The 48,866-nt window shown below is 59.6% G+C and carries 47 protein-coding genes and 6 pseudogenes; 15 read left to right on the forward strand and 38 right to left on the reverse strand.

Annotation, left to right across the window (positions count from 1 at the left end):
- Nucleotides 1-152, reverse strand: a pseudogene (locus ACLKMW_RS21895) (NAD(P)/FAD-dependent oxidoreductase); the annotation flags it as partial.
- A 358-nt stretch (nucleotides 153-510) separates the two neighbouring features.
- Entirely contained in the window at nucleotides 511-726 is a 216-nt protein-coding gene (locus ACLKMW_RS21900; protein ID WP_415726701.1) for a hypothetical protein, read from the reverse strand.
- 301 nt (nucleotides 727-1,027) lie between these two features.
- Here ACLKMW_RS21900 and ACLKMW_RS21905 point away from each other — a divergent pair, with 301 nt between their 5' ends.
- Both ACLKMW_RS21905 and ACLKMW_RS21910 read left to right on the forward strand, forming a co-directional pair.
- Nucleotides 1,028-2,116, forward strand: a complete 1,089-nt coding sequence (locus tag ACLKMW_RS21905) for a DUF3182 family protein (protein ID WP_415726658.1) — start codon at nucleotides 1,028-1,030, stop codon at nucleotides 2,114-2,116.
- Nucleotides 2,097-2,825: an alpha/beta hydrolase family protein gene (locus ACLKMW_RS21910; RefSeq protein ID WP_415726659.1), complete on the forward strand. Its 729-nt coding sequence runs from the start codon at nucleotides 2,097-2,099 to the stop codon at nucleotides 2,823-2,825. The genes ACLKMW_RS21905 and ACLKMW_RS21910 overlap by 20 nt, the downstream gene beginning before the upstream one ends.
- Nucleotides 2,826-2,926: 101 nt before the next feature.
- Here ACLKMW_RS21910 and ACLKMW_RS21915 read toward each other — a convergent pair whose 3' ends face one another.
- From ACLKMW_RS21915 to ACLKMW_RS21940, 6 genes are all read right to left on the reverse strand, one after another.
- The gene (locus tag ACLKMW_RS21915) at nucleotides 2,927-4,279 is read right to left on the reverse strand and encodes a D-serine ammonia-lyase (RefSeq protein WP_415726660.1); all 1,353 of its coding nucleotides are present in this window, start codon (nucleotides 4,277-4,279) and stop codon (nucleotides 2,927-2,929) included.
- 66 nt (nucleotides 4,280-4,345) lie between these two features.
- On the reverse strand, nucleotides 4,346-5,605 hold the full coding sequence (locus ACLKMW_RS21920; protein ID WP_415726661.1) for a serine hydroxymethyltransferase: 1,260 nt from the start codon (nucleotides 5,603-5,605) through the stop codon (nucleotides 4,346-4,348).
- A gap of 362 nt (nucleotides 5,606-5,967) precedes the next feature.
- Nucleotides 5,968-6,726 carry an amino acid ABC transporter ATP-binding protein gene (locus tag ACLKMW_RS21925; protein ID WP_415726662.1) on the reverse strand — a complete coding sequence of 253 codons (759 nt, stop codon included), beginning with the start codon at nucleotides 6,724-6,726 and terminating at the stop codon, nucleotides 5,968-5,970.
- A gap of 31 nt (nucleotides 6,727-6,757) precedes the next feature.
- Complete coding sequence (locus ACLKMW_RS21930) at nucleotides 6,758-7,888, reverse strand: amino acid ABC transporter permease (RefSeq protein ID WP_415726663.1); 1,131 nt, start codon at nucleotides 7,886-7,888, stop codon at nucleotides 6,758-6,760.
- Nucleotides 7,885-9,093, reverse strand: coding sequence for an ABC transporter permease subunit (locus tag ACLKMW_RS21935; protein WP_415726664.1), 1,209 nt, complete (start codon nucleotides 9,091-9,093; stop codon nucleotides 7,885-7,887). The genes ACLKMW_RS21930 and ACLKMW_RS21935 overlap by 4 nt, the downstream gene beginning before the upstream one ends.
- A 112-nt stretch (nucleotides 9,094-9,205) precedes the next feature.
- Nucleotides 9,206-10,237: a transporter substrate-binding domain-containing protein gene (locus ACLKMW_RS21940; protein WP_415726665.1), complete on the reverse strand. Its 1,032-nt coding sequence runs from the start codon at nucleotides 10,235-10,237 to the stop codon at nucleotides 9,206-9,208.
- 289 nt (nucleotides 10,238-10,526) lie between these two features.
- Between ACLKMW_RS21940 and ACLKMW_RS21945 the strand changes: the two genes are divergently transcribed.
- Nucleotides 10,527-11,435 carry a LysR family transcriptional regulator gene (locus ACLKMW_RS21945; protein WP_415726666.1) on the forward strand — a complete coding sequence of 303 codons (909 nt, stop codon included), beginning with the start codon at nucleotides 10,527-10,529 and terminating at the stop codon, nucleotides 11,433-11,435.
- Nucleotides 11,436-11,474: 39 nt separating this feature from the next.
- On the opposite strand, the gene ACLKMW_RS21950 is transcribed toward ACLKMW_RS21945, so the two are convergent.
- Both ACLKMW_RS21950 and ACLKMW_RS21955 read right to left on the reverse strand, forming a co-directional pair.
- Entirely contained in the window at nucleotides 11,475-12,338 is an 864-nt protein-coding gene (locus tag ACLKMW_RS21950; RefSeq protein WP_415726667.1) for a GGDEF domain-containing protein, read from the reverse strand.
- 22 nt (nucleotides 12,339-12,360) lie between these two features.
- On the reverse strand, nucleotides 12,361-14,352 hold the full coding sequence (locus tag ACLKMW_RS21955; protein ID WP_415726668.1) for a BTAD domain-containing putative transcriptional regulator: 1,992 nt from the start codon (nucleotides 14,350-14,352) through the stop codon (nucleotides 12,361-12,363).
- A 376-nt stretch (nucleotides 14,353-14,728) separates the two neighbouring features.
- On the opposite strand from ACLKMW_RS21955, the gene ACLKMW_RS21960 reads away from it, so the two are divergent.
- Together ACLKMW_RS21960 and ACLKMW_RS21965 are read left to right on the forward strand one after the other, a co-directional pair.
- A complete protein-coding gene (locus tag ACLKMW_RS21960) occupies nucleotides 14,729-15,817 on the forward strand; it encodes a PLP-dependent cysteine synthase family protein (RefSeq protein WP_415726669.1) in 1,089 nt (362 codons plus the stop codon).
- Between the two features lie 22 nt (nucleotides 15,818-15,839).
- A complete protein-coding gene (locus tag ACLKMW_RS21965) occupies nucleotides 15,840-17,372 on the forward strand; it encodes a pyridoxal phosphate-dependent decarboxylase family protein (protein WP_415726670.1) in 1,533 nt (510 codons plus the stop codon).
- A 245-nt stretch (nucleotides 17,373-17,617) separates the two neighbouring features.
- Here the strand turns inward: ACLKMW_RS21965 and ACLKMW_RS21970 are convergent, their stop codons facing one another.
- Nucleotides 17,618-18,268, reverse strand: a complete 651-nt coding sequence (locus ACLKMW_RS21970; protein WP_415726702.1) for a LysR substrate-binding domain-containing protein — start codon at nucleotides 18,266-18,268, stop codon at nucleotides 17,618-17,620.
- 15 nt (nucleotides 18,269-18,283) lie between these two features.
- Nucleotides 18,284-18,469, reverse strand: a pseudogene (locus ACLKMW_RS21975) (LysR family transcriptional regulator); the annotation flags it as partial.
- Nucleotides 18,470-18,554: 85 nt separating this feature from the next.
- On the opposite strand from ACLKMW_RS21975, the gene ACLKMW_RS21980 reads away from it, so the two are divergent.
- The 4 genes from ACLKMW_RS21980 to ACLKMW_RS21995 all read left to right on the forward strand — a co-directional run bounded on the left by ACLKMW_RS21980 (nucleotide 18,555) and on the right by ACLKMW_RS21995 (nucleotide 21,559).
- Nucleotides 18,555-19,244, forward strand: a complete 690-nt coding sequence (locus tag ACLKMW_RS21980; protein WP_415726671.1) for an ankyrin repeat domain-containing protein — start codon at nucleotides 18,555-18,557, stop codon at nucleotides 19,242-19,244.
- A complete protein-coding gene (locus tag ACLKMW_RS21985) occupies nucleotides 19,241-19,717 on the forward strand; it encodes a nucleoside deaminase (RefSeq protein WP_415726672.1) in 477 nt (158 codons plus the stop codon). Before ACLKMW_RS21980 ends, ACLKMW_RS21985 begins: the two co-directional genes overlap by 4 nt.
- A 51-nt stretch (nucleotides 19,718-19,768) precedes the next feature.
- Nucleotides 19,769-20,989, forward strand: a complete 1,221-nt coding sequence (locus ACLKMW_RS21990; RefSeq protein ID WP_415726673.1) for a cyanate transporter — start codon at nucleotides 19,769-19,771, stop codon at nucleotides 20,987-20,989.
- A gap of 162 nt (nucleotides 20,990-21,151) precedes the next feature.
- A complete protein-coding gene (locus tag ACLKMW_RS21995; RefSeq protein WP_415726703.1) occupies nucleotides 21,152-21,559 on the forward strand; it encodes a (R)-mandelonitrile lyase in 408 nt (135 codons plus the stop codon).
- Nucleotides 21,560-21,561: 2 nt separating this feature from the next.
- Here ACLKMW_RS21995 and ACLKMW_RS22000 read toward each other — a convergent pair whose 3' ends face one another.
- Genes ACLKMW_RS22000 through minC form a run of 4 tightly spaced genes read right to left on the reverse strand, consistent with a single transcriptional unit; the run spans nucleotide 21,562 to nucleotide 23,652 of the window.
- Entirely contained in the window at nucleotides 21,562-21,735 is a 174-nt protein-coding gene (locus ACLKMW_RS22000) for a hypothetical protein (RefSeq protein ID WP_415726674.1), read from the reverse strand.
- Nucleotides 21,736-21,794: 59 nt separating this feature from the next.
- Entirely contained in the window at nucleotides 21,795-22,058 is a 264-nt protein-coding gene (gene minE, locus ACLKMW_RS22005; RefSeq protein ID WP_415726675.1) for a cell division topological specificity factor MinE, read from the reverse strand.
- A complete protein-coding gene (minD, locus tag ACLKMW_RS22010) occupies nucleotides 22,055-22,870 on the reverse strand; it encodes a septum site-determining protein MinD (RefSeq protein WP_415726676.1) in 816 nt (271 codons plus the stop codon). The genes minE and minD overlap by 4 nt, the downstream gene beginning before the upstream one ends.
- Nucleotides 22,871-22,902: 32 nt before the next feature.
- Nucleotides 22,903-23,652 carry a septum site-determining protein MinC gene (gene minC / locus ACLKMW_RS22015; RefSeq protein ID WP_415726677.1) on the reverse strand — a complete coding sequence of 250 codons (750 nt, stop codon included), beginning with the start codon at nucleotides 23,650-23,652 and terminating at the stop codon, nucleotides 22,903-22,905.
- Nucleotides 23,653-23,955: 303 nt separating this feature from the next.
- Between minC and ACLKMW_RS22020 the strand changes: the two genes are divergently transcribed.
- Nucleotides 23,956-24,399, forward strand: a complete 444-nt coding sequence (locus tag ACLKMW_RS22020) for an Rrf2 family transcriptional regulator (protein WP_415726704.1) — start codon at nucleotides 23,956-23,958, stop codon at nucleotides 24,397-24,399.
- Between the two features lie 3 nt (nucleotides 24,400-24,402).
- Complete coding sequence (locus ACLKMW_RS22025) at nucleotides 24,403-25,284, forward strand: NAD(P)/FAD-dependent oxidoreductase (protein WP_415726678.1); 882 nt, start codon at nucleotides 24,403-24,405, stop codon at nucleotides 25,282-25,284.
- Between the two features lie 288 nt (nucleotides 25,285-25,572).
- Here the strand turns inward: ACLKMW_RS22025 and ACLKMW_RS22030 are convergent, their stop codons facing one another.
- Nucleotides 25,573-25,896 (reverse strand): hypothetical protein, encoded by a 324-nt coding sequence (locus tag ACLKMW_RS22030; RefSeq protein ID WP_415726706.1) that lies wholly within the window; start codon nucleotides 25,894-25,896, stop codon nucleotides 25,573-25,575.
- A 15-nt stretch (nucleotides 25,897-25,911) separates the two neighbouring features.
- Between ACLKMW_RS22030 and ACLKMW_RS22035 the strand changes: the two are divergent.
- Nucleotides 25,912-25,971: pseudogene (locus tag ACLKMW_RS22035) on the forward strand (KGG domain-containing protein); the annotation flags it as partial.
- A 159-nt stretch (nucleotides 25,972-26,130) separates the two neighbouring features.
- On the forward strand, nucleotides 26,131-26,907 hold the full coding sequence (locus ACLKMW_RS22040; RefSeq protein WP_415726679.1) for an aminoglycoside adenylyltransferase family protein: 777 nt from the start codon (nucleotides 26,131-26,133) through the stop codon (nucleotides 26,905-26,907).
- A gap of 547 nt (nucleotides 26,908-27,454) precedes the next feature.
- On the opposite strand, the pseudogene ACLKMW_RS22045 reads toward ACLKMW_RS22040, so the two are convergent.
- From ACLKMW_RS22045 to ACLKMW_RS22100, 12 genes and pseudogenes are all read right to left on the reverse strand, one after another.
- Nucleotides 27,455-27,853, reverse strand: a pseudogene (locus tag ACLKMW_RS22045) (transposase); the annotation flags it as partial.
- Between the two features lie 257 nt (nucleotides 27,854-28,110).
- Nucleotides 28,111-28,617: a DUF2243 domain-containing protein gene (locus ACLKMW_RS22050; RefSeq protein ID WP_415726681.1), complete on the reverse strand. Its 507-nt coding sequence runs from the start codon at nucleotides 28,615-28,617 to the stop codon at nucleotides 28,111-28,113.
- Between the two features lie 206 nt (nucleotides 28,618-28,823).
- Nucleotides 28,824-29,123: pseudogene (locus ACLKMW_RS22055) on the reverse strand (transposase); the annotation flags it as partial.
- A 670-nt stretch (nucleotides 29,124-29,793) separates the two neighbouring features.
- Entirely contained in the window at nucleotides 29,794-30,873 is a 1,080-nt protein-coding gene (locus ACLKMW_RS22060) for a rolling circle replication-associated protein (protein ID WP_415726683.1), read from the reverse strand.
- 100 nt (nucleotides 30,874-30,973) lie between these two features.
- Complete coding sequence (locus ACLKMW_RS22065) at nucleotides 30,974-31,528, reverse strand: M15 family metallopeptidase (protein WP_415726684.1); 555 nt, start codon at nucleotides 31,526-31,528, stop codon at nucleotides 30,974-30,976.
- Entirely contained in the window at nucleotides 31,497-32,102 is a 606-nt protein-coding gene (locus ACLKMW_RS22070; RefSeq protein WP_415726685.1) for a hypothetical protein, read from the reverse strand. Before ACLKMW_RS22070 ends, ACLKMW_RS22065 begins: the two co-directional genes overlap by 32 nt.
- A 77-nt stretch (nucleotides 32,103-32,179) precedes the next feature.
- Entirely contained in the window at nucleotides 32,180-33,805 is a 1,626-nt protein-coding gene (locus tag ACLKMW_RS22075) for a major capsid protein (RefSeq protein WP_415726686.1), read from the reverse strand.
- A 94-nt stretch (nucleotides 33,806-33,899) separates the two neighbouring features.
- Entirely contained in the window at nucleotides 33,900-34,697 is a 798-nt protein-coding gene (locus tag ACLKMW_RS22080; protein ID WP_415726687.1) for a hypothetical protein, read from the reverse strand.
- Between the two features lie 99 nt (nucleotides 34,698-34,796).
- Nucleotides 34,797-35,000 (reverse strand): hypothetical protein, encoded by a 204-nt coding sequence (locus ACLKMW_RS22085; RefSeq protein WP_415726688.1) that lies wholly within the window; start codon nucleotides 34,998-35,000, stop codon nucleotides 34,797-34,799.
- A gap of 213 nt (nucleotides 35,001-35,213) precedes the next feature.
- Nucleotides 35,214-35,594, reverse strand: coding sequence for an RES family NAD+ phosphorylase (locus tag ACLKMW_RS22090; protein WP_415726689.1), 381 nt, complete (start codon nucleotides 35,592-35,594; stop codon nucleotides 35,214-35,216).
- A complete protein-coding gene (locus ACLKMW_RS22095; RefSeq protein WP_415726690.1) occupies nucleotides 35,492-35,935 on the reverse strand; it encodes an antitoxin Xre/MbcA/ParS toxin-binding domain-containing protein in 444 nt (147 codons plus the stop codon). The genes ACLKMW_RS22090 and ACLKMW_RS22095 overlap by 103 nt, the downstream gene beginning before the upstream one ends.
- A 215-nt stretch (nucleotides 35,936-36,150) precedes the next feature.
- Entirely contained in the window at nucleotides 36,151-37,077 is a 927-nt protein-coding gene (locus ACLKMW_RS22100) for a manganese catalase family protein (RefSeq protein WP_415726705.1), read from the reverse strand.
- 384 nt (nucleotides 37,078-37,461) lie between these two features.
- Here ACLKMW_RS22100 and ACLKMW_RS22105 point away from each other — a divergent pair.
- A pseudogene (locus ACLKMW_RS22105) lies at nucleotides 37,462-38,057 on the forward strand (GGDEF domain-containing protein).
- On the opposite strand, the gene ACLKMW_RS22110 reads toward ACLKMW_RS22105, so the two are convergent.
- The 9 genes from ACLKMW_RS22110 to ACLKMW_RS22150 all read right to left on the reverse strand — a co-directional run bounded on the left by ACLKMW_RS22110 (nucleotide 38,043) and on the right by ACLKMW_RS22150 (nucleotide 47,091).
- Nucleotides 38,043-39,308 carry an ArgE/DapE family deacylase gene (locus tag ACLKMW_RS22110; RefSeq protein ID WP_415726691.1) on the reverse strand — a complete coding sequence of 422 codons (1,266 nt, stop codon included), beginning with the start codon at nucleotides 39,306-39,308 and terminating at the stop codon, nucleotides 38,043-38,045. The pseudogene ACLKMW_RS22105 and the gene ACLKMW_RS22110 overlap by 15 nt on opposite strands.
- On the reverse strand, nucleotides 39,308-40,555 hold the full coding sequence (locus ACLKMW_RS22115; RefSeq protein WP_415726692.1) for an allantoate amidohydrolase: 1,248 nt from the start codon (nucleotides 40,553-40,555) through the stop codon (nucleotides 39,308-39,310). Before ACLKMW_RS22115 ends, ACLKMW_RS22110 begins: the two co-directional genes overlap by 1 nt.
- A 31-nt stretch (nucleotides 40,556-40,586) precedes the next feature.
- Nucleotides 40,587-41,492 (reverse strand): allantoinase PuuE, encoded by a 906-nt coding sequence (puuE, locus tag ACLKMW_RS22120; protein WP_415726693.1) that lies wholly within the window; start codon nucleotides 41,490-41,492, stop codon nucleotides 40,587-40,589.
- 31 nt (nucleotides 41,493-41,523) lie between these two features.
- Nucleotides 41,524-42,273 carry an aspartate/glutamate racemase family protein gene (locus ACLKMW_RS22125; protein ID WP_415726694.1) on the reverse strand — a complete coding sequence of 250 codons (750 nt, stop codon included), beginning with the start codon at nucleotides 42,271-42,273 and terminating at the stop codon, nucleotides 41,524-41,526.
- A gap of 7 nt (nucleotides 42,274-42,280) precedes the next feature.
- Entirely contained in the window at nucleotides 42,281-42,997 is a 717-nt protein-coding gene (locus ACLKMW_RS22130) for an ABC transporter ATP-binding protein (protein ID WP_415726695.1), read from the reverse strand.
- On the reverse strand, nucleotides 42,994-43,764 hold the full coding sequence (locus tag ACLKMW_RS22135; RefSeq protein ID WP_415726696.1) for an ABC transporter ATP-binding protein: 771 nt from the start codon (nucleotides 43,762-43,764) through the stop codon (nucleotides 42,994-42,996). Before ACLKMW_RS22135 ends, ACLKMW_RS22130 begins: the two co-directional genes overlap by 4 nt.
- Entirely contained in the window at nucleotides 43,757-44,791 is a 1,035-nt protein-coding gene (locus ACLKMW_RS22140; protein WP_415726697.1) for a branched-chain amino acid ABC transporter permease, read from the reverse strand. Before ACLKMW_RS22140 ends, ACLKMW_RS22135 begins: the two co-directional genes overlap by 8 nt.
- 6 nt (nucleotides 44,792-44,797) lie before the next feature.
- Entirely contained in the window at nucleotides 44,798-45,661 is an 864-nt protein-coding gene (locus tag ACLKMW_RS22145; RefSeq protein ID WP_415726698.1) for a branched-chain amino acid ABC transporter permease, read from the reverse strand.
- Between the two features lie 227 nt (nucleotides 45,662-45,888).
- Nucleotides 45,889-47,091, reverse strand: coding sequence for an ABC transporter substrate-binding protein (locus ACLKMW_RS22150; protein ID WP_415726699.1), 1,203 nt, complete (start codon nucleotides 47,089-47,091; stop codon nucleotides 45,889-45,891).
- Between the two features lie 186 nt (nucleotides 47,092-47,277).
- On the opposite strand from ACLKMW_RS22150, the gene ACLKMW_RS22155 reads away from it, so the two are divergent.
- Entirely contained in the window at nucleotides 47,278-48,684 is a 1,407-nt protein-coding gene (locus ACLKMW_RS22155) for an aminotransferase-like domain-containing protein (RefSeq protein WP_415726700.1), read from the forward strand.
- Nucleotides 48,685-48,866 lie beyond the last annotated feature (182 nt).

Raw genomic sequence — 48,866 nt, forward strand, 5'->3', positions numbered from 1 at the left:
CAGGTGTAGTTCCACAGCCCGCCCCAATTGGCCTGCTTTTCGAAGCAGACGATCTCGGGAATGTTGGCGCCCTTGGCGGCGGCCGACTGAAACGCCCGGAGCTGGGCCAGGCCAGACGGGCCCGCACCGATGACTGCAACCCTTTTATTCATATCCGTACCCCTCTTAAAGGAAATCTGTTTTTGGTTCTTTTGGTACAGAGAATGGTGCCTTTGATTATACCAATCTGTCAACTCCCTCTATCTGCAAAAATGCCATGAATGCCGCAGGGGAAAGTCTCTGACTTCCCCCGTCCGGTTCGGCGCACCTCTGCACGCGTCGGAAATTTTCCGGCATTTTCAAGAGGGTATTGGAGGATTTTAGATTCGAGGAATCCGTGCCTGAGCCTCAACAATTTGGCACATGGGTGATGAAAAATTTTTACGCAGGGGAAACGACAGCCGGAAAAAGCCTTAGTACTGCAACGGTGCCGTGCGTGAATACAACTTATAGCCTATTCCGGCACCGAATTCAAATTGCAGGCACCCACTTCCAAAAGACGCCTTCCATCCGCTCAGCGTAATATTTGAACTCGCATTCGAAACGGCGGCCATAAGCTTCCGCAGCAGCAAGAGCCAGGCCGCTTACCGGATTCATGCCTGTGCCTGGAGCGAACCAGTCCTCCAGCAAATCGTCCGGAACATACGCACCGATCCTCAGCGGTAACTTTTCCAGAACTGTATCCATTTCCTTCGGCGGCACTGCTTCGACCCTTTCATGGTTTGAAAACACATTCGCCGATGCGGAGGTTCCATATCCACGCAGCACCCCGCCACCCGCCGGTTCGTTCGGTCCCGCGCCGCGTCGCGATCCGTCTGTGCCGGAAGTCGACACCGGAACCAAACCATCACGTGGCCATTCCTGTGCATGTCCGTCGCGAGTCAAACATATCGGCGGCCTTGCGGTGGTGCCTGTTCTTGGGAAGCCCGAGGTGTCTATCGGAACGCGAAAGAAGCGGAGACGGGGCAACTCTTCAGGGGTGGTAGTGGTGCACCAGCACCCCGATGAAAGCGACCACGAAAAGGCCTCCCACATGGAGATCGCGCGGAAAATCGCAAACTTGCGAATGTACCAATTCGCCGGCGTCTATGATCAAAAAATTCGCTATCCGGGCGCAATCTATCATGTTCCTGGCGTCACCTTGATCGGGTCAAAGGCCGCGCGGAAGATTGGCATTTTCGGTGAGCGGGACTTGTTCGGCGGTGTGGTGCCGTTCGATTTCGTGGCGACCAAAGCAATCGTCCACCCTCTGATCACGGCGCAAGCAAGCGCGCCGCCCGGATGGTCGCATGCCTTTGCCGAGGCGGTGCGTCCGATCGTGCTCGTGGGCTATACGGCGTTCACGCCACAGGATGCACTCCAGGGCGCGACCCTGCTGCTCGAGAGGGGCGAGGTCCGGCTCAAGCCAGTTCACGCCCTCGGAGGGCATGGCCAGATCGTCGTTGCAAACGGTTCCGAGTTGGAAGCCAGCATCGATGCGATCGGTGGCCCGGAGCTGGCGCGTGGTGTCGTCGTCGAAGAAAACCTTTCCAACGTGACGACATATAGCATCGGACGCGTTAGCATCGGCGGTATGGTGGCCACTTATTGCGGCTCGCAACATCTGACCTCCGACAATGCCGGCGCGGCGACCTATGGCGGCTCCTCGCTTCTTGTGGCGCGCGGCGGCTTTGAAGAACTGCTCGCATTGCATTTGACGGCGGAAGCCCGGCTCGCGATTTCCCAGGCGCGCGATTTCGACAGGGCCGCGACACAACATTTTCCGGAACTGATCGCCTCCCGACGCAATTACGACGTTGCACAAGGTCTCGACGCAGGCGGGGAGTGGAAGTCCGGCGTGCTTGAGCAGTCCTGGCGTATCGGCGGTGCAAGCGCGGCGGAAATCCTGGCGCTGGAGGCCTTGCGGGCCGATCCGCAGCTCGCAGCAGTCGAAGCCGCCTGTTTCGAAATTTTCGGAGGAAGCAAATCGCCGCCTGAAAACGCCTTCGTCTACTTCCGAGGAGTCGATCGCGACGCGGGAGCCTTGACTAAATACGCACTGATTCAAGCTCGTCATTATGCAAACAAAAACCCTTGAAATCGCAGTCGATGGCCAGCGCCTTGCCGGCACTGTGGCCGTTCCCAAGACCGGAGTGCCGGGTGTTCTCTTCCTGCATGGATGGGCAGGCAATCAGGAGCGGGACTTGGATAGGGCGCAGACGATTGCCGCGTTCGGCTGTGTTTGCCTTACCTTCGATCTACGGGGTCACGCCCTTACGGAAGTTAAGCGCCAGACAGTGACCCGCGAGGACAACCTGCGCGATGCCGTGGCCGCTTACGATGTCCTGGTTTCGCAGCCAATGGTCGATGCTTCCTGCATCGCAGTAGTGGGCAGCAGCTATGGCGGATATCTTGCCGCATTCCTGTCGTCGCTGCGTCCGGTGAAGTGGATGGCATTGCGCGTGCCAGCCTTATATCGGGATGCTGACTGGTCGACGCCGAAAGCGGAACTGGACAGGCTCGTTCTCAATCGGTACCGGCGCTCGCTGGTTCGGCCGGAGGATAACCGTGTTCTTGGGCATTGCCAAACGTTCGAAGGCGATGTGCTCATCATTGAATCGGAACGGGATAACATCGTTCCGCATCCGGCGATCGCCAGCTATGTCGCCGCGTTCACCAGCGCCCGTTCGCTGACATATCGGGTGATAGAGGGCGCCGACCACGCGCTTTCGGACGAGCGAAGTCGGGACGCTTACAATTCCCTGCTTGCCGGGTGGATAAAGGAGATGGTGCTGGGCGCCAGATAGATCAGCGTCCACTCGAACAGCAAGGCAGGTCGGAACAGAGCGGCCGTGTCAGGGGCGCGCGATTACAGCCTGTTCAGCAAGCTATTCCAAGCACATGCAACTCATGAAGCGTGTTTGAAATAACTCGCCATTTCCTCGGCTGGCACCATGCTGCCGCCTGTCAACCAAATCAGATGGGTTGCTCGCGCCAATTTGCCGACGTCGATCCGCATGCCGGCAAGATACTGCGTATTATTCACGACATGCGATACCCCGCGCGCACCGGCGATGGCTGAGGGTTCAAGTTCGATGCCTTCGCTGCGTTTCAGCAGGGCAAGGAGCTGAAGCAGTTCTTCGTCGCTGACGGTTACATAGCCATCGACCAGCCTCTGCACGGCGCGGCCGATGAAGCTTGAGGCACGGCCCACTGCCAGGCCATCAGCGATTGTGCGGTTCGGGATGCCGAAATCCTGCACGCTGACCTCGTCATGCTTGCCCGTATAGACGCCCAGCAGCATGCAGGGCGACTGGGTCGGCTCGACGAAGATGCAGTGAACGTGATCGCCGAACACCAGCTTCAGCCCAAAGGCGACGCCGCCCGGGCCGCCGCCCACGCCGCAGGGCAGATAGACGAACAGCGGATGCTCCTCGTCCACCACGGCCTGCCGCGCCGCCAATTGCGGCTTCAGCCGCAGCGCCGCGACGGCATATCCGAGAAAAAGGTCCTTCGAGTGTTCGTCGTCGACGAAGTGGCAATTCGGATCGGCCTCAGCATCCTTGCGGCCTTGTGCAACGGCGGCGCTATAGTCACCGGTGTGCTCGACGACTTCGACCCCGTGCTGACGAAGCTTTTGTTTCTTCCAGGCCCGCGCATCGGCCGACATATGGACCGTCGTCTTGAAGCCGATCTTGGCGCTGATAATGCCGATTGAAAGACCAAGGTTTCCGGTCGAACCCACCATGACGCTGTAGTTCGAGAAGAATGCTCGCGCTGCATCGCTGTCGAGCTTGCCGTAATCGTCCTTCTCGCTGATCAGGCCTGCGGCAAGCGCCAGCGTTTCGGCCCGCTTCAGCACCTCATAGATGCCGCCACGCGCCTTGATCGAACCGGAGATCGGCAGGTGGCTGTCCTTCTTCAGAAGCAGCCTTCCGCTCGGGGTGAAGCCGTGACGCTGGCCCAGCGCATCGAGGAAGGCGGACGCTTCGACGGTCTCGGACTCGATTATGCCGCCCGTCTTCGCCAGTTCAGGGAAATAGCGGACGAGCAGGGGCGCGAAGCGCTGCAGCCTGCGGCTGGCATCCTCGACATCGGCCATGCCGAGCCCGACATCCTGCAATGCCTCCTGCGCCGGCGCGACGGCGGGATTGAACCAGGCGGACTCCCGGAGTGCCATGAGCTCTTCGAGAAGCGGATATTGGCTTACCCACTCTTCGATTGGCTTGCCGAGTACGCTCCGCGAGGGTGCAGTCATCATTGGATGCCTTCAATGCGAGTGGGGCCGCCGCAGCGGCCCCGATGCATGATCGTTATACGATCTGTATCAATAGATCGGGAATTTCCGGCAGAGATCCACGACTTCGTTGCGGATCGAAGAGATCGTCGCCTCGTCGGCAGGGTTGCGGATGACGCGCTCGATCCAGCGGGCGATCGTCTGGAATTCGGCGGTGCCGAAGCCGCGGGCAGTGCCGGCATTGCTGGAAAGACGCAGGCCCGACGGAGCCTCCGGCGGCCTTGTGTCGAACGGGATCTGGTTCTTGTTCACTGCCAGGCCGGCATGTTCGAGCGCCTTGGCAACGACGTCGCCGGTCACGCCATGCGCGGCGAGATCGACCAGCATCAGACCCGTATCCGTACCACCGGCAACGATGCGCACATCGGCCTCGCTCAGACCTTTGGCAAGCGCCTGCGCGTTATCGAGCACCGCCTGATTGTAGGCCTTGAATTCCGGCTTCAGCGCCTCACCGAGCGACGCGGCCTTTCCTGCAACGATGTGCAGCATCACCGAGCCCTGAACACCAGGGAAGATGCCGAAATTGATCTTCTTGCTGAGTGCCTCGTCGTTCCAGAGAGCCAAGCCGCCACGCCCGCCGCGAAGGGACTTGTACGTCGTCGTCGTGACCACATGGGCGTGCGGGAAAGGATGGGGATGCAGGCCGGTCGCGACCAGGCCGGCGAAATGCGCCATGTCGACCATCAGATACGCGCCGACCTCATCGGCGATCTTGCGAAGTGCTGCGAACTCGATGGCTCGGGGATAGGCCGAGCCGCCGGCGACAATCATCTTCGGCTTGTTCTTGAGTGCCAGATCGCGGATCTCGTCGAGGTCGAGCAGTTCGGTCTCGCGATTCACGCCGTAGTGGACGATATTGTAGTCACGTCCCGTCAAAGTCGCCGGATGGCCGTGGCTGATATGGCCGCCGGCAGCGGTGTTCATCGACAAGATGGTGTCGCCGAGCTTCAGCAGGCCCAGAAACACACCTGCATTTGCGTTCGAGCCGGAATGCGGCTGGGCATTGGCGAAACGGCAGCCGAAGAGTTCGCAGGCGCGGCGCACCGCCAGAGACTCGATGGCGTCGGCAAATTCGGCACCGCCATAGTACCTCGCATAAGGCAGACCTTCGACGGTCTTGTTGGTCAGCACTGACCCCTGAGCTTCCAACACCAGCCGGGAAACGATGTTCTCGGACGCGATCAGCTCGATGCCATCCTTCTGTCTCTTCAATTCACCCGTGATCGCGGCTTCGAGCTCCGGATCGCTCTCGAGGCCAGCGGTGAAATAGCCTTCATTGAGGTAGGACATCTTGGATTTCCTCTGATTTGGATGGCGGCATGGAGGCCCGCGCCTGCTTGTTCGCGGGAGTAAATTCATTTCAGCACTCGAAACCTCGACTAGTCGGCTGCCTCAGCGCGGTCGGAGGTCCCAAAACTGCATTGTCGCTGCGAACGATAGAAAGCAGAATTCATCATGTCTACTTAATTGTTCTTTAGCGATGCGTTAGAAAAATCGCATAATAATCTGAGCATTTTCGGCCGGCGAGGCGCGCCGCTTCGCTCGCTCAAACCGTCAGGTGGAGCAAGAAGAAGGGGGAGACCAGTGAGATCAGCGGAGGCCAGATAGGCCGACGCCGAGCGGTCCAGTCCGGCGTTCGGCGAATGGCGTTCTCAGTGCTTCAGCACGCGAGAAAGGAAGGTTTTCGTGCGTTCGTGCTGCGGTTCGTCGAATATCTGCGCCGGCTTGCCGATCTCCAGGATCGTGCCTTGATCGATATAGACCACGCGATCGGCAACTTCCCGCGCGAAACCCATTTCATGCGTGACGATCATCATGGTCATGCCATCGCTTGCAAGCTCGCGCATGACGTCCAGAACCTCGCCGACCATTTCCGGATCGAGCGCCGAGGTGGGCTCATCGAACAGCATGATGTGCGGCTCCATCGCCAATGCGCGAGCGATCGCCACGCGCTGCTGCTGGCCGCCGGAAAGCTGGCCCGGATACTTGTTCGCATGCGCCTTCAGGCCGACGCGATCCAATAGCCTCAAAGCATTGGCTTCGGCCTCGGCCTTCGACTTGCGGTGTACGCGCATCGGCGCCAGCGTGATGTTTTCCAGGACGGTCTTGTGCGGAAACAGGTTGAACTGCTGGAAAACCATCCCGACGCCCTTCCTGATGGCGGCGAGCTCTTTCTCGCCGCCGACCTGTCGGTCTTCCTCTGGAGGCATCTGATAGCCGTCGACCATAATGGAACCGTGCTGGTAAACTTCCAGCCCGTTCACGCAGCGGATGAGCGTGGACTTGCCTGAGCCACTGGCGCCAATGATGACCATGACCTCGCCTTTCTCGACCGAAAGGTCGACGTCCTTGAGAACGTGCAGGCTCCCGTAGAATTTGTTCACGCCGGTCATATCGACGATGGTGGTCATTTCAGTGCTCCGTCGAAGGTGTAGGACCTGCTCATCTGCTACCTTTCGCGAGATGAAGCTCGAGTTTGCGCGCGGCAAACGTGATCAGCGATCCGATCAGGAAGTAGGTCACAAAGAGGAAGATGTAGATTTCATAAGTGCGGTCGCTGTACTGCGGATTGGCCAGAACCATCTGGCCGGCGCGCAGGAAATCCGTCAGTCCGATGATGAAGACCAGCGGCGCGGCATTGAACACGTCCAGCACGTTGCCGACCAGTGGCGGCACGATGACGCGAAGCGCCTGCGGCAGCACAATATAGCGGTTGACGTCGAACCCGCTCATGCCAAGCGACCGGGCGGCTTCCACCTGTCCCTTCGGCACCGCCTGCAGGCCGCTGCGCACATATTCAGCCACATAGGCCGAGAAGAATATTGTAAAGCCGGCCATGCCGCGCAGGACGTCCGGTACCGAATATTGCGGCGCAAGCACCGGCAGGACAATCCAGACGCAGTACACGACCAGGATGAGCGGCACCGAGCGCATGGTCTCGATATAGGCGGTGCAGAACATCCTCACGCTGGCCAATTTGCTGCGACGGCCGAACGCCAGCAGGATGCCGATGGGCAGGGAAAGAAACGCCGTCACCACCGTGATCAGGATGCTCAGCATCAGGCCGCCCCAGAGGCCGATTCCGGGCGGAGAGAGCAGCGCAAAGACCGCTATGAGGCCCACTCCCCAGACTGGCACCAGAAAACGGCGGATTGCCGCCCATTGCGAAGTCGCAAACCAGCCGCCAAGTGCGAGTGCGGCGGCCGCAACGATCAGCAATGCGGCGGTGGTATCCCGATATCCAGCGGCTACCGCAAAGGTGGCGACGATCAGGCAATAGCCCACTGCCAGCCAGCGATGCAGAAAGAACACGCAGCCCAGCGTTGCGCCGAACAGCAGGCCGAAGACCAGAAGCGCGCCCCATGCCCGCCAGACCTGGTCGGCGGGGTATATGCCGACCAACAGCACCCGGATGCTTTCCGGGATGATGCTCCACTGTGCTTCCTGGAGCACCCAGGTCGCGCTGGCGAATAGCACCCAGGCGCACAGCGGGATGACGACAAGTGAGAGGGCCGTATCGAATGGCTTGGCGAAAAGATTGCGGCGCGACCAATGTACAGCAGCGGCGATCATCGGGTCGTCCCCTTTGCCAGGCGCGAATTTGCGAAATTGACTGCAGCGCTGATGACCCAGCTGAGAAGCAGATAGACGACCATGACGATCACGATGCCTTCAAGCGTGCGGCCGGTCTGGTTGGCGATAGTGCCATAGATATTGAACAATTCCGGGAAGCCGATGGCGATGCCGAGCGCAGTGTTCTTGGTCAGATTAATATATTGGTTGCCGAGCGAGGGCAGGACGACCCGGAACACCTGGGGCAGGATCACGTCGCCGAGCGTATTGCGGCGGCTGAGCCCCAGGGCGGCGGCGGCCTCCCACTGGCCCTTGTGTATCGCTTCGATCGCGCCGCGCACGATCTCGGCGATGTAGGACGCGCTGTTGACGATGATCGCGAGCAACAGGGCCGCCATTTCCGGGCTGATGCTGATGCCCCCGGCGGCCCTGAACCTGTTGGCAACCGGATAGTCGAGCGCGAAAGGGAAGCCGAAGGCGATCGACAGCAGAACGGCGGCAAGCGCCAAGCCCAGGACGATGAGCCGCGGCCTGGCCTTCAGGAACAGCGCGGCCAAGGCCAGAGCGACACCGGCGACCACGGCAACAATCGCTGGGGTCGTTGCGCCCTCTGCCAGTATCGGCCATGGCAGATAGGTGCTTTGCCGACTGATGATGATACCGCCATAGAATTTAGCTGCGGCTGCTAGCGGCGGGAACTGCAGGACGACGGCGAAATACCAGAATACGAGTTGGATGAGCAGGGGCGTATTGCGCACGAATTCCACGACGCCAAAGGAGATCTGCCTTACCAGCCAGTTCGTCGAGAGGCGACCCACGCCAAGCATCGTTCCCAAAACGGTGCTGAGAATAATGCCGAGAAGGGCGACCTTGATGGTGTTGAACAGGCCGGTGAGCAAAGCCTGCGCGTTTGAGTCGGCAGCCGTGAAATCGGTCAGGCTCGGCACCGAACCGCTCAGGCTCAGCGTCTTGCCTTCGCTGATGTCGAATCCGGCGGCCTGCCAGAGATAGTCGAAGCTGAAGCTGATACCGTGCCGTGCGAGCCCGTTGCGCACCGCAAGAGCGAAGGCAATCAAGACGCCAATCATCGCCACAATGATGGCCAACTGCAGCAGATCGTGCTTGATCCGCTTCCTGCGTCGGCTCCATGCCGAAGTCTGCAGGTCGAACCGTGGCTGGGGTTCGCTCTGTTGCTGAACTGTCATCGCTTGTTCCGAAGAAAAGGGCTGATCGGCGCGTTATGCCTCATCCCGAGCGCCGATCAAAGAAGTCCGGCGGCACCGCCGCCGGACGATAGCATGCGGTCAAAGCACGCGGTCAGTTCCACAGGGGCGAATAGATCGCGCCACCTTCGGTCCACAGAGCGTTCGGGGTGCCCTTGCGCTCCAGATACATCGTGGTGTCGGGTCCGAGATTGCGATCATAGATCTCGCCGTAATTGCCGACGGCACGAACCGCCTGCGCAACAAAGTCATCCGGCAGGCCGAAATCCTTGCCGAAGCCGCCACCGACGCCGAGCAGCTTCTGCATGAACGGATCGTCGCTCTTAGCGAGTTCGTCGACCTTGTCCGACGTGACGCCGGATTCCTCAGCCTGGAACAGGCCATATGTGATCCAACGCAATGCGTTGCGCCACTTGGAATCGTTAGCAACCACGAAGCCGGCGAAAGGCGACTTGTCCAGCGTGTCGGGCAGGATGACATAGTCGGTCGGCTTGGGAGAATTGCCGGCCCAGGCGGCAAGCGCCGACTTGTCCGTGCTCATGGCGTCGCAGCGGCCGGAACCCAGCGCCGCGAACAGCTTTTCCAGGTTCTCATAAGTCAGTACCTTGGAGGCGGTCCAGCCCTTGGCCTTGAACGCGCTGGCCAGAACGGTTTCGGTCACAGACCCTTGCGTCGTGCAGAAAGTGGCGCCGTCCAGTTCGTCAAAGGACTTCACGCCGATCTCAGCCTTCACCATGATGCCGGTGCCGTCGTAGAAATTGATCGGCAGGAAATCGACGGCGATCGCGGACTCACGTGCTGGCTTGAGCGTGGTATGGGCGAACACGACGTCCACCTGATTGGTCAAAACGGCATCGAAGCGGCTTTTGTCGGTTACGGTGACAAACTTCACCTTGGATGCATCGCCGAGGACGGCGGCGGCGACGGCCTTGCAGAAGTCGACGTCGAGACCCTCCAACTCGCCGGTCTTGGTGTTGAGGTAGCCGAAGCCCGGCGCGGTATTGTCGGTGCCGCAGTTCAGCGTTCCCCGTTCCTTGACGGTGTCGAGAACGGAGGCGGAAGCCGCGCTCGCCGACAGGCCGACGGCCGCAACAACGCCGGCTGCTATGAGTTTTGCCAGTGACATTTTCATTCCCCTTGCCATTGATACGATTGCTTTAGTGCCCGGTTGGAAAGTTGAGACGATCGGGATTTGGCGAATGCAGCGGCTGTGCCGTTCCGCCGGGGAATCCCCCCGTGGGACGGTCCACTTCGCAAAAACACGAGGAGCCGCGCCTTCATGCCAAGCCTGCTAACGATGGACGGGCCCATCAGTCAAGCCGACGCTAGGCAGTGTTTTTCATAAGGTCCACTTAATTCTTCTTGACTAATATGTAAGGAAATATAGACGGTCGACGGAGGAGCAGGACCGTTTTATGGATATTTCCCGACTAAGGGCGCTTCGTGAATTGGCCAAGCGCAAGACAATGGCGGCGGTGGCGGACGCCATGTTCGTCTCGGCTTCTGCCGTGTCGCAGCAGATTTCGCAGCTTGAGGATGAGGCCGGCGTTCCATTGGTGGAGCGACGTGGTCGCGGAGTTCGCCTTACGGAAGCCGGGGAGCGGCTCGTGGCACACGCCGAGAGGATCATCGGCATTCTCGAGGAGGCAAAGACCGATCTTGCTGAGCTGAAAAAAATTGTCGCAGGCGAGGTGAGGCTCGCTGCATTCCCCTCAATTGCTTCGACGCTGGCACCCTCGACAATGCGCGAACTGGAAGCAAATCACCCGCGACTGAGGGTCGTGCTCAATGCTATGGAACCGATGGAGGGACTCGCGGCGTTGCGCGCCTGGCAAACCGATGTCGCGATCGTTGATGATTTGACCGTCGATCCCTCCAGTGTCGATCGCAATGTCGAAGTGGCCTATCTGTGCGATGATCAGCTTTATGCGATTCTGCCGGTCAGCCATCCTTTGGCTCGGCAGGACAGCATTCATCTGAGCGAGTTGAAGGATGCAAAATGGGCGCTCGACGTTGCGTCAAACAAATATTCCGAAGTGATTGCGACAGCGTGCCGTTCGGCCGGCTTCGAACCTGTCGTCAACGCCTATTGCAATGGCTTCGAGGTGGTCGTCTCGCTGATTGAGGCCGGATGTTCCGTATCGGTGATGCCCGGCCTCAGGCTGAAAAACTATCGCGGCGAGGTCGTGTCCGTTCCTGTCGTGCCGGAAATACGGCGGCGAATATCGGCGGCCGTACGAGCCGGCGAAGCGCGAAATCCGGCCATTGCGGCGGTATTACGTGCGCTACGCAGCGCAGTCGAGCTACAGGGCGTCAGCGCCTAGATGTGAGACGCGGCGCCGGGATCAGACCAGTTCCCTCGGTCAGGCCGCGATGCTGTCGCGATTGGAATAGATCGCACGATCACGCCCTTGAGCTTTTGCGGCATAGAGGCTTTCATCCGCGGCACGCAAAACGGCATCCAATTCGTCGCCTGACTGGTGCGCCGCGACGCCGATGCTGACCGTGATTGATGTATCCTTGAGTCCAAGGACGTTTGCGATCGCCCGTGCTTTCGAACTGATGTGGTCGCAAATGCGACGCGCCTTATTGTAGTTCGCTCCGACGAGAAAAATGACAAATTCTTCGCCGCCGAAGCGTCCGGCAATGTCGCCCTTCCTGACGCTCGACCGGATCACACTTCCGAGTTCGTGCAAGACCGCATCGCCGGTCGCATGCCCGAACCTGTCATTGAGCGATTTGAAGTGATCGGCATCGATGAAGAGGAGAACGCCAGCTCCCTTTTCAGAAGTGTTCCTTTCGATGACGGCGCGCGCTTCCAAGAGGAAGGTCTTGCGGTTGGCAAGGTCCGTCAGGTCATCGATCGTTGCGGCACGCTGCAGTTCTTTGGTCATGCGAGTGAGCCGGACATTTTGCCGGATGAAGATGTATCCGAGCGGATAGCTGACCAGCACTACGATTACAGTCGTGAGGAAAAGATCAAGCAGGAGACGATCGAAGAAAAAAACCGCATAAAAGATCACCGTGAGGGCGTCGGCTCCGATTGCAGCGACGATCACCACCAAACTGGTCTGCACAAAGACTGGAAGCCGTTCAAAACGCTCCAGCAACTCGTCAACCCGTATCATTCTTGTCCGCTGCTCTTTACCGGCCACGGCACGGATGATGGTGCAAAGATATGAAGAAAGATTTTTTTGTCGCCGTGGGCTAGCCGGATCCGCCGTCATCGGTGGTGATGCCGGGCGCGGCTCAGTCCAATCCAATGCGTTTGGCGCTCTGCCGAAACAGGGCTGCGGCGTCTGGCGTGAACCTGAAGGTGGCGAGAAAATCATCGACGCCGAACTGCGGAAGTGTCTTGCGAATCGATGCAGCGTAGGTTTTAGCCTCGTCGATCCGCCCGGCCAGCGCGAGACAATACGCGGCTATCGCCAGGATGATAACATGGGCATTGGGGCGCGCGGCCGCCTTGAGAGCCCATTCGGCGGCTTCCTCGAACTGTCCGAGCCGAACATGGGCCATCGCCCTGGCGCCGAGCATCCCGAACAGAAGAGGGTCGAACGGGCTCAGCTGGCGCGAATGATCCGACGATCCGATCGCCGCTTGCGGATTGCCTGATTGGGAGTGGACGAAAGAGAGCGCATAGTGGCCGAGAGCGAAGTTCGGACTGAGATCCACCGCCCTCTCCAATTCGCCAAGAGACTCGTCCTGGCGCCCTCTGAGCCATAGAGCCCGACCCATCGCCCAGTGCGCCGCGGGATCGTGGTCGTCGACGATAAGCCCCCGACCGGCCGCCTCGAAAGCCTGGTCGCTTTCGTATTCGCGATCGGCCCATCGCTGAAACGCGTTTTGCCAATGCGTGAAGGACAGGCCGGCATGAGGCCTGGCAAAGGTCGGATCCAGCTCTATCGCCATCTTGAAGAAGTGCTGAGCCTGCTCGTTTTCCGATTTGGTGAAGCGATACATGTGCCAAAGGCCACGGTGATAGGCTCCCCAGGCATCAAGTGAGTTTGGCGGCTTCAGGATAGCGCGGTTCCGCTCGACCATCTCGATCTCGCTTGCGATCGAAGAGACAATCCTGTTGCCGATTTCATCAAGCACGAGGAACGCATCGTCAGGCGTGTGATCGAACGCCTCGGCCCAGATAATCCTGGCGGTTTGCGCCTCGATGAGCTCGACCGTAACGACCACGCGCCCGCTGAGGTTGCGCACCGATCCGGAGGAGACATAGTCCACATTCAGCCTGCGGCCGGCTTCTTCGGGTCCGATGTTCTTCTCGGCGAGAGCAAAGACCGAGCCCCGCGCAATGACGAACAGGTTTCTCAGCTTGGCGAGCCGCGTGATGATGTCGTGAGTTAATCCGTCCGCCAGCCCGCCACGAAAGCTTCCTCCCGGCACCTGCTCCAGGAACGGCATCACCGCCAGCGAGGCGCGCCGTGATGCGGAGCCGGCTGTCTCTGCCGAAGCTGTGGCAGGGGGCGAGACGGGCGACGTAAAGGCAAATCCGGGCGATGCACCGGCGCGCCGGCTTCTAACCGCTCGCCACGCATTGCGAACAGGTCCGAAATCCAGATCCTCGGCTTCAAAAAGCCGGGCGGTGGCGGCAAGATGTTCCTCGCATTCACGGGTGCGGCCGCCGGTTGCCAGAGCGCCAAGCAACGACACATGCGCCCGTACGTCGAATGGCGCGAGCTCGACCCATTTCTCCAGATATGAAAGCGCCTCTTCGCTGTCGGCCGGCAGGCGCCTGACGAGGCGCTCTAGCAAGGTGGTGTGTAAAGCCCGAAAGTGCCGCCTTTGCGAAGCCAGCCAGCTTTCGAATTGTGGGCTGCGGTCGAGTTCCAGCCCTTCGAGGAAGTCGCCAGCAAATAGCTCGGATAGCTCGCGCAGCCTGTCCCGATCGAGCGTCTCGATCCCGCCATCGGCAGCAGCCTGTAGGTAGAGGGCATCCACGCAACAGTCGCCGAGGTCGAGCGAGATCATGTCGCCGGACGTTTGAACCCTGCGGCGATCGGCTTCGTCCAATATGCCTCTGAGCTTGCTGAGGCACCAGCGGAGTTCGCCCCGGGGGTCGTTCGGAACCTCCCACAAGAGTTCGCACAGACGACTGCGCCCTACCTCATGCTGGGCGAGTGCAAGATAAGCGAGGAGCGCGCGGACCTTGCGCGATGCCGGAAGCTGCAGAGCGCCGCCATTTCGGCCCACAGCCAAGGGACCGAGCATCCGCACCTGGACACCCGCCATACGGCCATCCAGGTGCGATAGAGTGAATTGCTTGCGCGTTGCCACGCCTCATCCCGCATTGGCCCCTTGCCTCATGTTTATCACTGAAATCGATACGCTGCATCCACTGAACTTGGATGTCGACCCCGGTTCATGCGCGACCGCTCAGCCATAGGCGCGCGGTTCCTATTCCCATCCGTCCTCGACCACTGTTCAGCAACGAAGCGGATTCCACGTGCATTTCCACGCTTCTTACCACGCTCGCGCCTCCGCTCCTGCTCTACAAGCTGAAACCCACAGACCGCATCCCGGCAGCGAGCCTGGAAGCCACGCAAGACGTGATCTGCAAACGTGGATCACGATGAAAACTGCTCGAAGGAAGAACAAGGAGATTATCATGTCGCCTGAAGCAGCAATTCGAACGACTGCCGGACGAGGCCGCCTTTTCGACAACATCCTCGACACGGTCGGGGACACCCCGACGATCCGGATCAACAATCTCGGTGTTGGCCATGCCTCCCTCTACGTGAAAGCGGAATTCTTCAATCCGGCAGCCTCAGTAAAGGACCGCTTGGCGCTCGCGATCATCGAAGAGGCAGAGCGCAGCGGAGCCTTGAAGCCGGGGCAGACGGTGGTCGAGGCAACCAGCGGCAATACCGGCATCGGGCTTGCCATGGTTTGCGCGCAGAAGGGCTATCCGCTCGTTGTGACGATGGCCGACAGCTTTTCCATCGAACGTCGCAAGCTGATGCGCATGCTCGGCGCCAAGGTGGTGCTGACGCCGCGCGCTCAGAAGGGTTTCGGCATGTACAGGAAGGCTGTGGAACTGGCGGAAATGAATGGCTGGTTTCTGGCCCGTCAGTTCGAGACGACAGTGAATGCCGCAATCCATGAAGCAACCACGGCGCGCGAGATCATCAACGATTTCGCCGGGTCGCGGCTCGACTGGTTCGTGACCGGTTACGGGACCGGCGGCACCGTCACGGGAGTAGGCCGCGTGCTGCGCCGGGAACGCCCCGACACGCGCATCGTGCTCGCAGAACCGGCCAACGCCCGGCTAGTCGGCAGCGGCCATATCCAGCAGCGGGGATCGGATGGCGCGCCGGCCGCCAGCCATCCGGCCTTCGAGCCGCACCCGATCCAAGGCTGGACTCCGGATTTCATTCCGCATGTTCTGCAGGAGGCAATCGACTCCGGCCTCTATGACGAAGTGATATCGGTCGCCGGCGCCGAGGGCATCAAATGGGCGAAAGAACTGGCCCGGAAGGAAGGAATCTTCACCGGCATCTCGGGAGGTTCCACTTTCGCGGTGGCGCGCCAGATCGCCGAGCACGCACCGGCCGGCTCCATGATCCTGTGCATGCTTCCCGACACCGGCGAACGCTACATGACCACTCCGCTCTTCGACGGCGTCGAGGCAGAGATGAACGAAGAGGAGATGGCTCTTTCGCTGTCGACGCCCGGATTCCAGCTTGTAGCTGCATGATGCGCAGCAGAGAGGAAGAGAGATGGACGCTTTGCGGATTCCAATGCCCGCGGCCGCCGAGGAGACGCTCGATCCGGCGGACTGGACAGAGGTTCAGGCACTCTCGCATCAAGTGATCGATGACGCGATCGATTATTTGCGTGACGTTCGCGAGCGCCCGGTCTGGCGGGAGATGCCGACTGGCGTGAAGGCCACCTTTGACGCTTCCCTGCCGCATTCTGCGACACCCCTGGCCGAGGTCTATCGCCAGGTTGCGCAAAACGTCATGCCCTATCCTATGGGCAACATCCATCCGCGCTTCTGGTCCTGGTATATGGGTTCGAGCAACTTCACCGGAGCACTGGCCGACTTCCTGGCCGCCGTCCAAGGATCAAACCTCGGCGGCGGCAATCATGCCGCCGCCCGGTTGGACAGCCAGGTGGTTAATTGGTGCAAGGAGATGATGGGCTTTCCCGCTTCAGCCAGCGGCACGCTGGCCAGCGGCGGTTCGATGGCGAACCTGATCGCGCTGACGGTGGCGCGGAACGTCAAGGCCGGTGTCGATGTGCGCGAGGACGGCATCGCGGCCTTGGACAAGCCTCTGCGCTTTTATGGGTCGGATCAGCTTCATAGCTGCCACCGCAAGGCGATGGAAGCGCTTGGACTGGGTAATCGCGCCCTGCGACGCGTGGCAACGACAGCCGACCTGCGCATCGATCTCGCCGCCCTGAAGCAGGCGATTGCCAAGGATCGCGCGGCGGGCTTGCGGCCTGCCTGCGTGATCGGAACGGCCGGAACCGTCAACACCGGTGCAATCGACGACCTCGAGGCTCTCGCAAGCTTGGCAGCCGAAGAGGACCTTTGGTTTCATGTCGATGGCTGCATCGGCGCGCTGATTGCGATCGCCCCGGAGAATGCCTACCGCGTTGCCGGCATCGAGCATGCCGACTCTGTAGCGCTTGACCCGCATAAGTGGCTCCACGCCCCTTTTGAGGTTGGCTGCGCGCTGGTCCGTGATGCCAAGGCACATCATCAGGCATTTGCGGTGACGCCTGAATATCTACAAGCCACGCCGCGCGGCCTCGCATCGGCCGACTGGCTCTACGAATATGGTCTCCAGACCACGCGCGGCTTCCGGGCGCTGAAGGTCTGGATGGCGCTCAAGGAGCATGGCATCGAGAAGTTTGGCCGGCTGATCGACCAGAACATCGCGCAAGCGCGATATCTGAGCGGCCTGATTGAGGCTTATCCTGAGCTCGAGCTGGTAGCGCCAACGAGCATAAATATTGTCTGCTACCGCTATCGCGCGGAGGGCCTGGAAGACGAGACGCTGAAGGCCCTCAATGTCGAGATCATGCTGCGGCTTCAGGAAGAAGGCATAGCGGCACTCTCGGATACGACTGTCCACGGCGAACATTGTCTGAGGGTCGCGATAAACAATCACCGCACCCGGCGAGAGGACCTGGATCTGCTCGTGGCGGAAACGTTGCGCCTTGGCGAAGAGTTGGCCGGAGCCACAGCAATGGCAAAAGGGGTCGCGCACGAGGAAGCCACAAGAGACGTGCGAAATCAGTAGCATCTCCAATTAAGAACTCGTTAACGCTGTTGGCGATGCGCGGTGGGGAACGCGCAGTCGCACAGACAAGGCCACAGGATCAATGCTAGGACCGACGCGGGTCTGAGTTGGAGTCCCCCTCAGATCAAGGGTCCGGCAGTTCCACCCGTCCTACCCTGAACTGCCGGATCCGCTCTCAAGCAGGAGCTGGGAAGCTTCTAGGTATCGCATCATGGCACGTGGGGCTGCGCCGTAGGTTAGCGCGGTCATCCGTTGACAACATCTGCGAGCACCGTGGCAATCTGTTGGATTTGTTCGGGTGCATCGCGCGTATGGTGAATGACGATTTCCATCGCTTCGATCTCCGGCAGTCCATCTGCCGGCGTCATGATGCGATGGCCAGGCAAAGCCGCTCGCCGGGGAAGAAGACTTACTCCCAATCCTTCAGCGATAGCGCTCTGAAGGCTGGCAAGGCTTGAACTGGTGTAGATCAGGTGCCAACGCCGTCCCACTCGGTCGAGGGCATTCATCATGTCGTTTCTGTAAAGACCATTGGGCGGAAAGGCGACCAGGGGGAGGGGATCGGCTGCAGAGATCGGATGAGCCGCACTTTCCAGCCAGCATAGAGGCTCCGGCCAATGCATCATGCCGGCGGTTTCTCCGCGCTTCTGCTTGACCATGACCAGATCGAACTCGCCCATATTGAACGAGCGTTGAAGGTCACGGCTTAGACCGCTGGTCACCTCGAGCTTCACGTTTGGATGATCACGCATGAATTGCGCCAATGCCGGCGTGACGAGCCTTGATGCAAAGTCTTCCGGCAAACCGAGCCGTAATGTACGTCCGACCGCAGTTCCCGACATCGCCGCGGACGCTTCATCATTGAGCATCAGCATGCGGCGTGCATAGCCGAGCAACTGCTCCCCAGCCTCCGTCGGCTGGACGCCACGCCGACCGCGATTGAGCAAATGCTGCCCGGTTGCCTCTTCCAGCCGCAATATCTTCTGGCTGATCGTCGATTGCGTTGAATTCAGCAATCGCGCCGATGCGGTGAAGCTGCGAGCGTCAACCACGGTGACGAAGGCCCGTAGGAGGTCGAGGTTAAGAACAGTATTCATATTCCAACTTCATATCATTGAAACATTTCATTTCCAAATGCGTCGCTGGCTGTGTAACTCCAATGGGCAGACAGGAGGCACATCCATGCACGCATCGATTTCAAGGCTAAGTGCGCTGGCCGTCATCGTGGGGCTCATGCTCATGTTCAACGGGCACTTTGCGGAAACGGCAACAGCCGCTTACGCGCAGACTGGACTGATTGCAGCCGCTGCGGTCGGAGATATTGCAGCCGTGAAGAAGGCACTCAGTGCCGGCGCTGCGCTGGAAGAGCGTGATGAACGCCGGCGAACGGCGCTTCTTGCCGCCGTTCATGGCAATCACGTTGAGGTCGCACGAGCGCTTATTGAAGCTGGAGCCGACGTCAACGCCAAGGACGACATGAACGACAGCCCGTACCTTTATGCTGGGGCGCGGGGATATCTTGATATTCTCAAGTTGACGCTGGAGCATGGCGCCGATCTCGAAAGCACCAATCGCTATGGCGGTACGGCACTCATTCCCGCAGCCGAGCGAGGTCATGTCGAAACCGTTAGCACGCTGATTGAAGCCGGCGTCGACGTCGATCACGTCAACAAGCTCGGCTGGACTGCCTTGCTCGAAGCCATCATTCTCGGCGATGGCGGTTCTCGCCATATTGAAATCGTGAAGCTCCTGGTCGAAGCGGGAGCGAACGTCAACCTCGCCGACAAGGATGGTGTGAGGCCGCTTCAGCACGCACGCCAGCGTGGCTATTCCGAAATCGTAAGTTTGCTTCAGAATGCAGGTGCCAAATGACGGATATTAATAAATTCCTCGACGAAGCCGTTGCTCTTGCGCTCGACAATGTAGAGCGAGGCGGCCGTCCTTTTGGCGCTGTCGTGGTCAAGGATGGCGAAGTCATCGCCCGCGCGGTCAACCGGATGCAGGCGGATAGTGATCCGACCGCACACGCCGAACTGTTGGCCTTGCGGGCGGCCGGCAAGGCCCTTCAGTCGCCGCGGCTGGACGGCTGCGCGGTCTACGCAAGTGGCCAGCCTTGCCCGATGTGCCTCGCCGCCATGCGCATGTCAGGCATCGATGACGTCACATTCGCTTATTCCAACGACGAGGCCGAGCCCTTCGGCTTGTCGACCGCTGCCATCGCCGCCGAATTGGCGAAGCCCTTCGACCAGCAAGCCGGCCTGTCGATCAGACATTGCCCTCACGCAGCCAGCGAGGCGAACCATCTCTACCGGGTCTGGCAAGCCAAAAATACTTTCCGGAGCTAGAATAAACGCATGCCGGATAGTCAACAGCCTGCGCGGGGCGGGCAATGGGCGATGCTTGCCCTGATCGCATTGATCGGGCTCAATCTTCGCCCGTTTCTCACCGCATCGGGACCCATTCTATCGAGTATAGAGGCCGACACAGGCATGGGCTATGACGGCCTGGCCATGCTTACGCTGTTGCCCATTCTGCTGATGGGCGCAGGCGCATTTTTTGCGCCAAGCATTCAAACAGCAGTAGGCACGCGCCGTGGGGTGCTCGCCGCGCTATTGGTGCTCATGCTCGGTTCGCTGCTGAAGCTGGCAGTTTCCGGCGGTTTGTCGCTGATTATGACGGCGGCACTGTGCGGAGCGGGCGTGGCATTCATACAGGCCGTTCTCCCGGGCATCATCAAGGAAAGATTTCCGGCAAATGTTTCTGCCGTGACCGGACTTTATTCGGCCATGATCATGGGAGGCGGCGCGCTCGGGGCACGGATCACGCCAATCCTGATGGGCAGTGAGGACGATTGGCGATCCGCGTTGGCCTGGCTGGCGCTTCCCGCCGGTATCGCCCTTGTCGCTGCCTTCCGCATTTTATCGAACGCGAAGGTTGCCAGGCCGGACCGCTCCCTGACAAGCGCACTGCTTCGTCGCCCCCGCACATGGGCGCTGATGGCGGCTTTCGGTCTGGTCAATGGCGGCTATTCCTCAATGGTAGCGTGGCTTGCGCCATACTATCAAAGTCAAGGATGGGGAATCGCCACGAGCGGGAACCTTGTCGCGGTTATGGCGGTGTTCCAAGCAGTTTCGGCTCTTACCATCCCTGTGCTGGCTCGGCGCAGCATCGACCGCCGTCCCTGGCTCTGCACCACTCTGCTGATGCAGGCGATCGGATTTTCCGGACTGGCATTCTTTCCAGCCGCGTCCCCCGCCTTCTGGGCGGGTGTTTGCGGAGCCGGTCTTGGCGGAAGCTTTTCGCTCTCGATCGTTGCCGCGCTCGATCATCTTCCCCGACCCGAGCAGGCGGGAACTCTAACTGCTCTGATGCAGGGTGGCGGTTTCCTGATTGCAGCGCTTGCACCTCTGGCTACAGCTCTGTTGCACGATTGGAGCGGCAGTTTCGTCAGCGGATGGATAATGCATTTGGGATGCATTGCGGTGACCTTCCCGCTTTATATGCGGCTCGATCCGGCCAGATACGCTGATGTCATGGGTCTACCCACGTTCGATAAGCGGATTGCCCTGCCTAACCTCAGTGCGAAAGCGGCTGATTGCTCCGGAATCCGGAATTGAACGGACATATGGACCGCGGCTGTCCCGGATGTCCGGAAGGACTCACGCACGGTCTCACCTACCGTTTGACAGCCATCTGCCATGAACGCACTCGCAACGCTCTATTTCGCTCCTGGTCGTCCGAGCATATGATTGCTGAAGATCGACAATGGAGAAAATCGAGTGGACATAAAGCGATGCGGAACACGGCCGTCGATGAAGCCATCGGCCGACTACTTCACCGGTAATGTTCGACAGGATCCGATCATCGAGGCGGAGTCACCGGCCCAGGTTCGCGCGGTCAGCGTCAGCTTCGAGCCGGGCGCTCGAACCGTCTGGCACACCCACCCACTCGGTCAGACGCTGATCGTTACCTCCGGCTGCGGACTGGCGCAGACGTGGGGCGGACCGGTGCAGGAGATCCGCAGCGGTGATGTGGTCTGGTTCTCCCCGGGAGAAAAGCATTGGCACGGCGCGTCACCGAGCACTGCTATGACGCACATCGCCATTCAGGAGGCGCTGGACGGTAAAGCCGTCGATTGGCTAGAGCGTGTGTCCGACGAGGAATACGCCTCGCCGTTCACGACCTGACGCTACGCCACGGAAGCCGGCCGGTTGGACCCGCTGACCGCTGCTTCGCAGACCTCTATGTGCTTGGCCAGTGCCTCGTTGGACATAACCGCGCTGATCGTCCGGATATCGCGGTTCTGGAACTTCGGCATCTGCTGCAGTTCCTTGAGGCGCTCGAGAAGTGCTACGCGCGTCATGCTCGTCTCCTTTCGCTTGGTCGGGCGGCTGTGACATGCCGCCGGTTAGGCGGCCACAGTCAGGCGGCCCGCACACCCGCCTTCAACGGGATCTCGATATCGACTTCCAGCGTCGAAACCTGCTCGCCGCGATCCATTTTCACGTTCACCTTGTCGCGATCGACCTGCACGTGCTTGGCGATGACGGCCAGGATCTCCTCCCGCAGGACCGCCACCAGATCCGAGTGGCCGGCTGACGACCGCTCGTGGGCAAGCAGCACCTGAAGGCGCTCGCGCGCTGTCGGCGCCGAACTCTTCTTGCCGAAGAAGTTGAAAATGCTCATGCCGCCCTCCGCCCGAATATCTTACCGAACAGTCCGCGCTTTTCGCCCGGAATGGTGACCGGAACCGTCTCTCCGGTGAGCCGGCGGGCGGCGTCGAGATAGGCCAAAGCCGGTGCGCTGCGGCTGTCGGCAACCGTGACCGGCATGCCGATGTTGGAGGCGCGCAGCACGTCCATGCTCTCTGGAATGATACCGAGCAGCGGGATCGACAGTATCTCGAGCACGTCGTCCACTTTCAGCATGTCGCCGCGCTTGGCGCGCTCGGCATCATAGCGAGTGAGCAGCAGATGCTTCTCCACCCGGTCGCCTCGCTCAGCCCTGGCGGTCTTGGCGTCGAGGAGGCCGATGATGCGATCTGAATCGCGAACCGAGGAGACTTCCGGATTTGTCACGATGACGGCGATGTCGGCGTGGCGCATCGCCAGCGTGGCGCCACGCTCGATGCCGGCCGGGCTGTCGCAAATGATCCAGTCGAATGAATTCTTCAGTTCGCCAATCACGCGCTCCACGCCCTCGGGCGTCAGATTGTCCTTGTCGCGCGTCTGGGATGCCGGCAGCAGGTGGAGCGTCTCTACCCGCTTGTCGCGGATCAGCGCCTGCGGCAGCTTGGCGTCACCCTGGATGACATTGATCAGATCGTAGACGACCCTGCGCTCGGCACCCATGACGAGGTCGAGATTGCGCAAGCCGACATCGAAATCAACGACGACGGTCTTTTCGTTCCTCTGCGCCAGTGCCGCGCCGAGCGCGGCGGTGGAGGTCGTCTTGCCCACCCCTCCCTTACCTGATGTCACCACGATTACTTTCGCCATCTAGCTCTCCTGTCTAATGGCCGGCCGCCAAATTAGTTTAGGGTCTCTGCCCTGATCACATCGCCTTCGAGCCAGAACTGGACGGCTTGCCCGCGAAGCTTGCGGTCCATGTCGTCGGCCGTCTTGTAGAGGCCGTCGATCGCCAGCAGTTCCGCCTCCAGCTTTCGGCAGAAGATGCGGGCCGAGGCATTGCCCACCGAGCCCGCCAAAGCCCTTCCTCTCAGCGTCCCGTAGACGTGGATCGAGCCGCCGGCAATGATCTCGGCACCCGATGCGACCGATCCGACAATGGTGACGTCGCCTTCCGGAAAGATCACCGATTGTCCGGAACGCACGGGTTCCTTGACGATGATCGAAGGCACGGCCCGTACCGGAGGCGTTGCCACAGGCGGCGTTGCTTCTGCCGGCCTGTCATCGGAACGGGGTGCATCGGCAGCCGCTGCCTCGGCAGGCGCTTCGAAATCGCTCGCCGGCCGGCCGCCCCCTATAGCGGGGGGCAAGCCGGGGCCCAGCAGCGACGAACGCGCTCCCTCGATGCCCATGACCTGCACGCTACGTTGAGCAAGCGCCTCGATCAGTTCCTTCAACTGCACCCGATCGATATCGAGATTCTCCACATCGAGAACGATTGGCCGTCTGAGGAAAAACCCTGCAGAACGTGCTGCGAGATCGTCGAGTCGGGCGAGCCATCCCTCGAACGGCAGTTCCGGAGAAAGCGCAAGCGCCAGGAAGGAGCGGCCCTTGAGACGGATTGGACGCGTGTCTGTTAGCACTTCGGTCATCTTGGTTAATTTTCCCTTGCTGTGATCTAGGCGGACGATGGTTAACCAATGGTTAACGCCCATGTCTGCAAAGGGCCAGAGAGGGGATTTTGATGGGTTCGAGCGGCTTTATCTGTAGAAGCTCGCAGCGCATGGTTGTAGCGCTACGAGCGCTGGGTCCGGCAGGTTTAGTTGCTGTCGACATAATAGATAGCTGAGTCGCGCAGGGGCTCTAAACCGACAACTCGCGTCATCCACAGCCAACGCGCACCAAAGGTGGCCGTAGCCTTGATGTTGCGCTTGAATCGTAATATTAAAAGTTACATGAAACGAGACAGCCGCCTTTCTTCGGTCCTCCACGCGCTTTTGCATATCGCCGATCGTGGCGAACCGCTCACCTCCGAAGTGCTCGCCAAGTGTATGAACACCCATCCAGTTGTGGTTCGCCGCACGATGGGTCTTTTGCGTGAGGCGGGCTTCGTACGCTCCGCGAAGGGTCGTGCGGGCGGCTGGTCCATGGCAACCGATCTCGACGCTATCTCCCTTCGCCAATTGCACGAGGCGCTCGGCGAGCCGGCCGTCTTTGCCATCGGCAACCGGAACGAAACAACGGAGTGTCTCGTCGAGCAGTCAGTCAATGCCGTGTTGGATCGAGCCTTCGCCGAGGCTGAGGCACTGCTGCTCGAGCGTTTCGCCTCCGTCACCCTTGCAGATCTCGCTGTGGAATTCTCGCGGCGTCACGCGGATCGGCGACAAGGAAAGGTATAGAACATGCTCCATGACGTGATCGTCGTCGGGGGCAGCTACGCCGGCATGGCGGCTGCTCTGCAACTTCTGCGCGCGCGGCGCAAGGTGCTCATCATCGACGCGGGCCTTCGGCGCAACAGGTTCGCTTCCGCATCGCACGGCTTTCTGGGTCAGGATGGGACCGATCCGGCTCAGATCGCACGTGCCGCGCGAGATCAGCTTACGGCCTATCCGACACTGACCTGGCTGGAAGATACCGCGACGGATGCCGAGCAGCACGAGGGGCGCTTCGTAGTGACGACCTCTGACCGCGCGCGACATGATGGCCGGCGACTGGTCTTCGCCACCGGTGTCAGCGACACACTGCCCGCGATCGACGGGCTGCCTGAACGTTGGGGCAGGAGCGTCTTCCACTGTCCCTATTGTCATGGCTACGAACTCGACTTGGGGCGGATCGGGGTGATCGCGACGGGGCCGCTCGTGTTTCATCAAGCGCTCTTGCTTGCCGAATGGGGGAAGGTGACCTTGCTCTTGAACGGCGCCTTCGAACCGGACGCGCAGGCCCGCGCCCAGCTCAGTAAGCGTGACGTTGCGGTCGAGACGAGTCGGATTGCAGGCATCGAAGGTCACGCGGACGTAAGGTTGGAAGACGGGCGTCTCGTGCGTTTCGCAGGGCTCTTCATAGCCACCCGCAACGCGCCGTCTACACCGCTGGCGGAAAGCCTCGACTGCCAGATTGAAGTCACGCCTTTCGGCACCCAGATTTCAACGGACGCCACTAGGCAGACCACGGTACCCGGCGCCTTCGCCTGCGGGGACGCAGCCCAAGTGCCACATTCCGTATCGCTCGCTGTCGGGGACGGCGCTATGACGGGGATACATGTGCATCGGTCATTGGTGTTTTGAAATGATTGCGAAGAGCGCCGGGTAGGGGAGGTGCATGCTCTGCGGCGCAATTCTCTTGCGCAAGAAACCGCAAGTTTTGACAACGCGTCAGCAGAGGACGCAACAGATGAGTTCTGATTTGAAGGAACATCATCACCGCTGGTTTGTTCTTCAGGTAGTGGATCAAACTATCAGGGAAAATCATCATGAATAAATCGGTGAAAGAAGCGCGGTGGTTGCTGTTTCCGGTTTTCGGCCTATGGGGATTGATCGCTATTATCGGTGTGGCTGCCAGCTAACGTTTATGGCTCAGGTCAACAGGCAAGCGCTGGAGGCAATACTTTCGGGCGTGGGTGCTCGCCAATTTTCAACAGGGCGCGAGCATTTGAATGCCCCAAACCGTTTACGGCTACGTAATGTTTCGTGAGGGAACGCCTTCTTTTCCGAAGGGTTGAACTCACGAGGTGTCGAGAGCCTCAACGCGTAAATCCAACTAGGAGAAGCATCATGCCAAACCGAGGCGGAACCCACGAGCAGCATGTCAAAGCTGGGCAGCAGAGCCACAAAAACGACGACACCAAAAGAGGCCAGCAGCAGGCGCAAGACGACAAAAATCGTCAGCAGGGTGGCCATCGAGGTGGCAGCGGCAACTTTGCAGAAGACCGCGAGCGCGCTTCCGAAGCCGGACGCAAGGGCGGTCAGCGCTAGCTTCTAACAAATATATCGAGTTAAAAACCCGTTCGGTTCACGCCGGACGGGTTTTTTTGCTGCCCGCATTTGAAGGTTATGAGCTTGGCGATTTTAACCGCGTGGTCATGAAGGGCAGGGGCCTCATGAACTGGGCACAAATAATGGAAACGATGCACCATGAACGGAGACACGCCGACAATTCCGGGTGAAGCATCGCAGGCGCTGCTGATTGTGCAAAGTTGCCTTGGCGACTCACTTTTAGCCGTCTACCTGCACGGTTCGGCCGTGGCGGGTGGCCTCCGCCCGGGCAGCGACGTGGATGTGCTTGTGGTCACTAACCAGCCGACAACCCCGAAAGTTCGCGAATGCCTGGTGGCCGAGTTGAGGATGATTTCGGGACGGCACCCGGCCGAGCCGGGAGCTCCGCGTCCTCTTGAACTGATCGTCTTTCAACATGCCGATCTCATGGCATCGGTTTATCCTGTGCGCAGCGAGTTCGTTTACGGCGAGTGGCTACGCGAGGCATTCGAGGCTGGCGTGGCGCCGGAGCCCGCGGCCGATCCTGAATTCACCCTCCTTTTGGCGCAAGCCCGGCAGGAAGCAAAGACCTTGATCGGACCAGATCCAGCCGGACTGTTGCCGATCATTCTGGAAACCGACATTCGCCGTGCGATCGGGGATGCGCTTCCTATGCTTCTCGGTAGGCTGGAAGGAGATGAACGCAACGTCCTGCTCACACTCGTGCGTATGTGGCGAACGCTGGCTACAGGAGAGTTCGTCTCCAAGGATGTTGCCGCAGAATGGGCGATGATCCGCCTGCCTGCCGAGCCCGCCGCAGTGATCGCCTGCGCGAGAGAGGCATATCTGGGCAGGAGGACGGATGATTGGCAGACACAACACGAAGTGCGACAGGTCGTTGGCGATCTAAGCAGACGCGTCATGGCGATGCTATGATCGCTCCCCCCCGTGTCGTTGGCGTTCCCCCAAGAGGCCGGGCTGAGGCTGTGTGGCAGGCGGGGCTCTGCACTTCGATGCAGGTGGTGATGTTGGAGGCGTAGCTATATCGTTGCCATCCCCCAAGCTGGCAGAATGGTACCGATCCACAGCCGTGCGTTAACCGCTCTTCAATCCACTGCCCTCCCGAGCGGTGTTAGACGGCGTTTTCGCCGGGGTGTCGAGAGATGGTCCACCAATCAGTCAGCGGCTCTCCCCAGCAACGTAAAGATGGCGGCTGCGCCAAGCACCGCAATCTGGGCCAGCCGCTCTGCGACCTTTTTTGGGGAAGGTTGCGAGCCTTGATCCGTGAGCGCGATCCAAGTTGCTGCTGCCCCGGACAGCACCGTCAGGCAGATCGCGGAAAGGAATAGGAGCTTAAATGGAAGCATGGGGTTTCTCCGATCGACAACATCGAAGCTAATGATGCGCCATCGCAAAGCGGCGTGGATAAAGCGGGACCATAAGACTGTCAGGGAGGACGGGGTGACGCGTCCCGCAAACGAGCAAGATGCCTGAAGCGCCGATCTGCGGAGGCGATGTCGGTCTTTTGGCCTGCCGAGAGCGTCAGTTTGATTGGCCTGCTATTGGCATCGACAAGAACATGTATCTTGGTCATCAGGTCACCACGGGATCGACCGAGGCAATGATCTCGATCCTCTTTTTGCCGTCACGCCCTGCTGATGGACGCGACAATAGGGGTGTCGATCATCTGGACCTTGCCATCAATGGTGCGTGGGCGGTATCGCTCAGGCAGGTCTCGCAAAGGTGCACCGGATCGCAGCACCCAGAAGATGAATGCCGTCGAGGACCTGTCGATCATCTACGCGCGGACCCCTCTCGACTTGTAGGGTAACAGTGGCTTGATCACGCGCCACTCAAAGCCGGTCAGGTCGTATCGGCTCATGCGGAACCATCGGATTCCGCTGCAACATGAAAGTCTCAAGTCGGGAAACAGGCCAATGCCGGCGGATTGTCACGAAACTCTGAGTACTCAAAGACCGAAGCATCGCAGCGACAACAGGCCGTAGGCGGTTGGCTCATATCCCAACAGGAGACGGCTCCAAACCGGCTTTGTTGCCAACACGGTCAGCAGCCCGAAGCCGCTCCAGATGATGGCGGTGCCGTAAGATGTTCGGGCATATCGGCCGAAGCGCTCCATAGTCAGGCGGCCGCTCGTTGCCGTGCGTACATATCCTGTTTGCCGGAGCGCATGAGCATGCAGCCGATGATAAACATGGTCGCGCCCCACACCAGAAAACCAATATCCCAATAGATTCGGTACTCTTCGGCCACCGTTTCGTTGACCCTATGCACAACAAGCAGATGGTGGTCGATTATTCCTTCCACCACGTTGAAGGCACCGAAGCCGATGAGCATCGTGCCGACTAGGAGCTTGTTCGACCAATAGAGGTGGCGACGATGCGCATGACGCCAGAGGATGAACAGGCCCGCCACGACGAAAATGTAGGTGCTGCTGTGAAAGATGCCGTCCCAGAAGGTGTTCAGCTCGAGATTTTCAATGGAGGTGATTGGGTACCAGCTACTTAGCATGTGATGCCATTGCAGTACCTGATGCAAAACGATTCCGTCGAAGAAACCACCAAGGCCGAGGCCGAATAGTATTCCAGACGCCGTGGGGAACGTTCTGATCTCGGCGGTCCTGGGCATGATCTTATCCTCCCTTTGGGATTGGGATCATGGCGCAGTTGCAATCAGTGTCCTGCCGACATACCAACCCCTGCCTCGCAGGTATGTTCCCCTGTCTGCGTCCGCTCTCTGCCAAATCAGTCAATCCGCCTTTATGAGTTCATGGCCTAGACAAGGCCTCAGCACATAAAATAACCATTCCACCGAAACGCGCGACTTGGCTGCGGCTCAGGCGGCCAGTCATGCTTGATCCGTTCGATGATCGACGCACACAACTTCGGATGCCGAACCAGTTTGCGATGCCGGCTGCGACGTTCCTTGGCCTTGCCATTCGCTGCCACGCAGAAATAGCCGGTCAGTTCCGGCATCTCGGCGTCTTCGAACGTGTTCCGCGCGATCTCGCGGAAAATCGTCGAGCGATGGCGGCCGAGCTTCTCGGCAATGACGTCGACAGCGACGCCGGCCTGACGCCAGCGCTCGATCTTACGGCGTTCATCCAAATCGAGCTGGGAGTAGATGCGCTTCACCGGTGATTTCCTTGCATGCGATAAGCCACTGATATCGCTGCAAAGTCGCACTTCAAGGTAGAACCCACAACATCTCATGTCATGTCAAAGTCGCGTAAGATATCATATGGAATATCCCCGCCTTAGTGACAGTAACCACCCAAATCTGATTTGGGCCGCTACTGTCAAGTGGTCAAAACAATATTTCCCCAAGCCCTACACCCAAGCTAAAAATTGGGATCACTACCACCACAAAAAACGCGATCCAGACCATAATTGTCAGCATCGCTTTTGTTGCTTCGGACATTTTCCACCCCTCAACACCACGGTACGAACCGCTTGTTTACACCGCCGCCCTTTGCAGAGCGAGCGGCTTTCTTACTATCCGGACGCTTCTTGCAGTGTAGAACCTCGCGCGCCTCTTTGAGAGACGACTTCCTTGCGTCAGGCTCGGAGACTGCCGGAGCGATCCTTAAATTTGAACGCGTTCTATGCCGTTCAGAGGGTTGGTTGGATATAGCTTCGCGCAAAGCAGCGATAGAGGGCAGGGGTGCCACAGCCTGTTTGCGCTTAGATGGTCGCGCGGCAAAGCCGCTGTTTCGACCATGGTCCGAATGCAGCCTAGTCGGCTGCATGATTTTTTTCTTAGACGGGCTCTTGAGGAAAGGGGAGCCCCATGCCAGCGGACTGGCTAAATCCCTCTCGATTGAGCGAGATACCGGCTTTGCCGCATCGCTTCTTCGCGCGCTGCGAGCAGCCGCTGCTTGACTGCGCTTGGCCTTACCTTTTCGTGCCATCCTAAGTCACCTTCCGTGTCATATGAGAACCACAACCGGACGCCATCAACGTCCGAATAATGAGCGTTCACCCGCTCATCAAACTTCGGCGGCGTTCCGCCTGGGGGAGGGGCCCACGGAATAGGCACCCGGCCACCGCGCTCAAAGCGCGGCATCGAGGTACTTTCGACGTAGCTTTCCAGACCTTTGTTAAGCCAAGCCCAGATGACCGGCGATTGCGGCGGCTCATCGTTGTATTTTGCGCGCCATCCTTCCACGAAGTAGCGGCAGAAATTATCCGCCGTCTTGCCGCTCATCATGAACTGGATTGGCTTAGCCGCGTCCCGGAACACTTTTACCGTCTTGCTCCTTGTGCCATGCGGCACCCGGCGCACATCAGCGAACGAGTAAAACAAGTCTTGCGGGGATATGCCCGCGTCGACGTACCTTTCCGCCAGTTGCTGGAAATAAGCGTCACCGAGCGGCGGCTTTTTCGAAGGCATAGGCCCGAACCCTTGTCGGGCATCGTCACCCATATCCTTCTGCAGGTACTTGCAGGCATAGCGGATCGCTTCGGCGCTCACCTTGTCCCAATAGGACAGGCCATGCGGCCAATGCTTTTGCATGAAGTTCTCCCGCAACTTGTGCTCGGGAACTTTGCCCTGCCAGTACAGGACGATATGCCAGTGCGCACGGCCCTTCTTGGAGCCGTATTCGCCCACGACGAAATAGCGCACCGGATATCCGTCGACGCGCAGATATTTGAGGAATTTTTGCACGTCTGAATAGGTCAAAACCGCAGCCCGGATGTGATCAATCCCGCCTATCGTCAGGTCCTCGCCATAGGTCAGCGTAACAACGTGAGCGGCGCTAGCGGTTTTTCCTTCGGCAATGTTGCGACCGACCCAATCATCAACTTTGCGCTCGCGACATTGCCAGCATTCGCGACAGGCAACGAACCCGACATCTGCGATTTTGCTTGGATTGAGGCACACGGTTTCGTTTCCTGTCACTAAATGCACATTGGACCAAGGGATGTGTGTTCGGCTGGCGAGAAAAATACTTGCGTTTTTTCTCGCCAGCCATGGGCGGACGCTAATCGCGCCCGTCCCAATCTTCGCCGTCCGCATACGCGGCACGGATTGAGCGCCAGTTAGCTAGCTCCCAATGGGCAGGGTCCCAGAATTTCCAGTCCCCGCCCCAGATGACGTCAATACCGGCTTGCGCGGCCACCTCTTTGCCGAGGTGACCGAGCACCGCCCATTGCTTAGGCGACAGCGCCCACGCTTTTGTTCCGTGGATCAAATCGACCGCAGCGCCATAATTGTGCGGACTTTCGCCCGCCCGCGCTTTGCTACGACCGGCCTTGAACAGCCGGTTTTGCTCCAGCGAGCCACGCACGACACAATGAGCAAACAGCGGAATGCCGAGCTTGAAACAGCGCTTAATCAGCTTGCGCTCGAACTCCAGTATTTCCGGCTGCGCGCCCGTTCGATCCGCGCGCCCCTGCTGGACCGACCAGCGCTCCGAATAGATGAACGCCCGATCCACCATGCCGCTCACCTCATGTACGTAGGCGTGATCCCCGAGACCGGGGACCACATCGAGCGCAGGGCGGTCAGGCACCACCGCCTCCCGGCGATTGGCCATCCACCGCGCCTCCGGCGTCCGCGCCGGGTTCGGGCTGGACAGGCTCCGGTGACTGTACCTCTGCTCCACCAGCATTAGCAGCCGCTCCCGGAGCGTCGGTGACGACGGTTTCTGCTGGTCTTCCATTGGCTTCCTCCAAACGCCGACGCTCGAACGCGGCCTCTATTTCGCCCGCCTGCTGCGCAAGGCGGCGCTCCATGTTTTGCTGCATGCGGTACATCATCTCTTCAAGTTCTGGATTGCGATGGCGACGGTTCGCGATCTTTGTGAAGATCACAGGGTCAACCACGCGAACGAACGTCGGCTCGCCATCGGCGGTCTGATACCAGACCTGCCCACCGTCCCGAGGGACCGCGATCCATGCCACGTCGCCGCCCGCCGCAAACTCGATTGTTTCCACCCCGGGCGGCACCACAGCTATCAGCTGCTCCACCGCGCCCACTTCGCCCCAAGTGCGATAGAAAGCGGTTTCATGCTCACAATTGACATGGAGCCTGATGCGACGCTCGCCGTCCACGCCGGGGAGAACCACGGCATCGCCGGAGTACATCTGCCAGCGCGCCAACGAATTCAATTTAATAGCCATTGCATTACCTTTCAGGTTACCGCCAGTGAATGCACTGGCGGCTCAGTTGAACGAGGGAAGGGGAGTTAAGCCTTGGCGATACGATCCTGCGGAGCGACCGCGAGAACCTTTTCGTAGTCATCGGTCGCCTCAACCAAATGGCCACCGAAGACCGTATTGCCTTCAATAAACACATCGCCCTGGGTGACCACTTCGAACGGGTCTTGATTGGTCACGACGAACGGTTTCGTATGCATGTTGGTGCACAGGTAGAAGTCCGTTGAGAGCGTCGGGTTTGCCGTCTCAACAGCCCAAATGCGTTGCCGATCCTCATCAAAACCGGCATCGACTTCGGGGCGATAGAAGCGCCCGCCCACGCGTGGCGCATCGATGTTCCAGCGCGCGTTAAGCGGCTCATAGCCGAACGTCGCATCAGGCGTATCGTGGTCAACGTCGATACGACCATTCTTGACGACCTCGACTTTCTCCGGGTCCAACGTGTCCCGCAGGTACTGCGGCAGCATATCGACCGTCGTCGTATGCAAGTACGGGTCTTCCTGACGCTCAAAAAGCTGGTCAGGCGTGATCTCTGCCACGATCATCACGATACCGCCCGTGCCGATGCGCGGCACTTGAACCGACATGTCGAGGAACGTCGCCCCGTTCACGACACTTTCGGTAAGGTTTGCACCATCCGATGCATACCGCTTCGCCATGCCGAAAATGGTTGTCTTATCGGCCAGCAACATCGGCTGCTTAAACGCTTGCTCGGGGATGGAAATACCATCCATCAGCAAATTGATGATCCAGTCATCATGGGCGTTATACTGCTGACGCAGCCGCGCAAACGCCTGCGTTTTGCGCGCCATTTCGATGTTAGAGAGCGAAACGGTGATACCGTTTTGCTCCATTTCCGCGAAGATTTCCGGGAAGCTACCGACGCCACCGGGCACCGCCTTGAAGAACACCGAATTGCTAGTGTTGTTATCGTAATAGGACGGATAACTCACGGTGCTACCGTCGCTCTCCCTCGCGGCATTGAGTGGCCCGAGTGTCGGGTTGGCATTCGCGAAGGCGATGCCCTTAACCGCCAGCTGCGAATTGACGACGTTAAGAGGAACCTCGCCGTCAATCACTGCCTGATCAAAGTCCGGCACGATATGCCGGAACTGCTCATGCGACCAAAAGGCCGGAGCCAGATCCGTCTGAAGCCGTGTCCGAAGCGCCAGGTCCGGCGAGCGGTTTTCGGCGCGGAAGTTCCAAATGCGGTTGTACGCTTCCAAATAGGCCGTGTTGACCAACTGGTCAGGCCGTCCGTGAAGGCCAAGATACTTATAGACCGCATTGGCACCATGCGCACCGAACGCCGCCGTTTCGATGTATGGCACCACAAGTTCGCCTTCGAGAGGCGGCTTGCCCTCATAGGAGAGGTTCAACTGATCCATCGAGCCGTTGAAGCGCTCCAGCGCCAAATTCGGCACTAGATAGGCCATGACGCGAACGTTAATCGCGTTCATGAGAATTTCCGCCGTTTCCATGCTCTCGAAAGAGAACCGGAGACGACCGGACCGAACGGCATCCTCGCGCAGCAGCGGGAAGGCGGCAATGGGAACCATCTTACCAGCGGGCAGGGAGGTGATACCCCGCGCCGCCTGCCGACGCATCGTGCGCGGCGTTGCTATCGGTTGCGTGTTCGAACGCGCCTTAGACATTGAATTAGGAGCCTTCACTTGCTTCTTCCTTTCTTGAAGCGTTTCAGAATTTTACGGAGTTTCGCGCGACGACGCGCACATGCGCCGCAGCGTCTCATCGCCAACGGATGTCAAAAGACGGGACATAATCCCACCATGTGCCAGACTTCGGCACAGGCGTTACCTTGACCCCATCCTTCCAACCGCGTTGGAATTCCGGCAAGGTTTTGTGTTGGATGTTGTACGCAATATCCCCGCCGAGGTTTCGGAGGAACCAAGCGGTAGAAGCAAGTTCGCTGTCGCCATACCTTGCTTCGAAGGTTTCCGCGTCCATGAGTTTAGGATTTACATCCATATCCCGCCACGGATTGGTGACCGACGGTCGTTCCAACGTCGGTGTTTGAGGCTTGCCCATCGACGCCGACAACGCCGCCGCCTTGCCAGACGGACGCCGTTCCACCGCGCCCGCTGTATAGCTTGGCACGTTGAATGACCTCGACGGTCGCGCCGTTAGGTTAGCCGTCGAGGCATTCAGGTTGCGGATTTGCGCCTGGACAAGCTCATATTCCGCTTCCCGCTTCTGATCCGCGAACGGGTCGAAGTTGGAAAGAAAGCTGTTGCCGATAGACATAAGGCTATCGCCAATAGCACCACCCGCGCCTTCCGTTGCCTGAAGCACAGGTGCCCTACGCGACAGAGGAGCTTCCGCCGCATTGGAAGACGACAGCGAAAAACCTGCCGAGCCGCCATTGCGAAGGACGGTTAGAGGGTTGAAGCCCGCCGATGCCGCCTCCTTGACCATCTTGTCATAGTCAACTTCGCTGCGAACAACTTGCGGATGGGCTTCCGCATAAGCCCGCGCTTCCGCGCGGTCCTCAAGGTCCCACTGCCGTTGGAGGTGCATCGCCTCCATTTCGTTCTTGTACTGCTGTTTCGCCTGCTTCTTCTTCGAGCTAGAAGACAGAACGGCGCCGCCGATCGAGGCGACGGCGCCGATTAACGCCCCGATGAACTAGTCAACCTCCCGAAGCAGCGATTTGCGACTTGCGCGCGCCGTCAACAGATCGACGCCGACGAGAACCGCCGCCATTACGCCGTTGACCAACTGCGCGACAAGATCGCTATCAAGGCCGCGCGCGATAAGATACGCGGCGGCCATCGTGCCGAGCCGCTCAAGCAGCGGCCGGGCAAAGTTCCGAATAAGCATGTCTTTCATGAGTTTGCCTTTCGACGTTAAACCGTCACCGAAAGGCGGGTTCCATAATGCGTTCACGGTTCAGGCCATGAATGCCGCATAAGATATCTTATGGAACTTCCCCAACCCTTTGAACTTGAATAATATTTCGCCCCTAGAGGAGCCGCACAACCAATTCGAACGGCGCAATGCTCTCAATCCTAATTGCACTGGCGGCTGGATGAGGAGGATTGATCATCTCGTTCTGATCGGAGCTGTTGGGGACCGAAACGATGGCTGAAGGAACGAACAAAAGCGCAGTTCCAAACCTGCAAGCCATTCGTCTCCGATCCGCTGTGTGAAGGATTCGCGCCGGCGCCAGCCGTCGGGGAGCTCTGCCAAGGCGCGGCTTATAAGCGGTGTATCGTCGGGCACTTCATAAGCGACCATGGCAAGGGTCGGCAGCAACTCCGGATCCTCGACATAAACGAGCTTTTCAAACACACACAGGGACGGCGACGTGGCGGCATAGGTCACGAGACGGCCCACGCTGTTCCACCGGCCGCCGAACCGTAAGCCGTAACCTCCATCGGACGCTTCAGCAAACCGCAGGCTCGAAAGCCGCCACAGCCGCATAAGGCGGCAGCACCCCAGGCAATGTTGCCGAGAACCGCTTCAATGACTCGCGCTCCGGCCTCTGTCTGAGCAACATTCAGTGGCGTTTCGCCGCCCAGCTCGGCCAGTTCCTTCCGCAGCCAGCGGTTAGCTTTGTCGGCTTCGCCAAACATCTCCTCCGCAAGCAACTGGATGCGCAGGATGCGAACCGCACGGTCGGACTCCTCGATCGTCAGGCGTTGGTTCTTCTCGGCGCGGTGCCTGCGTGTGCGCGCCGGAATGACGAAGCGCTCGATTTCCTGTTCACTCAGGCCGGCCAGTGACAATCCCTGGAGCGTGGCAAGTGGAAGGCGCCGTCTCACGATCATCGCAAGATCGGCCTGGGAATGAACATGCACCAAGAAACGCTGACGCCCCCAGCTTGCGGGCGACTTCCTCAATCACCGCTATGGACGTGGCCATATTTCATCTCCGGCAATATGCCTCAAAATTTCGGGCATCTTGCCGAAATTGCAACTCCTTCGTCTTCTGCAACCGGCGACAGGTCCGGCCTGAATCGCGTGCCGAGGACTACCGATTACCGCGACGCTTGGTATAGCTTGGTGGCGATCTCAAACATCTCCTCGGGGGCATAGTCGGGGGTGAACGCCGAGGGCTCGCCAACAAGTTCGTGAATCTTGCCGCCGTCCGGCATGCCTTCCACGACTTCCAATTCCCCGGGAGGATCGTCCGGCAGGGCCATCTCTCCGTTTCCCCAAATGGCTGACATCGCGACATAGTCTTGCGGACTGAAAGTGTAGAGCCGGCGATGCGAGCCCTCCTCCAGATACTTCTGACATTCGGGAATATTGCCAAGCGGGATATTCGGCGTCGGAAGCATCTTCTCGATCTCCACACCGGTGATCTGCTTGAGGGCGAGCGCATATGCGTGGGCGTGCACCGATCCCCTGACCAGGAGATAGCCGCAGACCTCCCGACCGGTGGGATCCGAAACGGTTTCGTAGACGCGCAGCTTGTGCAGACGAGCCCCGCATTCCAGATGGAAGTTGTGCAGGAGATCGAAAATCACATTGCCGGTGGTGGTGACGAAATCATTGTTCCAGCTGAGGCCGTTTCCATTCACGGGGACGGCACCTCCGCCATGCGACAGGAACCCCGAGGCAAGCCGGATGTCTTTCATCACCTCAAAGGGCGCGCCGCTTATATCCGTGGGGCCGACCATGTCGCCATCAGGCTCGTCAGGACCATTGTTCAGCATCGCAACGCCATTGCTGACCAACTCGACATGCCCGAGTTCTTCAGCCGTGATTGCCGCAACGAGGCTGTAAAAGGGCTTGAGCTTGCTCTTCGAACGGAAATTGAAACTTTGGAACAGGTAGTTGTTCAGAGTTGACATTTCGCCATATTTTCCGCCCAGCAACTCTTGCAGGGCGGCGGCGGCATTGGGGTCTTGCTGCGCTGGGGCTGGCAATTCGATTTGAAGCTTGTCGACACGTAGAAACATGGGGCGGGTCCTCCTTCGAAGCGCCACCAACCCCCTTCCCCTGCATATGTTCCATCACAATAACGGTGGTCCGGGCGCCCGCCGAACCGAATTCGCGCTGCTTTTCGCAACATGGCAGCACTATTTTGAACTGCTGATAAGCGCTTCTTCGCGCTTGCGCTGTAGTCTCGGTGGGCTAGCCGTCGCCGATCTCCAGGAGCTTACTGATGAAACCGGATCCAGCGATCGGGCTGACATTTTGGCAAAACACCCGAAACGACACCAAGGTTCAAGCGCGCGCCTCTTGTCGTCGACAGTCCGCGACAACGCTGATGATCTGGTTGGCGTTTTCTACAGTGCGTCCTGGCAGACGACGAAGCCTCAACGTTTCTGAGCCACTCGGTTGTGCATCAACGGCTCCCGCGGCAGGCCTCTCTCTCGTCCATCTTGAGCCGCGAGATTGCCTTTGCCAATTGTGCCGGCACCGCTCTTACCTTGCTGATGATCGACGTCGATCATTTCAAAGGGATCAATGACAAATGGGGTCACTCGACAGGCGATATGGTCTTGCGGCAAGTCGCCGAGATAATATGGACAACGTGCGAACCAGCGACTTTGTGTCCCGCTACGGTGGCGAAGACTTCCTTATTGCGCTCGTTGAAACAGCAGAGGACCGCGGCGTCGAAATCGCCGAGCGCATAAGGCAGGAGTTCGTCTCCCGTTCGCTTCAATTGCCGGAAGGCGGTACGCTGAATTCAACCGTTTCCATCGGGGTTGCCGCCCACCGCGGTCATCCGGATTATGCATATCTGATCGATATAGCTGACAAGCGCTCTACCAGGCGAAGAGCGCCGGTCGCAACCGAACCGAGACAGGCATGCCGGCTAGCGGCCTTCAGGCACCGGCCGCCGGCGACTGACTATGTCGCCTTAGCCGGTGGCCGACGGGCGCCTGAACGCTTCAAACGAGGCGTCGCTTCGATGATCTCAGGCACCGCCTGACAGCATTTCGTTAAGCGAGAGTGCAATGACATTGGTGGCCAGAATCAGGTCGTCGAGCTTGAGCTTCTCGTCGGCGCGATGAGCGTTGGCTTCCAGCATGGTTCGCGGACCCGCCCCGTAAAGCACCGTCGGAATGCCGGCGTTGCAGTAGTGCCGTGCATCCGTATAGAGCGGCACGCCATGGGCCAGCACTTCCTCGCCGATCAGGGCCGAGGCGTGCCGCTGCAGCGCGCCGGCAAGGCGCTCCTGCCCCTTCAACGGTTTCAGCGGATTGGCGAGCATCAACTCGCGCACATGGCATTCCACGCCGGGCATTTCTCGCGCCGCCCCCTCGATGAAAGCGATCAGCTCGCGCGTGACTTCCGCGCCGTTCTCCTCGGGTATCATGCGCCGATCGATGCGCATGACGATTTTGTCGGGAACGACATTCGTGTTCACCCCTCCCGAAATCAGACCGACGACCAATGACGGAATGGTGATGCCGGTAACCGATGACTTCTGCTCGGCGAACCCGGCCCGTAGCGAATAAACCCGGTTGAGGATGTGAGTGGCAGCTTCCAGCGCATCGACGCCGGTTTCCGGACGTGCCGCGTGGGCCGACTTGCCGCGCACCTCGACATCGAGATGAAGGCAGCCATTGTGTGCGGTGACGACGCCGTAGGAAAGGCCGGCGCAGATCGCATAGTCCGGCTTGGTCAGGCCCTGCTGCAACAGATAGAGTGGGCCGATATCACCACCCACCTCTTCGTCATACGTCAGGTGGATTTCCACCGCGCCGGACAGTTTTTCGCCGAGCGACATGAGCGCCAGCAACGCATAGGCATAGGTCACGAAATCCGATTTCGAGGTGGCGACTCCGCGGCCATACATCCAGCCGTCCTTGATCTCGGCACCGTATGGATCGACCGTCCATCCTTCGCCCGGCGCCACGACATCGCCATGAGCGTTGAGCGCGATGGTCGGGCCCGGACCGAAACGGTGCCGCACGATCAGATTGGTGGCGCTGATCATACCGACCTTTTCGACCAGTTCCTGCGGTATCTTGTGGCGCTCGACCTCGAACCCAAGAGCCTCATAGAGTTCGGCGGCGCGGTCGGCATGCGCCTGGCAGTCTCCCGGCGGGTTGTCGGAAGCGACCTTGACGAGTTCGGCAAGCATGCGGATCTGATCGTCGCGGTGCGAACCGATAAAGTCCATCAGGCGAGCTTCTGGTCCACCTTCGGAGCGCGAGGCGATTGGTCTGGGGTTCATTATGTGTTCCTTTGAAAATTCTCGATGAAGTTGAGGAGGACGGCCGCGCCCGCCGCAACGTCTTGGGCGGTCACGGACTCCTGGGGAGAGTGGCTGACGCCGTCCTTGCACCTGACGAAGATCATGCCGATGTCGGTGAGCGTGCTCATGGCCATGCCGTCATGACCGGCACCGCTCGGCAACCGGATCGCGCGAAGTCCCGTCTTTTCAACGGCACTGTCGAGCTGGTTGATGAAGGCCGGAGCACAGGGGCATGATTCCAAGTCGAGGATCACATCGATCTCGATGCCCACTCCGCGACGCTCGGCAATCTCGGTGGCGGCGGCCGCGAATTGGGCATAGGCGGCCTTGCGCACATCATCGACTTGGGAGCGCAGATCGAGCGACAGCGACACCTCGCCCGGTATCACATTGATCAGGCCCGGCTCCGCTTTGATCACCCCGACCGTGCCAACGGTGTTCTGATGTGAAGCAGCAATGCTCTCCACCGCAAGCGCGATTTCGCTCGCCGCCAACATCGGGTCGTGGCGCATGCCCATCGGCACGGTGCCGGCGTGGTTCGCAGCACCTTTCAGTTTGACCATGGCGCGTGTCTGACCGCTAATTGCGGTGACCACACCGACGGGAAGGTCTTCAGCCTGCAGCACCGGACCCTGCTCTATATGGATTTCGACATAGCCGATGACCTCTTCGGGCCGATGCGCAGCCGCCGAAATGCGGGTCGGATCGAGGCCGAACTTGGCCATCGCCTCTCTCATGGTCAGGCCGTTTTCGTCCTTTGCATTAAGGAGATCGTCGCCATGCTGGCCGGTGATCGCGCGGCTGCCGGCAAGCGTTGTCCTGAAGCGCGTGCCTTCCTCATCGCCGAACGCGACGACTTCAATGCCGAAGGGAAAACGCCTGCCGCGCGCGTTGAGGACGGCGACACAATCCAACGAGGTCAGCACGCCGAGCGGACCGTCATAACGACCCGCATTGACGACGCTGTCCATGTGCGATCCCGTAACCAGGTAAGGACCGCCGCCGGCTTGGGAATGGTAGCGTCCGATGACGTTGCCGACCTCGTCGATGCGCGCATCCATGCCCGCATCCGTCATCCATGCCACCAGGGTTTCGGCCGCTACCTTATGCTGCCGGGAAAGATAGAGGCGCGTCACGCCCTCGCCGGGCTCGCTGATCCGGCCGAGTTCGTCGCAGCGCGCCATGATGCGCCTGCCGGCATCGGGTTCGCTCAGATAGCTCGGCATGAGGCTGCTTCTCCCCGCGCTTTCGGCCTGATCAGCTCTGAGGCGCATGGTGCTTATGCCAGTGGCGGGCGATGGCATCGCGGCGGCAGATCCAGACCGCATCGTGCTTTTGCACGTAGTCGAGGAAGCGCAGGAACGAGGCCCAGCGCCCCGGACGTCCGACGATGCGTAGATGCAAGCCGGCCGACATCATTCGCGGAATGCGGTCGCTCTCGCGATAAAGCACGTCGAACGTGTCCTTCAGATAGGCGAAATACTGGTCGCCCGAGTTGAAGCCGGCGGTCGCCACAAAGCGCATATCGTTCGCCTCAAGCGTGTAGGGAATGCGCAGATGCTGTTTGCCGTTGACGTTTTCCCAGTAAGGCAGGTCATCGGCGTATGTATCGGAATCGTAGAGGAAACCGCCTTCCTCGACGACGAGCTTCAGCGTGTTGGGGCTGCAACGCCCGGTATACCAGCCGACCGGCCGTTCGCCGGTGATGCGGGCGATGGTTTCAATGGCCAGCTTCATGTGGGCGCGCTCGGTTTCCTCGCCCATCCACTGATGATCGATCCATTTCCAGCCATGGCTGGCGATCTCGTGGCCGAGCGAGTGCATGATCTTGCCGGCTTCGGGATAATGCTCCAGCGCCAGACCGTTCGCCAACACCGTCGCCTGGATGCCTCGTTCCTTGAACTCGTTGAAGATGCGCCAGAACGCGACGCGGGTGCCGTATTCGTAGAGCGACTCCATGTTCATGTTGCGTACGCCGTAGAGCTGCGGTGCGCCCATAATGTCGGAAATGAAGTTTTCGGAATGCGCGTCGCCATGTAGGACGCAGTTTTCCGAGCCCTCCTCGAAGGCGACGATGATCTGAAGGGCGAGCTTGGCGCCGTTCGGCCAGTTTGCCATCGGAGGCTTGTCGCCGTAGCCCACCATGTCTCGTGGATATGCCATTTGTCCGTCCCTTTCCTTATTTTCGCGCGTGCTACCGTCCGCCATTTGGCGCAATTTCCAGGTGCTTCACTGATCCGCTCAGTCTCTTCGGCAGCGGATAGGCGAGATCGCCGAACTTGCTGGTGCCGAGCCGGAGCGCCACGATGCTCTCGATCAGCTTCGTGGCGGCGGTGACACCCTCGATGACCGGCACGCCGATTTCCTGCTGGATGTGGTCGGCAAGATCTGCCATGCCCGCGCAGCCGAGCACGATCGCACCGATCTCATCCTCGGCAACGGCGCGCCGGCATTCCTCGACAATGTCCCTGCAGGCCGCCATACCGGTCTCTTCCAGCTCCAGCACCTCGAGCCCGGAGGCCCTCACCTTCCTGCACTGATGCTCGAAACCGTGGATCTGCAGCAGGTGCTCGCAGATGATCTTTGTGCGCGCCAAAGTGGTAACCACGGAAAAGCGGGTGGCAACGATGCTGGCTATATGGAAGGCGGCTTCGGCGATGCCGATCACCGGACCGCGCGCAAGCTCGCGTGCGGCCAGATAGCCAGGGTCGCCGAAACAGGCGATCACATAGCCGTCGAGGCCGTCACGTTCGCCTTCGCGTATCTTTTCGAGAATACCGATCGTGCTGACGGCCTCGTCATAGTGGCTTTCGATTGAAGGCGGCCCGCTGGTCACGGAGACGGAAAGCACCTCCGTGCCCGGTGCCGCAACCTGGCGGGCAGCGGCCAGATTCTTTTGCGCGAAGGCAGCTGTTGTCGTCGGATTGATGATCTGGATGCGCATGATGCTCCTATCCTCCGAGATATGCCCGTCGCACGTCGTCATTCTCGGCCAGTTCACGAGACGGGCCGGAAAGTGCGATCTTTCCCGTCTCAAGCACATAGGAGTGGCTGGAGAGCTTGAGTGCCATGCGCGAATTCTGCTCGACCAGAATCACGCCGACGCCCTCGTCGCGGTTGATGCTGGTAATGAAGCGGGCAATCTCGCGCACGATGATCGGCGCGATGCCCAAGGAAGGCTCATCGAGCAGCAGCAGGCGCGGCTTCGACATCAGCGCGCGGCCGATGGCCACCATCTGCTGCTCGCCGCCCGACAGGCTGCCCGCCTGCTGTTTGATGCGCTCCTTCAGTCGTGGAAAGCGCGTCAGGATACCATCCAGATCGGCGGTTACGCTGGCGCCGTCCCTGCGACGGTAGGCGCCCATGAGCAGATTGTCCTTCACGCTCATGAAGGGGAAGATGCGGCGGCCTTCCGGCACCATTGCAAGGCCTTGCGCGACGATCTGGTCCGGACCCCTGCCGTCCAGCCTCTCGCCGTCGAACCAGATCTCGCCCGCCGCGGGCGCGGTAAGTCCCGTTATGGCTCGCAGGATCGACGTCTTGCCGGCGCCATTGGCACCGATAAGCGAGATGATTTCGCCTTTGCCAGCCGTCATCGAGATGCCCTTGACGGCCCGCACCTTGCCATAGGCAACCGACAGGTCGTTGATGGAGAAATGCGCGCTCACAGGCCGATCTCCTCGTCTTCCGCGCCGAGATAGGCCTCAATGACCTTGTCGTTTCTCTGTATCTCGGCCGGCGTTCCTTCCGCGATCTTGCTGCCAAAATTCACCACGAGGATGCGTTCGCTCACCGACATCACGGCCGCCATGTCGTGTTCGACGAGGATCGGGGTCACGCCCTCGTCGCGGATCTTGCGGATCAGATCGACGCCCCTTTTGGTTTCATCCGAATTCAAGCCGGCGAACGGCTCGTCGAGCAGGATGAGCTGCGGACGGGCGGCCAGCGCGACTGCAATTCCGAGATTGCGCAGCATTCCATGCGGCAGCGAGGCCGTGACGGCATTTGCTAAATCTCTCATGCCCAGCATGTCGAGCACGTGATCGGCATATTTGCCGGCCTCGCGATCGTCGCGTCTGGCTGTGGGCGAGCGGAAGATCATTCCAACCAGAGATGCCTTGCAGTCCTTCTGATAGCCGAGCAGGATGGTCTCGCGCACCGTCATGTCCTGGAAGGAGGTGTTTTCCTGGAAGGTGCGCACGATACCATGCCGGGCGACCGCACTCGGACCAATCCCCGTTATGTCACTGCCGTTGAAACGGACGGTTCCGGCGGTGGGCGTGAGAAACGAGGCGATCAGCTTGAAGCAGGTGCTCTTGCCGGCGCCATTGGGGCCGATGATCGACAGGATCTCTCCCTTAGCCAGCGTAAAGCTGATGTCTTTTACCGCCGTCAGTCCGCCAAAAACCTTGGTCAATCCGGAGACTTCAAGCATCGGTCGCCTCCTTCGTCTTGGCGGAACGCCGCCTTATCACGCTCAGTATCCCGTTAGGCATGAGCAGAATGCAGAGGATCATCAGTCCGGAGAAAATAACGGTCTGGTAGCGCTGGAAATCATGCAAAAGCTCGAAGCTCAGCATCATTGCGAGCGCCCCCACCAACGGGCCGATCACGAATTCCAGTCCGCCGACGAAGCAGTAGACCATGAAGTAGACGCTATCGATGACCTGGAAGGAGGTCGGATAGACGTTCTGCTGCAGAGCGGCGAAGAACGCCCCGCCAACACCGGCATAGAAGCAGCTGATCATGAATGCGACGACGCGGTATTTGGCGACATTGATGCCGAGGCTGGACGCGAGATCCTCGTTCTGCCGCAGGGAACGGAACACCGCGCCGACTCGGCTGGTGTCGAGCATCCACATGAACCACAGTCCAAGTAGCATCAACGTACCGGCGAGATAGAAGAAGGGAAGACGCGCGCCCTTCTCAAATGCCGGGATGATGACCAGGCCGAAAAGCGAAAGTTCACCCGGCAGCGGCAGATCGACGATGCCCTGTGCGCCGCGCGTAATCGACGGGAAACTGAGAGCCGCCAGTCGGCACGCTTCGGTGATGCAGAGCGTGATCATGGCGAAGTAGACGCCCTTGAGGCGTAGCACCGGCCAGCCGATGAGCCCGCCCAGCAGCGCCGAGACCAGACCCGAAAGCGGCAGGCAGATCCAGAATGAGAGGCCAAGCTGCGACACCAATATTGCCGTCACATAGGCTCCGATGAGCGCAAAGCCTGCCTGGGCCAGGTTGATGCGCCCGATAGCGAAGGTCAGCCATACGCCAAAGCTGATGAAGCTGACGACCGCCATGGTCGTGACCACATTGAGAACATAGCCGCTGCCACCGAAAACGAGCGGCACGGCGGCGAAGTAGATTGCCGCGATGACCAGTCCGAGTCCGATCGGCTTCAAGGTCGACGCGCGCACCGCAAAGTCGGTTTCAGAGGCGGAGATGACATGTTGCGTGTTCATGATCGATCAGCCCCACGGCTTGCCCATGATCCCGTTCGGCCTCACGATGAGGAAGCCGATCACGATCAGGAAGATGACGAGGAAGGTCATTGAGCCTGGAAGCAGCGCGTAGCCGACCGACTCCAATACACCGAGAACGAAGCCGCCCAGAATGGCACCCGAAAGCACGCCCGCACCTCCGATCATGATCATCAGGAATGCCTTGATCGACACGGCGGTGCCGGCGCCGGTATGGACGGCAAAAATTGCCACCAGCAAGCCGCCGGCGAGCCCGGCCAATCCTGTACCAAGGCCAAAACCCAAGGCGGAGAGCCATTTGAGATTGACGCCCTGAAGCGCTGTCGCCTCACGATCCTGGGCCATAGCGCGCAGGGCACGACCGGTCTTTGTATAGCCGATGAAAGCCATCAGTGCCGCGATCAGGAGCGTCGCCACCACGATGACGACAATCCTGCTCGTCGGCAGTCGCGCGCCGAAAAGTTCGACAATGCCGGTGGCGATGGGCGGAACGCCCCTTTGCTTCTCACCGAACACAATCAGCGCCAGGCTTTCGAGGAAGACGGCCGTGCCCATGGCAAGCAGCATCGTCACTTCCTCGCGCTTCACGCGCAGCATGACGGGCCTGAACAGGAAGAGTTCCATCGCCACGCCAAGCAGGCCGACAATGACGAAGGACATCATCAGGCCAACCCAGAACGGCAGGCCGAAGACGACGTTGAAGTAGTAGACGACGAATCCGCCGATCATGTAGAGCTGCCCGTGCGCGAAATTCACCACCTTCATGATGCTGAAGATGATGGTGATGCCGAGCGCTATCAGCGCGTAGGTCGTTCCGACGACAAGTGCGTTGAGCAGAACCTGCGTCATCATATGGTCTCCTTTGGTTGGGACGGCGTCTCGTCGTCCCAAGAACTCGCGGCTGCGACTCATGAGCAGCGAATTATCGAGGCTGGCGATGTGGGACAGTCCGCCAGTCGCACTGTCCCGACATGTTTAGAGCGTCGTGCGTTCACTCGGCCGTACAAAGGACGCTCTAACACTCTGATTGAGCGTCGGATTGTTCCGAGAACCGGATTTCAATTTTTCAGTCCGATGCTCTAGTCAGCGAGTTCTCCGACGAAGAGCGGCTCATACTCGCCGTCCTTGACCGCCTGAACGACGATCGGCACCGATACCTGCCGGGGCTGGCCGTAATCCTTGCGGCCGACATATTTCAGCTCGCCGCCGTCCTTCAGGAACGGATTGGTGCCGACGAAGCTGTCCAGCGCCACCTTGAAGACTTCCGTATCCTCGAGCGCCTTGGGTCCGGCGGCTTGCAAGGTCTGGATCATGATCTCCGGGCCATAGACATAAAGGCCGGCAACATCGTTCCACTCGCCCCAATCCTTGGTGTAGCGCTCGATGAACTTCACCATGAAGTCGCTGCGGATCGCCTCGGTGCTGGCACCGCCCGCCACGATGAACCCATTCGCGGCCTCTCCTGCCACCTCGTAGATCGCCTTCGGGTCCTGTCCGGTCTCCGTACTCATGGTACCAGTAAAGCCGAGTTCGCGTGCCGCCTTGATCAGGGGGCCGACATCAGACGGATTGACTCCCGATAGAACGATATGGTCGGGCTCCGAACCAATCAATTTGGTGAGCACGGGGAAGAAGTCGGTGGTGCCGGATTCGTATGTCTCCTGGTCGGAGACGACATTCAGGCCGAGCGCCTTCGCGGCTGCCGAGCCCTCATTGCGTTGATTGATAGGATCAGCGTTGTTCTCGCACACGAAGGCGATCTTCTTCACGCCCTTGTTGTCCATCAGCCATTTGTAGATGATCGGCCCGACCTGGTAGGAGGCCACCATACCGAGGATCGACTGCGATGCCGGTGCTGTATAGAGCGACTTCGAAAACGCATAAGGCATGTTGATGGTGTTGTTGGCCTCCATCACCGACTTTGCGCTCTCGGCGGTCGAGTCCGTATTGGGACCCTGGATGTATTTCACACCTTCAGCGATGAGCTTTTCGGCTCCGGTCTGCGCGCCTTTCGGATCAGCCTTGTCGTCGACGCAGACGACTTCGATCTTGTAAGTCTCGTCGCCGATCTTCACGCCACCATCGTCGTTCCACATTCCGGCGCGCGATTTGAACGTCTGGCACATCACGCCACCCCAACCCGCAAAGGGGCCGCTCATCACCCCAAGCGCACCAATCTTCAAAGTCTCCTCGGCTTGCGCCTGTGCCGTTAATGCCAGCGCACTAGCCGCAACGCCCAAAATAAGCTTGGCGCGAAAAGAATTCCTGCCCGATGAAAGCATGATTATTATCTCCTCCACTTTGACTGTCCGGAAGTCTTGTTTTTATTTGACTTACCTGGACTGGTTCAATTCAGCATAAGCGACCCATTTACATGCCTTGTGCTTTGTTCATATTGAGCGTATGATTTCTCATTCAATAGTGTCAATCAATTCATTGACACGGTGTCAAAATAGCGGGGCGCTGTGATGTGGACACCCGAGATAAAGAAGGGAACAGGTCCGATTTATATGGTGATCTGCGATGCGCTCGAGCGCGACATCGCGGAGGGCAAACTGCGGCCAAGCGAGAAGCTGCCACCCCATCGTGAGCTCGCCTATCGGCTCGATGTCACCGTCGGCACCGTAGCCCGCGCCTACACGGAAGCGGCGGCGCGGGGCCTCGTCGTCGGCGAGGTCGGGCGCGGCACCTTCATCAACGATTTCGACAGCCATCGTGAGGACATCACGCGCCTTGTCGTACCCGAAAAGCCACAGCCCGAGGTCATCGACCTCGGTTTGAACCTTTCGGCAATCGGGGAGGCGGAGGAAATTCTGCGATCGACGCTGAAGGACATGTCACGGTCGGGTTCCATCGACCAGTTGCTGGTCTACCAACCCAGTGCCGGCATGATCTCGCATCGCGCCATCGCAACGCAATGGCTCGGCAAGATCGGCGTTCGAACGCATCCCGACAATGTCATCATCTGCAATGGTGGCCAGCACGGCCTGCTGCTCAGCATGATGGCACTGGCCGGCCATGGCGACTCGATTGCCACCGAGCCCCTCACCTATCCGGGGGCCAGAGCCATCGCCCATCAGCTCGGGATCAATTTGAACGCGGTGCACATGGACAAGGAAGGTATTGACCCGACCGCGCTGCGCGAATTGTGCGAAACAAGGAAGCCGAAGGCGCTCTACTGCATGCCGGTCCTGCAGAATCCGACCACCATCACCATGTCGGAACGCCGCATGCAGGAAATCGCAAATATAATCGAGGAGTTCGGTCTCTATATCATAGAGGACGATGTCTACGGCTTTCTGGCCGAAGACAGGCCACCGCCCTTTGCCGCGCTTATTCCGGAGCGGAGCATCTATCTTACCAGCGCTTCGAAAAGCATGGCGCCCGGCCTGCGCATCGGCTTCCTCGCGGTGCCGCCCAAACTGCGCCGTGCGGTGCAGGAAATCGTGACGATGAGCAACTGGATGTCGGCACCGCTCATGGCGGCAGTGGTCACCAATTGGATTGTCAACGACTATGCCGACAAGCTGATTGCCTGGCATCGTCGCCAGGCGCGGGAACGCCAGGAACTGGCGCACCAGATCCTCGGCTCCTATGCGCAGCCGGCATCGACCTCCTGCTACCACCTGTGGCTGCAACTACCCGAGCCTTGGCGAATGGATTCCTTTTCGGCGGCCGCGCTGCGCGAAGGCGTCAGGGTCATCACGGCGGACGCTTTCTCGGTGAAGCGGGACCATGCGCCACATGCCGTAAGGCTCTGCCTCGGCGCCGCCCATTCGCTCCCTGACATCGCGCTTGGGCTGGACCGGCTTGTCGGCCTGCTGGGATCGCGACCCCGACCTCACATGGATTTGCAGTCGATCGGCTACATTTGACTGTTAAATCACAGGTTGTGTAAAGTTACACCCGCGGCCGCTCCACTTCCGACTGAACGTCTTTGCCGATACCCGGCAAAATTGCTTGGGTGTCAATGTATTCGTTGACTTCGTTCAGCCCGTTCATACGATGCGGATGAAGAGGTGCAATAAGTCCAAACCAATCAACAAATGCACCTCCT

The organism is Borborobacter xinjiangensis, from assembly GCF_047739745.1.
GTDB lineage: Bacteria > Pseudomonadota > Alphaproteobacteria > Rhizobiales > Rhizobiaceae > Pseudaminobacter.

Coding starts and splice junctions, on each gene's coding strand:
- ACLKMW_RS21900 (WP_415726701.1), bottom strand. CDS start 726: ATGGATACAGTTCTGGAAAAGTTACCGCTGAGGATCGGTGCGTATGTT.
- ACLKMW_RS21910 (WP_415726659.1), top strand. CDS start 2,097: ATGCAAACAAAAACCCTTGAAATCGCAGTCGATGGCCAGCGCCTTGCC.
- ACLKMW_RS21915 (WP_415726660.1), bottom strand. CDS start 4,279: ATGATGACTGCACCCTCGCGGAGCGTACTCGGCAAGCCAATCGAAGAG.
- ACLKMW_RS21920 (WP_415726661.1), bottom strand. CDS start 5,605: ATGTCCTACCTCAATGAAGGCTATTTCACCGCTGGCCTCGAGAGCGAT.
- ACLKMW_RS21925 (WP_415726662.1), bottom strand. CDS start 6,726: ATGACCACCATCGTCGATATGACCGGCGTGAACAAATTCTACGGGAGC.
- ACLKMW_RS21930 (WP_415726663.1), bottom strand. CDS start 7,888: ATGATCGCCGCTGCTGTACATTGGTCGCGCCGCAATCTTTTCGCCAAG.
- ACLKMW_RS21935 (WP_415726664.1), bottom strand. CDS start 9,093: ATGACAGTTCAGCAACAGAGCGAACCCCAGCCACGGTTCGACCTGCAG.
- ACLKMW_RS21940 (WP_415726665.1), bottom strand. CDS start 10,237: ATGTCACTGGCAAAACTCATAGCAGCCGGCGTTGTTGCGGCCGTCGGC.
- ACLKMW_RS21945 (WP_415726666.1), top strand. CDS start 10,527: ATGGATATTTCCCGACTAAGGGCGCTTCGTGAATTGGCCAAGCGCAAG.
- ACLKMW_RS21950 (WP_415726667.1), bottom strand. CDS start 12,338: ATGACGGCGGATCCGGCTAGCCCACGGCGACAAAAAAATCTTTCTTCA.
- ACLKMW_RS21955 (WP_415726668.1), bottom strand. CDS start 14,352: ATGGCGGGTGTCCAGGTGCGGATGCTCGGTCCCTTGGCTGTGGGCCGA.
- ACLKMW_RS21960 (WP_415726669.1), top strand. CDS start 14,729: ATGTCGCCTGAAGCAGCAATTCGAACGACTGCCGGACGAGGCCGCCTT.
- ACLKMW_RS21965 (WP_415726670.1), top strand. CDS start 15,840: ATGGACGCTTTGCGGATTCCAATGCCCGCGGCCGCCGAGGAGACGCTC.
- ACLKMW_RS21980 (WP_415726671.1), top strand. CDS start 18,555: ATGCACGCATCGATTTCAAGGCTAAGTGCGCTGGCCGTCATCGTGGGG.
- ACLKMW_RS21985 (WP_415726672.1), top strand. CDS start 19,241: ATGACGGATATTAATAAATTCCTCGACGAAGCCGTTGCTCTTGCGCTC.
- ACLKMW_RS21990 (WP_415726673.1), top strand. CDS start 19,769: ATGCTTGCCCTGATCGCATTGATCGGGCTCAATCTTCGCCCGTTTCTC.
- ACLKMW_RS22000 (WP_415726674.1), bottom strand. CDS start 21,735: ATGACGCGCGTAGCACTTCTCGAGCGCCTCAAGGAACTGCAGCAGATG.
- minE (WP_415726675.1), bottom strand. CDS start 22,058: ATGAGCATTTTCAACTTCTTCGGCAAGAAGAGTTCGGCGCCGACAGCG.
- minD (WP_415726676.1), bottom strand. CDS start 22,870: ATGGCGAAAGTAATCGTGGTGACATCAGGTAAGGGAGGGGTGGGCAAG.
- minC (WP_415726677.1), bottom strand. CDS start 23,652: ATGACCGAAGTGCTAACAGACACGCGTCCAATCCGTCTCAAGGGCCGC.
- ACLKMW_RS22020 (WP_415726704.1), top strand. CDS start 23,956: ATGAAACGAGACAGCCGCCTTTCTTCGGTCCTCCACGCGCTTTTGCAT.
- ACLKMW_RS22025 (WP_415726678.1), top strand. CDS start 24,403: ATGCTCCATGACGTGATCGTCGTCGGGGGCAGCTACGCCGGCATGGCG.
- ACLKMW_RS22030 (WP_415726706.1), bottom strand. CDS start 25,896: ATGGCCACCCTGCTGACGATTTTTGTCGTCTTGCGCCTGCTGCTGGCC.
- ACLKMW_RS22040 (WP_415726679.1), top strand. CDS start 26,131: ATGAACGGAGACACGCCGACAATTCCGGGTGAAGCATCGCAGGCGCTG.
- ACLKMW_RS22050 (WP_415726681.1), bottom strand. CDS start 28,617: ATGCCCAGGACCGCCGAGATCAGAACGTTCCCCACGGCGTCTGGAATA.
- ACLKMW_RS22065 (WP_415726684.1), bottom strand. CDS start 31,528: ATGGCCAATCGCCGGGAGGCGGTGGTGCCTGACCGCCCTGCGCTCGAT.
- ACLKMW_RS22075 (WP_415726686.1), bottom strand. CDS start 33,805: ATGTCTAAGGCGCGTTCGAACACGCAACCGATAGCAACGCCGCGCACG.
- ACLKMW_RS22080 (WP_415726687.1), bottom strand. CDS start 34,697: ATGGAGGCGATGCACCTCCAACGGCAGTGGGACCTTGAGGACCGCGCG.
- ACLKMW_RS22085 (WP_415726688.1), bottom strand. CDS start 35,000: ATGAAAGACATGCTTATTCGGAACTTTGCCCGGCCGCTGCTTGAGCGG.
- ACLKMW_RS22090 (WP_415726689.1), bottom strand. CDS start 35,594: ATGCGGCTGTGGCGGCTTTCGAGCCTGCGGTTTGCTGAAGCGTCCGAT.
- ACLKMW_RS22100 (WP_415726705.1), bottom strand. CDS start 37,077: ATGTTTCTACGTGTCGACAAGCTTCAAATCGAATTGCCAGCCCCAGCG.
- ACLKMW_RS22110 (WP_415726691.1), bottom strand. CDS start 39,308: ATGAACCCCAGACCAATCGCCTCGCGCTCCGAAGGTGGACCAGAAGCT.
- ACLKMW_RS22115 (WP_415726692.1), bottom strand. CDS start 40,555: ATGCCGAGCTATCTGAGCGAACCCGATGCCGGCAGGCGCATCATGGCG.
- puuE (WP_415726693.1), bottom strand. CDS start 41,492: ATGGCATATCCACGAGACATGGTGGGCTACGGCGACAAGCCTCCGATG.
- ACLKMW_RS22125 (WP_415726694.1), bottom strand. CDS start 42,273: ATGCGCATCCAGATCATCAATCCGACGACAACAGCTGCCTTCGCGCAA.
- ACLKMW_RS22135 (WP_415726696.1), bottom strand. CDS start 43,764: ATGCTTGAAGTCTCCGGATTGACCAAGGTTTTTGGCGGACTGACGGCG.
- ACLKMW_RS22140 (WP_415726697.1), bottom strand. CDS start 44,791: ATGAACACGCAACATGTCATCTCCGCCTCTGAAACCGACTTTGCGGTG.
- ACLKMW_RS22145 (WP_415726698.1), bottom strand. CDS start 45,661: ATGATGACGCAGGTTCTGCTCAACGCACTTGTCGTCGGAACGACCTAC.
- ACLKMW_RS22150 (WP_415726699.1), bottom strand. CDS start 47,091: ATGCTTTCATCGGGCAGGAATTCTTTTCGCGCCAAGCTTATTTTGGGC.
- ACLKMW_RS22155 (WP_415726700.1), top strand. CDS start 47,278: ATGTGGACACCCGAGATAAAGAAGGGAACAGGTCCGATTTATATGGTG.